Origin of the sequence: Corallococcus terminator (assembly GCF_049194865.1) — a bacterium.
GTDB classification, from domain to species: Bacteria; Myxococcota; Myxococcia; order Myxococcales; family Myxococcaceae; genus Myxococcus; species Myxococcus terminator_A.
On sequence record NZ_JBLZWL010000024.1, the window covers coordinates 1 to 57671 of the forward strand.

Genomic DNA, 57671 nt, shown 5'->3' on the forward strand with positions numbered 1-57671 from the left:
CGTCAGGCACTCTTGGTGCTGTCCCCCGCCTGACTGGGACACGGGTGCGCTGGCGCCTACCCCTCCGTTTGAGGAATGTACCGCCCATGAAGCTCGCCCCCGTGTCGTCCCTGCTCGCCGTGCTCCTGCTGGGTGCCGTGCTGCCCCGGGAAGTTCTCGCGCAACAGGAGGACGCCCAGGCGCCCACGACACCGGGAGAGTCGGTTCAGGCCCCGCCGTTGATCTCCGCCCCCGATGACGTGGAGCCCGCGCCCTTCGTCCCTCCGAGAAGCCCCGGGGCCGAAGCTCCTCTGACCCCGGTGAAGACGGGGATGCCCGCTGTGCCACGCGTCATCATCGAGACGGCGGCGGGCGGTGTGGGGATGGTGGGAGGCGGGTTGCTGGCATTCTTCGGGGGAGCCCTCACAGGCACCTGCTCGCTCCGCGAGGATGACTGCGTCCTCCCCGTCATCGCGGGCTTCACGGGCATGGCCCTGGGCGCGACGATGGGCACCTACGCGGCGGGAGGCGTGATGAAGGGCCGGGGCTCGCTCCTGGCGACCCTGGTGGGCGGACTGGCGGGCACGGGCGCGGGAGCACTGGGGTTCTTCGCCCGGGATGGGGCCGACGTCTTCGGCCTCATCTCCTTCCTGGCCCTCCCGCCCATTGGCGCCATGCTGGGTTATGAGTTCTCCCGCTCGGAGCCTCCCGCGGTGTCTCGCCTTTCCCAGACACCCAGTCAGGGTGCGCCGATGCCCACGTTCACCTTCGGGACGACACCTCACGGCGGGCTGATGGGTGGAGTCGCCGGCCGGTTCTAGCCAGGCCACGACCTCAGGCCCCTTGCACCGGCCACCTGGCGTTCGGCTATCGTGGGGTTGCCAGTCATGCGCGGACTCGGGCCACTCGCGCATGTCATTCCTGGCCATTCCCACATCCCACCCTGAACTGAAGTGCCCGGCCGGGCGCACGAGCTTCGGGTGCTTGTCATGACCGCTCGTCTCTATACGCTCGTGACCGAGGGAGGCACCCACATCGTGCTCAGCCTGCTGATTCCCACCGCGGGCGCGCTCCTACTCAACGGGCTGTCACACCGATTCAGCGGGGGTGGGCTCTCCGCACGAAGTCAGCATCGAGACGAGGGGCTCATGGTCGCTCCCACCGTGGGCGCATTGAGGGATGGCGGCTTCGCGGGAGTCGTCGGCCGGTTCTGATTCGACGCACTCCCCTCGGAAAAACGTGGCGTCGCGGTGCGAGCCGTCACCGTCAGTCGGCTCAGACCGAGGCGTCGATGAGCGCGCCCTCATGAGGCTAGAATCAGCCCGGGGGCCGCATCCATCAACCGTCAATCCGAGGGGGACTGTCTTGTCATTGATTCCAACTCAAGTTCCACGAAGCCTGGCTTTCGTCGTCATGCTGGCATTGCTGGCCACGAACTGGGCTGCGTGGCGAGTGGCTGGTGCAATCCCCTTGCGCCCGGAAACAGCAACTCCTGCCCCCTGAACACGGGCCGGAGGCGCCGCGGCTGGATGGACTCGACGGTCCACGACCTGCTCCGGACACCGGCATACGGAAACATCATCCTCCCGAAGTGAGGCGGCGAGTCCCTTCCTTCGCGGAGGGACTCGTCGCGCGTCAGGGCTTCGACTCCGCCACGGAGGAGCCCGAGGGCGTCAGCTCGGAGTAGACGCCGTCCTTGAGCTGGTAGCGCGTCTGCTCCTTCGTCGTCACCACCTTGCCGGACTCGTCCTCCTCCTCATTGGTCCTCAGCACCGTGAGCTGCTTCTTCCCCGCCTGGAAGGAGACCTTGAATCTGGAGAAGGAGGGCGAGTCCGACAAGCCGGCCACCTCCAGCCCCAGCTTCGCCTTGCCCAGCACCCCCTTCTTGTTTCCCGGTACCGTGTAGCTCACGTAGTTCGTCCTGAAGTCGCCGCAGGCCTCGGGCGCGGAGTCCACCTGCAACAGGATGACTCCCGCGGTCTTCGCGAGAACGAGCTTCGCCGACGCGGGCCCGCCATTCACGCTGAGGTACCCCTGCCCGGCGGGCGAGAGGTCCACGCTGCTGACCCGTCGCGGCGGCTTCACGTTCGGCTCCAGGACACGGACGCGAATCTTGAAGTCCCCACTCATCACCACCGTGGCGATCTCCTTCTCCCCGTCCCCGTCGAAGTCCGCCTCGAAGCGGAACGGCGTCAGCGTGTTGCCGAAGAGCCAGCCCTTGAAGACCGCGTCGTCCGCGGCGTCCGCCGTGCCCTTCGCGTCCACGTACTCCACCGAGTACCAGTGGTTGACGTACTCCCCCACCTTCAAGCGCTCCTTGCCCTTCTCCAACACCCGCACGGCCGCGCCCAGGGGCAGCGTGGCGACCACCGCGCCTTCCGCCGAGGCGGTCTGCCGGAGGTTCGCTTCATCCACCCCCACGTAGAGGGCCTCCGTCTTCCCTGAAGGCTCCCACTCCGTGAAGGAGTAGCTCTCCAGCGTGCGCTGCGCACCCTCCTCCACCGTCTCGGCGGTGTAGTGGATATCGGGCGGGGGCGTCTGCGTCAGGAGCAGCGACAGCAACAAGCCGGGCGTCATCGGAAACCATCCAGGGCGAGGAGCAGCGGGCCCTTTCTGCGACAACCCGCACCCCTGAATCAAGACGTCCCCTGATTCCCAATTCCTCACCTCCGACTGGGGTGCGGCGGCCCCCATCCCACGAGGAGTGAGCGGAGGGGTCGCATACCGGACGGCCTGGGTGGCGTGACACCCCCGCTCCGGCACCACGCCGCATGACACCCACGCCCGCCAGCGTTAGCGTGGCGCGGGTGATCAGCCGCGCCTTGCCCCTCTCCCTGTTGCTGGCCTCCGCCCTGCTTCCCGCCTGCCGCCACGCGCAGCGCCCTGAAGCGCGCACCGTGGGCTCCGTGGCGAGCAGCCTCTTCGCCACCCTGGAGGATGAGGGCGCGCTCGCGAGCGCCTTCGTGCTGGACGCTCGAACCGGCGAGCCGCTGTACGCGCACCGGGAGCACGTCCGCCTGCTGCCCGCGTCCACGATGAAGGTCGTCTCCACCGCCTCGGTGCTCTCCGCGCTCGGGCCGGACTTTCGATTCCAGACGCATGTGACGCTGGAGGGCACGCTGACGGACGGGCTGTACCTCGGCGACCTCGTGGTGGAGCCGTCGGGCGACCCGTCGCTGGGCTCGTGGCGCTTTCCGGAGACGGCGCTCGCCTGCGAGCAGGTCGCGGACGCGCTCCAGGCGCGCGGAGTCCAGCAGTGGCGCGGACAGGTGCGAGTGCGCGGCACCGACGACGTGGAGGCCGCCTTCGGTCCGGGCTGGGCCTGGGATGACGCCGCCTATGCCTACAGCGCCGCGCCCACGCCCTTCGTCTTCCGGGAGAACGTGGTGGACCTCGCGCTGTCCCGCGCGGACGGCGCCGACTGCGCGCTGCCTCCAACTGTGCAGCTCACCCCGGCCTTCGCCACCCTCTCCGCCATCGTCCGCGTGGACCCGAACGCGGAGCGCGCCAACCTCTCCTGCACCCGCCAGCGCGGCGCTCCGGGCGTGCGCTGCGTGTGGCGCTCTCCCGTCAACCAGTGTCCCCGCACCGCCGCCGTGAAGCTCTCCGTGGACGAGCCCCAGGTCCTCTTCTCCGCCTGCGTGGAGGAGGCCCTGCTCAAGCGCGGCGTGCCCCGACTGCCCGCCACCCTGGAGGCCCCCGGCCCCTTGCGTCCGCCCGTGCCGGAGCCGCTCGTGACGCTGGTCAGCCCGCCCCTGTCAGAGCTGGTGAAGGTCACCAACAAGGAGTCCCTCAACCTCTACGCGGAGCGCCTGGGCCTGCGCTTCGCCCGCGAGCGCAGCGGCACGGAGGGCTACGCCACGCTGCGCACCGCGCTCGCGGACGAGCTCACCCGTCGCGGCATCCCCGCCCGGGACCTGCGCCCCGTCGACGGCAGCGGCCTGTCCCGCTACAACCTGGCCACCGCGCGGGGCCTGGCGCGCGTGCTCTTCACCAGCCTGCGAGAGCCCTACGGCGCCGCGCTGGTGGACAGCCTGCCCGTGGCCGGGCTCGACGGCACGCTGGCCACCCGCCCCGTCACGCCCCTCACCGCGGGCCGCATCCACGCCAAGACGGGCACGCTCTCCGGCCAGAAGTGCTTCGTGGGCGTGGTGGACCGGCCCGGAGACGCCGAGCACCCGCGCGTCGTCTTCGCCTTGATGCTCGGAAACATGGACGAGAGCACCGCCCTCCCCGCCAACGAGGCCTTCGACCGCTTCGCCGCCGCGCTGGTGGAGCTGCCCCTCCGCGCCCCGTGACGTGACGCGTCCTCGAATTCCCGGGCGGGTTTGACGCAGCGCACGCCTGGAGGCAGTCCGAGGGAACACCCGCTCCGGGACGACATTCCCCTGTCGGGAACGGGCGCCTTGGAGGATGGGACGTGGCAGGCTGCGCCCGCCTTTCCCTATCCCGAGGTGAACATGAAGCTGACAACCGCACTGGCCGCGGCGGCACTGCTGCTGCCACTCACGTCCCCGGCCGCAGGCAAGGGCGCGTCCAAGCCGCCCGTCACTGAGAAGAAGGAGGTCGTCGACACCTTCCACGGAACGGAGGTGAAGGACCCCTACCAGTGGCTGGAGGCCACCGACGACGCGAAGGTGAAGCAGTGGAACGACGCCCAGAACGCCCACACGCGGGCCATCCTGGACAAGCTGCCCGGCCGCGAGGGCATCCGTCAGCGCGTCGCCGAGCTGCTGTCCTGGAAGTCCCCGGGCTACGTGGGACTGACGGAGGCCAACGGCACCCTCGTCGGCATCAAGATGCAGCCGCCCCGACAGCAGCCGTACGTGGTGGTCATCGGCTCCGCGGACGACACGTCGAAGGAGCGCTCGCTGCTGGACCCCATGGTCATCGACCCGACGGGTCACACCACCATCGACTTCATCGAGCTTACGCAGGACGGCAAGAAGCTGGCGGTGTCGCTGTCGAAGGACGGCACGGAGAGCGGTGACGTCTCCGTCTACGACGTGGCCACGGGCAAGCCGCTGCCGAACGAGGTAGTCCCCCGCGTCAACGGCGGTACGGCGGGCGGCGGCCTCGCGTGGAACGCGGACGGAACGGGCTACTTCTACACCCGCTATCCGCGCGGCGAGGAGCGCCCGGCGGAGGACCGGGACTTCTTCCAGCAGGTGTACTTCCACAAGCTGGGCACGCCCACCGAGCAGGACACGTACGCGCTGGGCAAGGACTTCCCGCGCATCGCCATGACGGAGCTGGAGACGTCGCCCGACGGCAAGTACATCAAGGCGATGGTCGCCAACGGCGACGGCGGCGAGTTCATGCTCTACCTCCACGGCCCCGACGGGAAGTGGACGCAGGTGACGAAGTTCGCGGACAAGATCATCCGCGCCCGCTTCGGCCATGACGGTGCCCTCTACCTGCTCAGCCGGCAGGACGCGCCGCGCGGCAAGGTGCTGCGCCTGGCCCTGGCCACGCCGACGCTGGAGAAGGCCACGGTGCTGCTGCCCGAGGGCGAGGCCAGCGTCCAGGGCTTCTTCCCGGCGAAGTCGCGGCTGTACGTGAGCGAGCAGCTCGGCGGCCCGTCGCAGCTGCGCATGGTGGACCTGAAGGGCAAGGACCTGGGCCTCGTCCCCACCCCGCCGGTGTCATCGGTGGGCGGGCTGGTGAGCGCGGGCGGCGACGACGTCTACTTCAGCAACTCCAGCTTCGTGCAGCCGCAGGCCTGGTACCGCTTCACCGCCGCGGACGGCAAGGTGACGAAGACGGCGCTGGCCAAGACTTCGCCGCTGGACGTGAGCGACATGGAGGTGGTGCGCGCCGAGGCCACGTCGAAGGACGGCACCAAGGTTCCGCTGACCATCCTCAAGAAGAAGGGCACGAAGCTCAACGGCAACAACCCGACGCTCCTCACCGGCTACGGCGGCTTCAACATCTCCATCAGCCCGGGCTTCAGCGCGCTGGCGGGCCTGTGGCTGGAGCAGGGCGGCGTCTACGCCATCGCCAACCTGCGCGGCGGCTCGGAGTTCGGCGAGAAGTGGCACGCCGAGGGCTCGCTGACGAAGAAACAGAACGTCTTCGACGACTTCTACGCCTGCGCGAAGCTGCTGGTGGACCAGAAGTACACGCAGCCCAAGAAGCTGGCCATCCAGGGCGGCAGCAACGGCGGCCTGCTGATGGGCGCCGCCGTCACCCAACACCCGGAGGCGTATGGCGCCGTGGTGGCCCGCGTAGGCCTCTACGACATGCTGCGCTCGGAGCGCACGTCCAACGGCCAGTTCAACGTCACCGAGTACGGCACGGTGAAGGACCCCGAGCAGTTCAAGGCGCTGCTGGCGTACTCGCCCGTCCACAACGTGAAGGACGGCGTGAAGTACCCGCCCGTGCTCTTCACCTCCGGCGCCAATGACCCGCGCGTGGACCCGTTCCACTCGCGGAAGATGGTCGCCCGGATGCAGACGGCCACCACCGCCAAGAGCCCCATCCTCCTGCGCGCCGACGCGGAGACGGGCCACGGCGCCGGCACTCCGCTCAACGCCCGCATCGAGGAGGAGGTGGACGCGTACGCGTTCATCTTCAGCCAGTTGGGCGTGAAGTACCTGCCGCCCGCGAAGAAGGTCGCGGCCCCCAAGCCGCAGTAGCACGCGGGTTCACGCGCGTCCCCGAGGCCCGCCCTGGACCTGGAGCAGTCGCTCCGGGCTCGAGGCGGGCCTCGTCGTGTCGAGTGAAGCCCCTTTGCCGCCACGGGCACCTGGAGCGTCAGCGCACGCGGTGCCAGATTGCGCGGCATGGACCTGCTCCCGCTCGAAGCGCTCACGACTCCCGCCGCCCTCGTGGACCTGGACCGGGTGGAAGCCAACCTGCTGCGCGTGGCCGCGTACGCGCGCGAGCATCGCCTGCGCTGGCGTCCCCACACGAAGACGCACAAGACCGCGGAGCTCACCGCGCTCCAGCTCGCCGCAGGAGCCGTGGGCGTCACTGTCGCCACGCCGCGCGAGGCCGAGCTCATGGCCACCATCTCCGATGACGTGCTGCTGGCCTATCCACCCGTGGGGACAAGCAGGCTCGCGCGACTGATGGCCCTGCCCCGCCACACGCGGCTCATGGTGGCGCTCGACTCGGTGGAGGCGCTCGAGGGACTGGGCCGCGCGGCGCGAGAGGCGGGCCGCACCGTGGGCGTGCTGGTGGAGCTGGACCTGGGCATGCGCCGCGTGGGCGTGCAGACGCCGGCCGACGCCGTGGCCCTGGCCCGGCGCATCGCCGACACGGCCTCCGTGACGTACCAAGGCATCATCTTCTATCCGGGCCACGTGCGCGCGCCGGTGGAGCAGCAGGACTCCGCCGTGAGGGAGCAGACCGCGCGCGTGCGCGAGTTCGTGGACGCGCTCGCCGCCGAGGGCCTCCGCCCCGAGGTGGTGAGCGGAGGCTCCACGCCCATGCTGTGGCGCTCACACGAGGTAGAGGGCCTGACGGAGATCCGCCCGGGCATCAACGTGCTGAATGACCGCAACACCGCCGCGCTCGGCGCGTGCACGTGGAGCGAGTGCGCCTTCTCCGTGCTGACCACCGTGGTGAGCACCGCCGTCCCTGGACAGGTGGTGGTCGACGCGGGCTCCAAGGCCCTGGCCAAGGAAGAAGGGCTCGCTCCAGCCGGCGGCTACGGCGCCCTCCTGGACAGGCCCGAGCTGGTCATCCGGAGCGTCTCCGAGGAGCACGGCCTGCTCGACGTCTCCAACACGTCCTGGCGGCCCCGCGTGGGAGACCTCCTGCGCGTCGTCCCCAACCACGTCTGCGCCGCCGTCAACCTGCACGAGCGGCTGCACGTCCTGCGCGGCGACACCGTGACGGCCTGGTGGTCCGTCGCCGCGCGCGGCTGGTAGTGGCTCGACCGCCGAGTCTCTCACTCCAACGTAGAGCGAAACATGGATCCGTCGGCCGCCCCACGCCGGGAGTTGGCCGGCGGGCACCAGCGCCAGGCGCCGTGCTCCGCGATGCAGACCCATGTTGTCATCATGGCCTCTGGCCCGTAGCGCTCGCGCCGCAGGTGGCCGCGCCGTCGTTGCCGCTGATGTCGAGCTGCTCGGGGATGCCGGTGTACGTGTCCGCCGCGAGCGCCGCGGCGAGGCACGTCGGCAGCCTCGGGTTCCCGGTGACGGTGAACGCCTGACTCACCCGGCTCAGCGCGGCCAGTTCGAACCGGACGAGCTCCGGGTTGTCCACCACGCGAAGCGACTTGACCAGGCCCAGCGAACCGAGGCCAATCAGGCTCGCCAAGGCGGGATTCCCCTCCACACTCAGCGCGTCCAGGTTCGTCACCCCCGCGAGCCCCGATATATCGACCAGGGCTTTGTTGCCGTGAATGAAGAGCGAGGATCCGATGCTTCCAGGACTGAGCCCATCCAGGGACAGCAGTGAACTGTTCTGTGCGATGACGATGCTGTTCGCGTGCAGGAGGCTCGAGAATGGGAGCGCCCGCAGCGCATCGTTTCCGCTGACGTCCAGCGAGCCCATGATGAAGTCGACGCCGAGCAGGGGCGACTCCTCGCCTGGATGGAACTCGAGCGCATCGTTGTTGCGCAGCCGCACGTTCAGCCGGGGGGACAAGGCCTGAAGCCCCGCCAGCGTCCGGAGCGCGGGGTTGCTGTCCACCGTGAGGGTCCTGCCGACGACGAGCCGCTCGCCGTCGGCTCCGCCGGCCCGCAACGTCTCCAGCTCGGGATTGGCGACGACCTCGATGTCATCCCCCACGAAGCGAAGGCCCGGCAACTCCACCCGGGTCAACAGCCGGTTGTAACCAAGTCGCACGTAGCGGTCCACCACCGAGAGCGCTGGCAGGCGCAGCTCGGTGACGGTGGTGTCGTCCACCTGGAGGGCGCCCTGGATGCGGGAGATGCCCTGGAGCGCCGCGAGGTCCGCGGGCGTCCGCACGGTGTAGTGACCGTGGAAGGTGTGGAGGGCCTTGCAGACGTAGGCGCTTGCGTGAGTCTCAAAGCTGCTGAGCGAGCCGTCTCCGTTCGCGTCGATGCCGGCCTTGATACGTGTGCCGCCGTCGACGCAGGCCGTGCCGGGGAACTCGGGCTCGTGCTCCACCATGAGCAGTGCCGGATCCACGCAGAGGCTCGCCAGGGTCCGAACCTCCGCGTCGTCGACCTGGCCATTCCCATTCACGTCAGGGCCTGCCTCCACCCAGGTGTATCCCCAGCGACATCCCCACGGGGGAGGTGGGGACGCTGGAGGCTGGTTCATCGCGCGGTGGAGCACCGTCTCGGGCTCGGGCTCCGTGCAGCCGAACACCTCACGGCTGACTTCGCCGTCCTCCAACGTGCCGCTCCCATCCGCATCCGTGCCCGCGCGGGCCACCTGGCCGCCATGCGCACACGGCTCCCCGGGCGCTACCGCCTGCACGCGGACCAGCACCCCCGGCACAGCGGTGACGCAGGCGTACTCGGTGCGCGTCACCTCTCCGTCCTCGAGCATGCCGTTGCCGTCGAGGTCCAGGCCCGTCCTCACGAAGTGGCCACCCTGAGCGCAGTTGGCACCCGCGGGCTCGGACTCGATCCGGGTGAGCGGCGGGTGCTGCCTGCCGAACGGATCCAGCGCGATGTCGTCACAGCCCGTGGCGAGCACAAGTGCCGCCATCCACATGTGTCTCATGAACAGGTTCCTCATCATCGCAATGCCAGCTCGAAGCAAAAGGCGCGGCCCCAGCGATAGCTATCATCGTGGGCGTCGCGGCGACACCGTGACGGCCCACGGGTCCGTCGCCGCGCGCGCGGCTGGGAGCCCGCCTCACCCCAGCTTGTCGAGCCGCTCCAGCTCCCGCGAGAGCACCGACTCCAAGTCCCGGATGCTGCGGTAGACGATGCACCGGTAGGACGCGACGTCGAAGCGCAGCTCCTTCACGTCACGCACCAGCAGCAGCGTGGGCCGCCCCTTGCCCCAGGCATAGCCGACCTCCAGGTACACGTTGGGGTTGGCCAGCGACAGGTCGGCGATGACGATCTTCGCCGTGTCGATGCGCTCCTTGATGCGCTGGATGATGGGCCCGTCGAACACGGCCTGATCCACGCGCTCGCACAACATGCCCGCCGCATTCACGGGCCCCTGGATGCCGTAGTGGTACGTGTCCTCCAACTCGGGCGCGAAGGGCATGGCCACGAAGGCGTGCGGCTTCGCCATGGACACCGTGCCCGCGCTCGCCATGGACGGCGCCTGCACGAAGGCGCTGTTGCGCCGCACCCGGAAGCCCCCTCCTGGCAGCGGCTCCACGCCGGGCGTGCCACCCAGCCCCCGCTCCAGCGCCTTGCGCAGCCGCAGCGCGCGGCGCATGTCCAGCTCCACCACCGTGAAGCGCTCCAGCCCCTTGGGACCCGTGCCGCGCTGGAAGGCCTCGATGAGCCCGCCCACGAAGGCCAGCACCGCCTCGTCCTCGTCCAGCCCGTAGTTGGGGCCGTGCACCGTGCCCGCCACGTGCTTCACCGAGGAGTGCGACTCCAGCGCCTTCAGCGCGCGCAACGTGAACTGACGAATCTCGTGGTAGCCGAACGCGCCCAGCCGCACCGTGCCCACAAAGAGCGCCAGCGGAGCGGCCAGCGCGCCGTGCGTCTCCAGGAAGCGGAACTCGCCCGGCTGCACCTCCACCTGCTCCGGCGCAACGCCCACCGCCGCCAGCCGCCGCGACGCCTCACCGGCCGCGCCGTACAGCCTTTGTGCATATTTGAACAAGGCAACATCCGCCGTCATCTCGGTGACGTCACCCACCTCCAGCACCACGTCGAGGGCCGCGCTCATCCCTCGACTGTAGGGCCGACGACGGTCCGCACCCAATCCAGAACCCAACGGTCCAATCGCGAACGGGTGTCTGGGGACCCCCATGGTCCCAAGACTCAGGGTATGACCAGTCTAAAGAACTCCATTTGCATTGTGATATGGAGCCCTGCGCACCCCGGACCACCCCGGGAACCCCACATCCCCTGAGGGGCCTGCCCGACCCAAAGTCTTTCAAGTCGGGAAAAGTGAAGGAGAGACAGATGGCGAGCATCGGAATCGTCGGCGCCGGCACTGCCGGTCTGCATCTGGGTCTGAAGCTTCTCTCGCAGGGCATTCCCGTCACCCTCTATGCGGAGCAGGAGCCAGACAACCTCCGCGTGGGCCGACTTCTGAACACCGTGACTCACCATGCGCCCACCCGCGCGAGGGAGCGGGAGCTGTGGGTGGACTTCTGGGGCGCGCCGGAGCTGGCGATGAACCGCTGCGCCATCCACGTCCACGGGCCGCACCCGTTCAGCCTGAAGGGACGCGTGGGCGAGCCGAGCCTGTGCGTGGACTACCGGCTCTATCAGCCCCGACTCGCGGAGGCCTTCGTGGAGCGCGGCGGTCGGCTGGAGGTGACGCCGGTGGACACCGCGGCGCTGGAGGGGCTGACGCGCCGCCACGCGCTGGTGGTGGTGGCCACCGGACGCGGCGGCCTCAACGCGCTGTTCCCGCGCGTGCCGGAGCTGTCGCCGCACACGAAGCCGCCGCGCGTGCTGTTCGCCGCCATCCTCAAGGGCCTGCGCATGCCGGAGCCCTTCGGCATGCACGTCAACCTGGTGCCGGGCCAGGGTGAGGTCTTCGAGTCGCAGATGATCACCCGCCACGGCCGCGTGCCCAGCACGCTCATCGAGGCGGTGCCCGGCTCCGAGCTGGCGTCGATGATCTCCCGCAAGCGCGACGACGACCCGATCGCCTTCGACGCCATGTTGTTGGACCTGATGCGCCGCCACGCGCCCGCCACGTACGAGCGCATCGACCCGACGGAGTTCGGCGTCCGCGGCCCGCTGGACTTCCTCCAGGGCGGCTTCACGCCCGCGGTGCGCCGCGCCTGGGCCCAGGTGGGCGAGGGCCGCTTCGTCATGGCGGTGGGCGACACGCACGTGACGAATGACCCCGTCGCGGGCCAGGGCGCCAACGCCGCGTCCGCCTCCGCCTTCACGCTGGCCATCGCCATCCAGGACGCGCTCCTGTCCGAGCGCCCCTTCGACGAGACATTCTGCCGCGACACGGAGACGCGGATGTGGGCCGCCGTGGCCCCGGCGACGGACTGGAGCAACGCGCTGCTCGAGCCGCCTCCGCCGCACGTCATCGACCTGCTGGTCGCCGGCAGCCGGGACAACCGGGTGGCCGACGCCGTCGTCAGCGCCTTCATGATTCCCGAGCGCATCCTCTCCGCCTGCGCTTCCCCCGAGGCCACCGAGGAGTTCATCGCCCGCGCGGGGACGCCGAGCGCCGAAATCCTGGCCGCGTCCGGGGCCCTGGGCTGGGACACCGGGGCCCGGATCCGTCCTCTCGCTGGCTGAGACATTGATATCAATGCGAGGCGCTGTCGAAACGCCCCTGCGGGAGTGACGGCGCTTCGCTATCCTCGCGAGCCATGCGATTCGCCATCGTCGGTTCGGGTGGAGTGGGCGGTTATTACGGCGCGAGGCTGGTGCGCGGGGGCCACGAGGTGGGCTTTCTCGCGCGGGGTGCGCACCTGAAGGCCATGAGGGAACGGGGGCTGACGGTCCTCAGCCAGGAGGGGGACTTCACCGTCCCCGTCCGCGCCGAGGAGGACGCCGCGCGGCTGGGGCCGGTGGACGTGGTGGTGCTGGCGGTGAAGAACTACGACGTCGCCAGCGTGCTCACCCAGGTGAAGACGCTGCTCGCCGCGTCGGAGCGGCCCGCGCTCGGCGGTCCCAGCGCGGTGGTCGTCACGCTCCAGAACGGCGTGGACAGCCCCTCCGAGGTGGCCGCCGCCGTGGGCGAGGCCGTGGTCATCGGTGGGACGACGTACATCTCCACCGCCATCACCGAGCCCGGCGTCATCCGTCAGGCGGGCACGCTGCACCGGGTGGTGCTGGGAGAAACTTTTGGAGACATCTCGCGCGTGTCCTCGCGCGTCCAGACGCTGCGAGACGTGCTCGCGCAGGCGGGAATCAACGCGGAGGCGGTGGCCGACATCCGCGCGCCCCTCTGGGAGAAGCTCGCCTTCCTCGCCGCCATGGCCGGCTTCTGTACCGCGGCGCGCTCCGCGATTGGCCCCTTGAGGGAAGCGCCCTTCTTCCGGGACGTGTTCCGCGAGGCCGTCGCCGAGGTGCTCCGCGTCGCCGCCGCCGAGGGCGTCTCCACCACCACGCGGCCCGACGACGTGGTGCGCTTCATGGAGGCGATGGCCCCGGAGATCCGCCCGTCGATGATGGCTGACTTCGACGCGGGCAAGCCGCTGGAGGTCGAATACCTCCAGGGCACGGTGGCGCGGCGCGGTCATGCGCTCGGCGTCCCCACGCCCGTCATGAGCACCCTGTACTCCGTGCTGTTGCCCCACGCGCGCGGCTCGCGTCAGGGCTGAGCCTGTCTGTCCACCCGCCGAGCGGGCCGAGAAGGCCTGACGCAATCGTCCGCCGGATTTCGCATAGAGATGAGTGATGAGCGAGCCGAGCCCCCTTCCCAAGCCGAGCCCTCCGTCGTCTCCGCCCCTGGCGCGCGTGGCGCTGCATGCCGCCGCCTCCGGGCTGACTCCCCTCATCCCCGTCCCCTTCCTGGATGACTACGCCCTCTACCAGGTGCGGGAGCAGATGGTCCGCTCGCTGCTGGAGGAGCGCGGGCTGCGCGCGCCGACCCAGGCGGTGGAAGCGCTCGCGGGCTCCAGCCTGGGTCGCACGCTGGGCGGGCGGCTGGCCAGCTACCTCAAGGGGATGATGCTGCTCCCCGTGAAGAAGCTCTTCCGGAAGATCTTCTTCGTCCTCTGGGTGAAGGACTGCGTGGACGTGGCCTCCGTGTCACTGCACCACGGCTACCTGCTCCACCACGCGCTGGAGCGCGGAGACCTGGACGCGCTGAGCCTCCAGGGCGACAAGCCGCGGGCCATCCACGCGGCCATCGTCGCGGCCTGCGCCGAGGTCGATGCACGGCCCATCAACCAGGCCCTGCGGCGCCTCTTCGCGAGCAGCCGGTTGCTGGTGGCCGAGGCCACGCGCGTGTTCCTCAACCCGAAGAACGTGGGCCCGCGCACGCCCGAGCCGGGTGAGAGCACGGAGGTGAAGTCGCTGGCGGACCGCCTCCTCGCGCTGCTGTGGGAGGAGCGCGGCTACTTCACGACGCTGGAGGCGCACTACGTCCGCCACCTGGAGGCCGGCCCGGCCCCCGTCCTGAAAGCCGCGTCAGGGAGCTGAGTCGACCGCGCGCGCTTCCGTCCCGCGGATGCGCTGCGAGAAGTCCGGCTGGTTCGCCGCCGCCAGCGCGCGCGTGTTGATGCGGTGCCGCGCGCGCACCACTTCCAGGGGCGCGTCCGTCTCGATGAGGCCCAGCTCGTACGCCAGCGCATCCGAGAAGGCCGGCAGCAGCGTGCGGTGGTCATACGGCACCTTCACCGCGCTCACCTTCTCGAAGTGCCGCACCAGGTTGGTGGTGCAGTTGTTGGAGAGCGAGTTGTAGAACTCCGGCTTCGCGTGCAGCGCGTTCATCCGCGCCACCATGTCCAGGAAGAAGTCGGAGATGCGCGCCTGCGACGCATCCACTGGATAGAGATACACCTCGTCGTGACGGTGATTCGAGCGCAGCTGCACCAGGTCTCGCTCGTCACCCACGACGTAGACGAGCTCGAACTGGCGGAAGAGCCCGCCAACGGCGGAGAACGACTCCCCCTTCTCGCGGCGCACCTCCACGGAGAAGACGAGGTAGCGGCCATCCGAGAAGCCGAAGCTCACCATGGTGTGCGCGGCGCCGTAGAAACCGGAGAAGGGCTCGACGATGAACCACGCCCCCGTCAGCTCGCGCGCGTCATACGTGGCCGTGTACCAGGAGGCGTCCCAGTCCGTCGTGCTCCGGTAGCGGAAGTCGCGCACGTCGTGAATCGTGACGCGTGAGCCCTCCACGTCCGCGCGAGCCACCCGGGTCAAATCCGGAGCCCAGTCCCGCTCGGTCGACGGCGCCTTGGAATAGGCCCAGACGTGAAGTCCCCCACACGCGGCGAGCATCACCGCCACCGCGCCCAGGCGCGAGCCGAACCGTCGCCACACGACGAGGGCCACGGCCGCCACCACCAGCGCCCCCAACGCCCTGAGGAGGTGCGCCCCTTCGGGCCCGGCCCCTGTCAAGGCGAGCGCGAGCCCGACCCAGGCGGTCGCCCCGAGGAGCACCAGGGCAGTCAAGACGTCGGGGACGAAGGAGGGCAGTCGCATATCCCCCCAGTATTCCGTGCCCTCGGCCCGTCCGCCAAGGGTGGCGGCAGCCTGTCTCGCCTGGCTCCACGAAGACCCGATAAGCAGCCTGTCCCCGGGTATCACTTCGCGCGGTATTGACGTATGAGAGCCATGAGGGCCCGATTCTCAGGTCCCTCCGGGTCTCCGGGAGCCGTCGTGTCATTGCTCGCCCTGCTCTTCCAGAAGTCAAAACTCCCCATCATCCTCGCGGCGCTCCTGGGCATCCTCACGGGTGCGTGCAGCGCGGCGCTCGTCGCGGTGATGAACCAGACGCTGACGTCGCGGACGGTGGCGGACGCGCTGCCGCTGATGCCCTGGTTCATCGGCCTGGCGGTGGCGGTGCTGGTGCTGCGAATCGTTTCGCAGATGCAGCTCAGCTCCATGCAGCAGGTGGCGCTGCTGGACCTCCGGTTGTCGCTGTGCCGGCGCATGCTGGCGGCCCCGCTGCGGAAGCTGGAGGATGCCGGCTCTCACAAGCTGCTGGCCGCGCTGACGGAGGACATCGCCGTCATCAACAGCACCATCTCCGTCATCCCCGGCGTCATCATCTGCCTGGCGACGCTCGTGGGTTGCCTCGTCTACCTGGCGTGGCTGTCCGGGCCGCTCCTGATGATGATCCTCGCGGTCATCGCGGTGGTGATGGCGAGCGTCGCGATTCCGAACCGCTACGCGTATTCGCAGTTCTTCAAGCGGCGCGAGAGCCACGACGCGCTGTACTCCAGCTTCAGGACGCTCATCGACGGCGCCAAGGAGCTTCAGCTCCACCATGCGCGCAGCGAGGACTTCTTCGCCAAGGAGCTCAAGCCGACGGCCGAGGAGGTCTCCCGCGTCTCGCTGTCGACCAACAACCTCTTCATCATCACCGGGAGCTGGGGCGGCTTCATGGTGATGGCCGTCATCGCCGTCATCCTCTTCGGCGTGCCCCGGTTCCAGACGGTGGAGATGTCCACGCTGGCCGCGTACGCGCTGGTGGTGCTGTATCTGCAACAGCCGCTCGACGGCCTGTTGAACCAGTGGCCGGCCCTGTCTCGCAGCCACGTCGCGATGAAGAAGCTGGAGAAGCTGGGCCTGTCGCTGGAGGACCCGGAGCCGTCTTCCACTGACGAAGCCGTGCCGACGACGTTCGAGCGAATCGAGCTGGCGGACATCACGCACACCTACTACCGCGAGCAGGACGGCGCGAGCTTCACGCTGGGCCCCATCAACACGACGATGCGCCGGGGCGAGCTCGTCTTTCTCGTGGGCGGCAACGGCAGCGGCAAGACGACGCTGGCCAAGCTCTTCACCGGCCTGTACTCGCCGGAGAAGGGCGAGCTGCGCGTGGACGGCGTCCCCATCACCGCGGCCAACCGACGCGCCTACCGGCAGCTCTTCTCCTCCGTCTTCTTCGACTTCCACCTCTTCGAGCGCATGCTCGGCCTGGACCATCCCGGGCTCGAGGAGAAGGCTCGCGGCTACCTGTCCCGGCTCCAGCTGGAGCGCAAGGTGAAGGTGGCGGACGGCAAGCTGTCCACCGTGTCGCTCTCCCAGGGACAGCGCAAGCGCCTGGCCCTGCTGACGTCGTTCCTGGAGGACCGCCCCATCTACGTCTTCGACGAGTGGGCCGCGGACCAGGACCCCATCTTCCGTGAGCTGTTCTACCGGGAGATGCTCCCCGCGCTGAAGAACCAGGGCAAGCTCGTCTTCGTCATCAGCCACGACGACCGCTACTTCCACCTGGCCGACCAGCTGCTCAAGCTCGAGTCGGGCCAGCTCGTCGCCACGACGGACACCCTCCCCGTCCCCACCGCCGTCTCGGCGTGAGCACCGGGTGATACATCGCCCCACGTGCCGTCTCGGCGTGAGCAGCGGGTGATACAGCGTCCGACACCTCTCGGGAATGTCTCACTGAGAGGTTTACGGCGACAATCCGTGATAATAGTTATTGCAACGAAGTAACCATCTCGCGCTCCCATCGGGCTGGCCTGGAAAGGCCCTGCCCACTTGAATCGAGGTTCTCCGAGTGGAGCTCACGCGCGTGGAGCATGCCGAGCTTTTCGTGGGCGATGCGGCGCTCTCCGCCTACTACTTCTGTCACGCGCTCGGCTTCCGGATGGTGGCCTGCGGGGGACCGGAGACGGGGTTGGAGGGCCGTCGCTCCTTCGTGCTCGAGCAAGGCGACGCGCGGCTCGTCGTCACCTCCGCGCTGGGCTCCGACGGCGAGGTGGCCGCGTACGTACGGGCTCACGGCGATGGCGTGCGTGACATCGCGCTCGGGACGCCCGACGTGCACGCGGCCTTTCGCGAGGCGGTGAGCCGGGGCGCGCGGGTGGTGTCCGAGCCGTCCGTGTACGAAGCCGATGGCCAGCGCGTGGTGAAGGCCACCATCGCCGGACCGGGCACGTGGGTGCACTCGTTCATCCAGCGCGACGCTCCAGAGGGCGCGTTCCTCCCGGGGGCGTACCTGCCGGTGGACGCGGGGCCCTCGGGTGGCGCGGCGATGTTCTCCGGCGTGGACCACTTCGCCTTCGCCCTGGAGCGAGGCCGGCTGCTCGACACGGTGGGCTTCTACGTGGACGTGCTCGGCTTCGCGCAGACCCACCAGGAGGACGTGCGCACCGAGTACAGCGGCATGAGCTCGCGGGTGGTGCAGGCCGCGGGGGGCCGGGTGTGCTTTCCGTTGCAGGAGCCCGTCTCCGGCGCGCGGCGGGGACAGCTGGAGGACTTCGTCACCGCGCATGGCGGCGCGGGCGTGCAGCACCTGGCCTTCCTCGCGGACGACATCACCCGCGCGGTGGATGGCCTCACCCAGCGCGGCGTGAAGCTGCTCGACGCTCCGCGGGGGTACTACGAGGGGCTGGAGGCACGGCTCGGCACGCTCGGCCCGTTCCGCCGGGAGCTGCTCCAGGCGCGCAACATCCTGATGGACCGGGACGCCTGGGGCGTGCTGTTGCAGGTCTTCACCCGCTCCCAGCACGCGCGGCGCACGCTCTTCTTCGAGGTCATCCAGCGGCAGCAGGCGCGGGGCTTCGGCGGCGCCAACATCCAGGCGCTCTACGCGGCGAAGGAGCAGGACGCCACGCGCGCGGCGGGCTGAGCGACACCCGCCGCCACGACGTCACGTCACTTCCGGGGCTCCAGCGTCATCGGCAGGCCGCCATGGGGCAGCAGCGAGATGCCCGGATAGATGTTCACCTTCCGCCCGGGAATCGCGCGGAGGTGGAAGCGCTGGGAGACCATCGCCAGCACGAGCGCGCCGAACATCAGCGACAGGTTGTTGCCGATGCAGATGTGCTGGCCCGCGCCGAACGGCAGGTAGGCGAACTTGTGGCGTGCGCCGCGCGGCTCGGGGGCGAAGCGGTCCGGGTCGAACTTCTCCGGTGACGGCCAGAACTCCGGGTGCCGGTGCAGCACGTAGGGAATGGCGATGACCACCGAGCCCGGCGCCACGTGATAGCCGCCCAGGGTGTCCGCCTCTTTCGCCACGCGAGGCAGGCGCCAGGCCGTGGGATACAGGCGGAGCGTCTCCTCGAACACCTGGGTGGCGTAGCGCAGGCGCGGCAGGTCCTCCAGCGTCGGCGCCCTTCCTCCGAGCACCGCCGCGCTCTCCGACGCCAGCTTGTCGGCGATTTCGGGATGGCTCGACAGCAGGTGCCAGGCCCACGCCAGCGCGGCTCCCGGGCCCTCGTTGCCGGAGAAGAGGTTCATGAACTCGTCACGAAGCTCCTTGTCCGACATGCCCTCGCCGGTGTCGCGGTCCTTCGCGGCCACCAGCATGGACATGATGTCGTCCTCGGGGCCGCCTTCCTTGCGCCGGGCGACGACCTCCTTCGCCTTGCGGTTGAGCAGGCGCAGCGTGGCGAAGAAGTCCGCCCACTTCTTCTTGTAGATGGGCAGCCGCTCCAGCTTCAGGAGCCGGTACAGGAACGAGCCGCGGTCGTTCATCATCCACATCATCCGGCGGATGGCCTCCGCCGTCGGCTCGTCGGGCTCCTCGGAGTACAGCGCCCGCGTCGTCATCCGCAGCGAGAGCACCCCCATCTCCTCCGCGATGTCGAACCGCCGCCCCGGCGCTTGCGCCGACTCCCACTGGGACAGCTTCCGCTGGATGAGGTCCCCCATGCCCGCCAGCAGGCCCGTCAGCCGCTCCCTGTGGAAGGCGGGCTGGACGAGCCTGCGCTGCTTTCGCCAGTAGTTCCCTTCGCTCACGAAGAGCCCGTTGCCCAGGAACGGGTCATCCACCAGCTCCGGCTTCGAGTAGTTGGGGGCGTTCTCGGTGAGGAAGTACCGGACCTTGTCCGGATGACTCACCATGTAGGTCGCGTGGGCCCCCAACCGGAAGCGGACCACGTCGCCGTGCGCCCGGAAACCATCGACGAAGAGACCCAACGGGTCGGTCTCATGTCGCAGGATGTTGCCCCAGATGGGAAGCCCCCGGGGACCCGGGGGGGACGACGAAACTTGAGTCGAAGCCATGCGGTCTCTAGAGCGAAGCCTACCAGTTTATCAGAAGGGCCTGACCCCCTGACAAACCAAGGAGTTAGCGCCGTTCGAGGCTGACTAGACATTCCAGATAAAACAAGGGATGAAGCCAGAGGGCATGCTTCACCTCCGACCTAATTTTCCTCGATCACGGCTCCCGGTACCGGCGCCGTGCCCCCGTGCGGTAGCGGGCTCCTCGCGGCAGACCGGGGGGAGCACCGCGGTCGCTCCCCTCGCGAGGCGGACTGTCGAATCCGCCCGCTGTTGAGGGTCGAGGACTTTACCAGCCAACTGGACTGAAGCGGTCCCATGGAGCGGCCTACTCCTCGGGCCCGCGGAACCAACTTCGCGAGCCGTCCGCCTGGGAGCAGGAATGAAACAGCGCAACGAGCCGTCACCGGGTGACTTCCCCCACCTCGTGGATCTGCTGTGCCATCGCGCGCAGACACAGGGTGATTCGCTGCTGTATCGCTTCCTGGAATCGGGCGACGTCGACGGCCCCATCGAGGAGTGGAGCTACGCGCGGCTGGACACACGGGCCAGGGCGCTGGGCGCGCTCCTGAGGGCCTCCGGTGCTCAGGGTGAGCGTGCGCTGCTGCTGTATCCGCCCGGCATGGAATTCGTCGCGGGCTTCATGGGCTGTCTGTATGGCGGCGTGGTGGCGGTACCTTGTTACCCGCCGGACCCCACTCGCCTGGAGCGCACCCTGCCCCGCCTGCGCGCCATCGCCCAGGACTGCGGCGCGCGCTACGTGCTCACGACGAGCTTCATCCTGGAGATGTCGGAGCTGTTCACGCCGCAGGCGCCGGAGCTGGCGGAGCTGCAGTGGCTGGCCAGTGACGCGGTGCCGGAGGCTCAAGCGGCGGAGTGGCGTCGCCCGGAATTGGAGGGCGGCACGCTGGCGTTCCTCCAGTACACGTCCGGTTCCACGGGCAATCCCAAGGGGGTGATGGTGAGCCATGCCAACATCCTCCACAACGAGGCGCTCATCTCCCGAGGCTTCGGCCTGGATGCGTCGCGCTCGTCGGGGATGGGCTGGCTGCCCATGTTCCACGACATGGGGCTCATCGGAAAAGTGCTGCAGCCGATGTACCTCGGCTTCCCCTGCACGCTGATGTCGCCCATCTCCTTCCTGCAGCGCCCGCTGCGGTGGCTGGAGGCCATCTCCCACTTCCAGGCGACGTGCAGCGGTGGGCCCAACTTCGCCTACGACTTGTGCGTGAGGAAGGCGACCGCGGAGGACCGGGCGAAGCTGAAGCTGGGGAGCTGGGACCTGGCCTTCAACGGCGCGGAGCCGGTGCGGCGCGAGACGCTGGAGCGCTTCGCCGAGACCTTCGCCCCTTGTGGCTTCAAGAGCACGTCGTTCTATCCCTGCTACGGCCTCGCGGAGGCCACGCTCATCGTCACGGGCGGCACGCAGGGCGAGCCCTTCGTGCACGGGCGCTTCACCGCGGAGGCGCTGGAGCAGGGCCGCGCGGAGGCCCCGGCACCGGGTGCTGACGGCGCGCGCGAGCGCACGCTGGTGGGCGCGGGAATCAGCGCACTGGATCAGCGCGTTCTCATCGTCCACCCCGAGACGCGCGAGCCGCTGGGCGCGAATGCCGTGGGCGAGGTCTGGGTGTCGGGTCCGAGCGTGGCGCAGGGCTACTGGTCTCGGCCGGAGGAGACGGCCTACGCCTTCGGCGCGCGGCTGGCGTCGGGCGAGGGTCCGTTCCTTCGCACCGGAGACCTGGCCTTCCTGTCGCCCGAGGGGCAGCTGTTCGTCACCGGTCGGCTCAAGGACCTGCTCATCATCCGGGGCCGCAACCTGTACCCCCAGGACCTGGAGCTGGAGGCGGAGCGCGCGCACCGCGCCATTCGCGCCGGCTGCTGCGCGGCCTTCAGCGTGGACGTGGAGGGCGAAGAGCGGCTGATGCTCGCGGCCGAGGTGGACATGCGCGACGGCTTCGATGCGTCGGCGGTCGTCGCCGCCGTGCGACGCGTGCTCGCCGAGCAGCACGCGGTCCACGCGCATGGCGTGGTGCTGCTCCAGGCGCGCAGCATCCCCAAGACGTCCAGCGGGAAGATTCAGCGCCGGGCGACGAAGGCCGCCTGGCTGGCGGGTGAGCTGGAGGTCGTCGAGGCCTCCGTGACGGAGCCCGAGGCGGTCGAAGTGCCCGCGACGCCGGCACAGCCCCTCAAGGAGACGCTCGCGACGGCGGCCGAGACGGAGCGCGCCGCGCTCGTCCAGGGCTTCCTGCGCAACGCGGTGGCGCGCACGCTGCGCATGGACGCCGCGAAGCTGCCGGGCAACACGGAGCTGGCGAGCCTGGGACTCGACTCGCTGATGGTGCTGGAGCTGCACGGCCAGCTGGAGTCCGAGCTGGGCGTGGCCCTGCCCGCGGCCTTCCTCTGGATGAGCCCGACGCTGGAGACCGCCGCCGCGCGGCTGCTGGAGGCCTGGCAGGGCATCCGGCCCGCGGCCACGCTCGTCGCTCCGCCGCTGACCGCGGGGCCTCGCGAGGGTGAGCTGCCGCTGTCCTCGGGCCAGCTGCGCCTGTGGTTCCTGGACCGGCTGGTGCCGGACAGCGCGCTCTACAACCTCCACTTCCAGCTCCGGCTCACCGGCCCCTTGGACGCGGAGGCGCTGCGCCGCGGCCTGGACGCGCTGCTGGCGCGGCACCCCACGCTGAGCGCGGCCTTCCCCGAGGTGGACGGACAGCCGCGACTGGTGATGCGCGCGCCCGCGCCGCTGGCGCTGCCCCGCTTCGACCTGGGCACGTTGGAGTCCGAGGTCCGCGACACGGAGCTGCGACGGCTGTCGCTGGAGCAGTCGCGCGAGCCGTTCCGCCTGGCCGAGGGGCCGTGCGTGCGCGCCTCGCTGGTGTCCCTGGGCGCGAACGAGCACGTGCTGCTGATGACGCAGCACCACATCGCCACGGATGGCTGGTCCATCGGCGTGCTGGCACATGAGCTGGCGGCGCTGTACCGGGCGCAGGTCTCCGGAGCGAGCGCCGCGCCGCCGCTCCCCGCGTTCCAGTACACGGACTTCGCGCGCTGGCAGCAGGGCCTGGGTGCGCTGCTCGACGGGCAGCGGGCCTATTGGGGCAAGCAGCTCGCGGGCCTGTCGCGCCTGGAGCTGCCCACCGACTTCCCTCGTCCCCGCGAGCCCGGCTTCCAGGGCGCGCTGCACCGGCTCACGCTGGAGCGCCCGCTGGTGGAGGCGCTGCGCGCGCTGGGGCGTCGCGAGGGTTGTACGCTCTTCGTCACGCTGACGGCGGCGTGGACGGCGCTCTTGCACCGCTACAGCGGGCAGGAAGACTTCGGCGTGGGCACGGTGGTGGCGAACCGCGAGCGCCCCGAGCTGCGGGACGTGGTGGGCTTCTTCGCGCACACGCTCGTCCTGCGAGCGAATGTCGCGGGACAGCCGACCTTCCGCGAGCTGCTGGCGCGGACGCGGCAGACCTTCCATGAGGCGCTGGCCCACGCGGACCTCCCTTTCGAGGAAGTCGTCGGCGCGGCGCGTGCGCCTCGCGGTGGCGCGGACAACCCGCTGTTCCAGACGGCGCTGCTCCTGGAGGCGCTGCCTCCCACGGACCTGACGGTGCCGGGCATGCAGTGGCAGCCGGTGTTGCCGGTGCCGGATGGCGCGGTGGAGGGCACGTCGAAGTTCGACCTCCAGCTCTCGCTCGCTGAGACGGTGGACGGCCTCACGGGCGCGTTCGAGTACCGCACGGACCTCTTCACGGCCACCACCGTGGCGCGGCTGGCGAAGCACCTGGAGACGCTGCTGCGCGCGGCGGTGGACAGCTCCGAGACGCGGGTGGAGGACCTGGCCCTGCTCGACGCCGTGGAGACGCGGCGGCTGTTGGTGGACTGGAACGAGCTGACGCCCTCGGCGCCCGAGGACGCGGCGGCGTGCATCCACGCGCAGTTCCGCGCCCAGGCGGCGAAGACTCCCGACGCCGTGGCCGTGGTGGGTGACGACGCGGCGCTGACGTACGCGGAGCTGGACGCGCGCTCCAACGCGCTGGCGTGGCACCTGCGCACGCTGGGCGTCGGGCCCGAGGTGCGGGTGGGCCTGTGCGTGGAGCGCTCGGCCGCCATGGTCGTCGCGATGATGGGTGTGCTCAAGGCGGGTGGCGCCTACGTGCCCCTGGACCCGGACTACCCCCGCGAGCGACTGGCATACATGCTGGAGGACTCCGGCGCGGCCGTGCTGCTCACGGAGACGCACCTGGAAGGCACCGTGCCCGCGGGGCGCGCGCGCGTCGTGACGATGGAGAGCGTGGCGCTGACGGCTGGCGCGGGGCGCGATGCGCCTCCTCCTTCCGGGATGGGCCCGGCGAACCTCGCGTACGTCATCTACACGTCCGGCTCCACGGGGCGGCCCAAGGGCGTCATGGTGCCCCATGGCGGCGTGGCCAACTTCTTCACCGCGATGGACGCGCGCATCGGCGACCAGCCCGTGGGCTCGTGGCTGGCCGTCACCAGCATCTCCTTCGACATCTCCGTGCTGGAGCTGCTGTGGACGCTCACGCGCGGCTTCAAGCTCGTGGTCCAGGGCGAGGGCGCGTCCATCAAGGCGCCCGCCCGGGCCTCGGCCTCGAAGCGCAAGCCGATGGAGATGAGCCTCTTCTACTTCGCGGATGATGCGGAGGCGGCGTCGGGAGACCGCTACCGGCTGCTGCTGGAGGGCGCGAAGTTCGCGGACCGCCACGGCTTCGCGGCGGTGTGGACGCCGGAGCGCCACTTCCACGCCTTCGGCGGCCTGTACCCCAGTCCTTCCGTCGCGGGCGCCGCCATCGCCGCGGTGACGGAGCGCGTGGCCATCCGCGCCGGCAGCGTCGTGTTGCCCCTGCACCACCCGGTCCGCGTGGCCGAGGAGTGGGCGCTGGTGGACAACATCTCCCGGGGCCGCGTGGGCATCTCCGTCGCCTCCGGCTGGCACGCGAACGACTTCGTCTTCGCGCCCGAGCGCTACGAGAAGCGCCGCGAGCTGATGCTGGAGGGCCTGGAGACGGTGCGCCGCCTCTGGCGCGGCGAGACGCTGCGCATGACGGGTGGCGCGGGCGCGCAGGTGGACGTCACGCTGCGTCCCCGCCCGGTGCAGAAGGAGCTGCCGGTGTGGCTCACGGCGGCGGGCAACCCGGAGACGTTCCTCACCGCGGGCAAGCTGGGCTGCCATGTCCTCACCCACTTGCTGGGACAGACGTGGGAGGACCTGGAGAAGAAGCTGGTCCTCTACCGTGACGCCTGGCGCGCTGCGGGCCACGAGGGTGACGGCCACGTCACGCTGATGCTCCACACCTTCATCGGCGAGGACGTCGCCAAGGTGCGCTCGGTGGTGGAGAAGCCCTTCCGCGACTACCTGCGCAGCTCCGCGGACCTGATGCGCGGCCTGGGACAGACGCTGGGCGTGGACCTGAACACGGCGACCGAGGCGGATCTGGATCGGCTGGCGGCGCAGGCGTTCGAGCGTTACTTCGAGGCGAGCGGCTTGTTCGGCACACCGCGCTCCGTGCGCGAGCAGATGGAGCGGCTGCGGTCTCTGGGCGTGGACGAGGTGGGGTGCCTCATCGACTTCGGAATCCCGGCGGACACCGTGCTGGCCAGCCTTCCCTTGCTCCTCGAAGTGAAGCTCCAGGCGGACCGCGAGGGCCGTCGCTCCGGCACCGCGCGCTCCATTCCGCTCAACGTGCGTGAGCACGCCGTCACGCACCTGCAATGCACGCCGTCACTGGCGCGCGCGCTGCTGGCCGATTCCGAGTCCTCCGAGGCGGTGGGCGGGCTTCAGCGGCTGATGGTCGGTGGCGAGGCCCTTCCCTCCTCCCTGAGCGCGTCGCTGCGGCAGGTGCTGGGCGAGGGCTCCCGGCTGCTCAACATGTACGGCCCCACGGAGACGACCATCTGGTCGTCCACGCACGACGTGCGCGGTGAGGCCGGGCCGGTGGTCTCCATCGGAACGCCGTTCCTGAGGACGCAGTTCTACCTGCTCGACGCGCGGATGCGCCCGGTGCCGGTGGGCGTGCCCGGGGAGCTGTTCATCGGCGGCGCGGGCGTGGTGCGCGGCTACCTGGCGCGTCCCGAGCTGACGGCGGAGCGCTTCCTGCCGGACCCCTTCGCTCGCGAGCCGGGCGCGCGGCTGTACCGCACCGGAGACAGGGCGCGCTGGCGCGAAGACGGCACGGTGGAGTTCCTGGGCCGCGTGGACCACCAGCTCAAGGTGCGTGGCTTCCGCATCGAGGCGGGTGAAATCGAGGCGGTGCTCAGCGCCAGGCCCGAGGTGCGCGAGGCCGTCGTGGTGGCCCGCGAGGACACGCCGGGCGACGTGCGCCTGGTGGCGTACGTGGTGCAGCGGGACGGACACGCCGTCGACGCGGCGGCGCTGCGCGACGCGGTGGCACAGCGACTGCCCGAGCACATGGTGCCGTCGCTGGTGGTGGAGCTGCCGGCGCTGCCCCTCACGCCCAACGGCAAGGTGGACCGCAAGGCCCTCCCCGCGCCCACGGCGACGCGTGCCTCGCGCGCGACCTTCGTGGCGCCGCAGGGGCAGTTGGAGCAGCAGATCTCCGACATCTGGAAGGAAGTGCTCAAGGTCGAGCAGGTCGGCGTGAACGACAACTTCTTCGACCTGGGTGGTCACTCGCTGCTGATGGTGCAGGTGCACACCCGACTCAAGGCGGTGCTCGGTGGGGAGCTGCCGCTGCTCAAGCTGTTGGAACATCCCACCGTCAGCGCGCTCGCGCGGTTCGTGCGTCAGGGAACTCCGGCCGGGGCTTCATCGGTGGAGACGGCGCAGGACCGGGCGAAGCGCCAGCTCGAGAGCCTGAAGCGACAGCAGCAACGGGCCAGGAAACAGGGGTAGTCCGTCATGGGGCGTCACATGGAGTACCAGGGGGATGTAGGGCTGGCGGTGGCCATCGTCGGCATGGCCGTGCGTGTCCCTGGTGCCGAGGACGTAGACGCGTTCTGGCGCCTGCTGCGCGAGGGCGTGGAGGGCATCTCCTTCTTCTCCGATGACGCGCTCAAGTCCCTGGGCGTCGACCCGACGTTCCTGGCCAACCCCCACTTCGTCCGCGCGGCGCCGGTGCTGGAGCGACCGGCCCGCTTCGACGCGGGCTTCTTCGGCTACGCCCCGCGCGAGGCGGAGCTGTTGGACCCCCAGCACCGCGTCTTCCTGGAGTGTGTCTGGAAGGCGCTGGAGCACGCGGGCTACGCGCCGGGGCGCATCCCTGGGACGACGGGCCTCTACGCGGGCTCCAGCCTCAGCAGCTACCTGCTCTTCAACCTGCTCTCACGCGCGGAGTTCCAGCAGGCCGAGGACACCTTCCCGGCCATGGTGGCCAACGACAAGGACTTCCTCGCCACGCGCGTGGCGTATCATCTGGACCTCAAGGGCCCGGCGCTGACGGTGCAGACGGGCTGCTCCACGTCGCTGGTGGCCACGCACCTCGCCTGCCAGTCGCTCCTGGGCTACCAGTGTGACGTGGCGCTCGCGGGCGGCGTGTCCGTGCACGTGCCGCAGCGCACCGGCTACCACTACCAGGAGGGTGGCATCACCTCCCCGGACGGCCACTGCCGCGCCTTCGACGCGAAGGGCCAGGGCACGCTCTTCGGCAGCGGCGCGGGCGTGGTGGTGCTCAAGCGCCTGGAGGACGCGCTCAACGACGGCGACACCATCCACGCCGTCATCCGCGCGTCCGCCATCAACAACGACGGCGCGATGAAGGTCGGCTTCACCGCGCCCGGAGTGGAGGGCCAGGTGGAGGTCATCGCCCGGGCACAGGCCATCGCGGAGGTGGCGCCGGACTCCATCAGCTACGTGGAGGCGCACGGCACGGCCACGCCGCTCGGTGACCCCATCGAAGTGCAGGCGCTCGACACCGTGTTCCGCGCCGGCACCGACAAGCGCGGCTTCTGCGGGCTGGGCTCGGTGAAGACGAACGTGGGCCACCTGGACGCCGCCGCGGGCGTGACGGGGCTGGTGAAGACGGTGCTCTCACTGGAGCACGCGGAGCTGCCGCCCAGCCTGAACTACGAGACGCCCAACCCGCGCATCGACTTCGCCAACAGCCCCTTCTACGTCAACACCGCGCTCAAGCCCTGGCCCGAGGGCGCCACGCCGCGCCGCGCGGGTGTCAGCTCGTTCGGCATTGGCGGCACCAACGCGCACGTCATCCTGGAGGAGGCCCCGTTCGTCCGGCCTGGAGACTCCGCGCGCGCGTGGCAGCTCCTGGTGCTCTCCGCGCGGACGCAGACGGCGCTGGAGAAGCAGACCACCGCGCTGCTGGAGCACTTGAAGGCGCATCCCGAGCAGCCGCTCGCGGACGTGGCGTGGACGCTGCAAATCGGCCGCAAGGCGCTGGACCTCCGACGCGTGCTGGTGTGCCGCGACAGGGACGACGCGGTGCGTGTGCTGGAGACGAGGGACCCGCAGCGGCTGTTCACGCTCGCGCCCGGCTCCGGCACGCCCTCGGCGGTCTTCATGTTCCCCGGCGGCGGCGCGCAATACCCGGACATGGGCCGGGGCCTCTACGACGCGGAGCCTGCCTTCCGCGAAGCGGTGGACCAGTGCTGCGCGCTCTTGCGACCCCGGCTGGGCTTCGACCTGAAGCCCGTCATGTACCCGGACGCGGCCTCCTCGGCGAACGCGAGCCAGCGCCTCAAGCGGACGTCGCTGGCGCTGCCCGCGCTGTTCACCGTCGAGTACGCGCTGGCGCGCCTCTGGGAGTCGTGGGGCGTGAAGCCCGAGGCCGTCATCGGCCACAGCCTGGGTGAGTACACGGCGGCCTGCCTCGCGGGGGTGTTCTCGCTGGAGGACGCGCTGGCGCTGGTGGTGCTGCGCGGCAAGCTCTTCGAGGAGCTGCCCGGTGGCGGCATGCTCAGCGTGCCCCTGCCGGAGTCGGGCGTGCGGCCCTTCCTCGGGGAGACGCTGTCCCTGGCGGCGGTGAACGGGCCCTCGCAGTGCGTGGTGGCCGGCACGGTGGAGGCCGTCGAGGCCCTGGCGGCCGAGCTGACGCGCCGTGAGGTGGAGTTCCGTCACATCCCCATCGACGTGGCGGCGCACTCGCATCTGGTGACGCCGATTCTCGCGCGCTTCCAGGAGTTCATCGGGACGCTCCAGCGCAACGCGCCCACCCTGCCGTTGATGTCCAACGTCACCGGCACGTGGATGACGGCCGAGGAGGCCACGGACCCGGCGTACTGGACACGGCACCTGCGGCAGACGGTGCGCTTCGGCGATGGCATCCGCACGCTGGCGGAGGTTCCCCACCGCGTGTACCTGGAGGTCGGCCCCGGCCGCACGCTGAGCACGCTCGCGCGACTCCAGCTCACCGGCCCCCAGGCGCCGCCCATCCTCCCCTCGCTGCGCCATCCGCAGGACCCGGTGCCCGACGAGGAGCTGCTCACCGCCACGCTCGGCAAGCTCTGGGCGGCGGGAATCGGCATCGACTGGAACGGCGTGCGCGGCGACAAGCGGCGTCTGCGCGTGCCCCTGCCCACCTATCCATTCGAGGGACAGGACTACTGGCTCGCGCCCGAGGCCCCTTCCACTCAGCGACGAGGCGCGGCGCGCAAGACGTCGGACGTCGGCGGCTGGTTCTACCTGCCTTCATGGAAGCGCGCGCCGCTTCCCCTGCCCCGGGCGAGCACCAGCGCGGTGCGCGACTGGGTCGTGTTCCTGGATGCGGGCGGCGTGGGCGAGGCCCTGGCCGTGCGACTGGAGAGCGCGGGTCACCGCGTGGCGCGCGTGTCACGCGGTGCTCGGCTTCAGGAGCTGGGCCCGTACCACTTCAGCCTGGACCCCGCGGACTCGGACGAGCCCACGTTCCTGTTGCTGGCCCTGAAGGCGAAGGACTTCAAGGTGGAGCGCATCGTCCACCTGTGGAGCCTGGACGGGCTCGACGGCGCGGAGCACGAGTCGTCCGAGGCTCGCTTCGACCAACAGCAGGAGCGCGGCTTCCATCCCCTGCTGCGGCTGACACGCGCGCTGGCGGAGGAGGCGCTGCCCGGCCCCGTGGAGCTGACGGTGGTGGGGCGCGGAGCAATGGAGGTGGAGAGCGCGGACGAGGTCACCCCCGAGCACGCCACGCTGCCCGCCCTGTGCAAGGTGATTCCCCAGGAGCACGACACCCTGTCCTGCCGCTATGTGGACCTGGGACACGGCTCCGTGACGCAGGACGCGCACTCCCTGCTGCGCGAGCTCACCTCCGACACCCAGGAGCCCATCGTCGCCTGGCGCGGGACGCACCGACTGGCGCAGACGCATGAGCCGCTGCGGCTCGAGCAGGATGCCCTCGCGGAGCAGCCCCTCAAGGCGCGCGGCGTGTACCTCATCACCGGCGGCCTGGGTGGCGTGGGCCTGCTGCTCGCGCGGCACCTGGCGAGCGCCCATCAAGCCCGGCTCATCCTCGTGAGCCGCGCCGGGTTGGAAGTCGACCCGGGCGGACACAAGCAGCGCGCGGTGCGAGAGCTGGAAGCGGCGGGCGCGGAGGTGCTGGTGGTCCGCGCGGACGTGGCGGACGAGTCTCGGCTGCGCATGGCGCTGGCGGAGGCGGACGTTCGCTTCGGCTCGGTGGACGGAGTGATTCACGCGGCGGGACTCGCGGGTGAAGGCGCGGTGGCGCTGCTCTCCGGACTGGACGCGGCGGCCTGCGCGCCCCACTTCCGGGCGAAGGTCCATGGCACCTACGCGCTGGAGCGCGCGCTGACGGGCCGGGCCCTCGACTTCGTGCTGCTGGTGTCCTCCAACGCCTCGGTGCTCGGCGGCCTGGGGCTCGCGGCCTACGGCGCGGCGAATGCCTTCCTGGATGCCTTCGCCGTCTCGCGTTCTCGCCCGGGGCTGACCCGGTGGCTGAGCACCAACTGGGACGGCTGGCCCGGCGTGGACGAGGTGACGCGCGAGGTCCGCACGAGCATCGACATGTTCGCCATGACGCCGACCGAGGCGGTGGAAGCCTTCCGCCGCGTGGTGGAGTCCCCGCTGAGCGGACAGGTGGTGGTGTCCACCGGCGACCTGGACGCGCGCGTCGCGCGGTGGGTGCGGCGCGAGGGCACGGGGAAGCACGCGAACGCGGCGGGTGGCGCGACGCACGAGCGGCCCCAGCTCGGCACCGAGTACGTGGCGCCCACGGATGACGTGGAGCTGGCGCTGGCGAAGGTGTGGCAGGAGCAGCTCGGCCTGACGCAACTGGGCATCCACGACAACTTCTTCGACCTGGGCGGCAACTCGCTGCTGTGGCTCAAGATTGTCGGCCGCCTGAAGCGGGAGCTGGGGCGCGATGTCCCCCTCACCTCCGTCTTCGAGGCGCCCACGGTGGCCGCGCTGGCGAAGCGGCTGGGAGGGCTCCCCACCCCGGAGGAGTCCCCCACCTTCGAGGCGAGTCAGAACCGGGGAGCCCAGCGCAGGGAGCGGCGCAGTCGCCGTGAGTGAAGCAGCGAAGGAGTGGATTGACGTGGACGTGAAGCAGCCGGCAGACATCGACGACGCAGACCTCGCCATCATCGGCATGTCCGGGCGCTTTCCTGGCGCACGTGACACGGCGGAGTTCTGGGCGAACGTGCGCGGCGGCGTGGAGTCCATCCGCTTCTTCACCCCCGAGGAGTCCCTCGCGGCGGGAGTTCCCCCGGAGTTGGTGGAGGACCCCGACTACGTGCGCGCGGCGGCGGTGCTGCCGGAGCCCGAGTCCTTCGACGCTGCTTTCTTCGACATGCCTCCCCGCGAGGCGGAGCTGACGGACCCGCAGCACCGCGTCTTCCTGGAGGTCTGCTGGGAGGCGCTGGAGCACGCGGGCTATTCGCCGCGCGACTACCCGGGCGCCGTCTCCGTGTACGGCGGCGCCACGCTCAACACATATCTGTTGATGAACCTGGCGCGGAATCCTCGCGTGCTGGAGTCCGTGGAGCCGGTGCAGGTCAACATCGGCAACGGCACCGACTTCCTGGCCACCCGCGTCTCGTACAAGCTGAACCTCCGAGGCGCCAGCCACGCCGTGCAGAGCGCGTGCTCGACGTCGCTGGTGGCGGTGCACCTGGCTTGCCAGAGCCTGCTCAATGGCGAGTGCGACATGGCGCTCGCGGGCGGCGCCTCCGTCAACGTCAGCTTCCTCCACGGCTACCGGCACGCGGAGGGAGGCATGGCCTCTCCCGACGGTCGCTGCCGTCCCTTCGACGCGAAGGCTCGGGGCACGCTGTTCGGCAGCGGCGCGGGCGTCGTGTTGCTGAAGAAGCTGCGCAACGCCGTGCGAGATGGCGACACGGTGCACGCCGTCATCAAGGGCTCGGCCATCAACAACGATGGCGCGCTCAAGGCGGGCTACACCGCGCCGGGCATCGAGGGCCAGTCCCAGGTGGTGGCGGAGGCGCTCGCGGCGGCGGGACTGGACGCGGACTCCATCGGCTACGTGGAGGCCCACGGCACCGCGACGCCCCTGGGCGACCCCATCGAAGTGGAGGCGCTCACGCGCGCCTTCCGCTCCTCCACGCAGCGCAGGCGCTTCTGCGCCATTGGCTCGGTGAAGGGCAACGTGGGCCACCTGGATGCCGCCGCTGGCATCACCGGCCTCATCAAGACGGCGCTGGCCGTGAAGCACGGCGAGCTGCCGCCCAGCCTCCACTACGAGCGGCCCAACCCGGCCATCGACTTCGACGGCAGTCCCTTCTACGTCAACGCGACGCTCAAGCCCTGGCCAGGCGGCGCGCTGCCCCGGCGCGGCGGCGTCAGCTCCTTCGGCGTGGGCGGCACCAACGCGCACGTCGTGCTCGAGCAGGCGCCTCGCACGCCCGACAGCGCGGCCTCGCGTCGCGCGTGGCAGGTGCTGCCGCTGTCCGCGCGCACGTCCTCCGCGCTGGAGACCAGCACCCGGCGACTCGCCGAGGCGCTGAAGTCTTCACCCGACGCGAAGCTCGCGGACGTGGCCTGGACGCTCCAGGCGGGACGCCAGCGCTTCTCGCAGCGCCGCTTCCTGCTCGCGCGCGGCGTGGGAGACGCGGTGGAGGTGCTCTCCAAGGAAGGCGATGCCCGCCTCCACACCGAGTCCCAGGACGCGGTGGAGCGCCCGGTGGCGTTCCTCTTCTCGGGCCAGGGCTCGCAGCACGTGGGCATGGGACGCGCGCTGTACGACGCGGAGCCCGTCTTCCGGGTCGAGGTCGACCGGTGCTCCGAGCTGCTCAAGGCGCATCTGGGCGGGCGGGACCTGCGCGACGTGATGTACCCGAAGGCAGGGGACCCGGCGGAGAACGAGAAGACGCTGGCGCGGACGGAGTTCACGCAGCCCGCGCTGTTCGTCATCGAGTACGCCACCGCGCGCCTCTGGATGTCCTGGGGCGTGAAGCCCGCGGCGATGCTGGGACACAGCATTGGCGAGTACACGGCCGCGTGCCTCGCGGGAGTCTTCTCGTTGGAGCACGCGCTCCAGCTGGTCGCCGCGCGCGGCCGGCTGATGCAGTCGCTGCCCACCGGCGCCATGCTGGCGGTGCCGCTGAGCGAGGACGAGGTCCGTCCGTATCTCGGGACCGAGCTGAGCCTGGCCGCGGTGAACGCGCCCATGCAGTGCGTCGCCTCCGGGCCGACGGAGGCCGTGGAGAAGCTGAAGCGCCAGCTCGAGGAGGCCGGCGTGCGCAGCCACGTGCTCGCCACGTCCCATGCCTTCCACTCGGCGATGATGGACCCCATCCTGGAGTCCTTCACGGCGCGCGCGGCGGCGGTGAGCCTGAAGCCCCCCACCCTGCCCTTCGTCTCCAACGTCACCGGTACGTGGATTACCTCGGAGCAGGCGACGAGCCCCCGGTACTGGGCCCAGCACCTGCGCGGCGCGGTGCGCTTCGCGGATGGCCTGCACGCGCTGCTCTCCGACCCGAAGCGCGCGGTGCTCGAGGTGGGTCCGGGACAGGTGCTCAGCCGGCTCACGCGGCGCTATCCCGACGCCACCGCGTCACGCCCGGTGCTCAGCTCGATGCCCTCGTCGCAGGACACCGTGGCCGCCGACGCGCCGCCGCTCGCGTACACCACGCTGGGCGGACTCTGGCAGGCCGGCGTCACCGTGGACTGGCGCGGCTTCCACGGCGAGGAGCGTCGCCACCGCATTCCCCTGCCGACCTATCCCTTCGAGCGGCAACGCTACTGGGTGGAGCCCGACACGAAGCGCCCCACCGAGGCCGCGCCCGTCACGAGCGAGACGCTCGGGTTGCCGCTCGCGCAGGCGCCGATGGAGCGCTGGTTCCATGCGCCTTCCTGGAAGCGCGCGCCGCTTCCTCCCGGACGGACCGCGAAGGCCGCGAACCCAAGCGTCTGGCTCGTCTTCGAGGACGAGTCGTCCCCCACCGAGGCGCTGCTGGCCTCCAAGTCTGGCGAGGAGCGCCTGGTGGTCCGCGTGCGGCCGGGCGCGGGCTTCAGTCGCTCCGGCGAGTGCGACTACACCGTGGCTCCGGGCTCGCTGCCGGACCTGCGCGCGCTGCTCACGGCGCTGCGGGACGCGGGCCAACTGCCCGATGCCGTGTTGCACCTGTGGAGCCTCACCTCGGACGCGCCCGCGTCCTTCGCGCAGGTCCAGGCGAGCGGCTACTTCACGCTCGTCGCCCTCGCGCGGGCCCTCGTCGAGCTGACGTCGGAGCGACCCTGCATCATCTGGGTGGTGTCCAACCACGTCCACGACGTCACGGGTGACGAGCCACTCCGCGCCGACAAGGCCACGCTGACCGGCCCCTGCCGGGTGATTCCGCAGGAGCATCCGAGCCTGAGGTTCCACCACGTGGACGTGGTGACGGGTCCGGACGCACGACTCTCCGCCACCAGCCTCCAGTCGCTCCGCGTCGAGCTGCGCTCTGCTCCCCGCGAGTCGGTGGTGGCGCTGCGCGGACCGCACCGCTGGGTGCAGCGCCTGGAGCCGCTGCCGCTGCCTGACGCGCCCGCGCCGCATCCGAGCGCACGTCCCGGCGGTGTGTACCTGCTCGTCCATGGCCTCGGCGGTCTGGGCGCGATGAATGGACGCGCGCTGGCCAGCCTGTCTCCCGGGGCGAAGCTCGTGTGTCTGGAGCCGCTCGGCTTTCCGTCACGCGACACCTGGGACGCGCACGTCGCCCGTCATGGCGAGAGCGAGACGTGGACGCAGCGCATCCGTCGCGCGCGGCAGCTCGAGGCCCTGGGCGCGGAGGTGGTGGTGCTTCCCACCGACCTGACGCGACAGGAGTCCCTGCGCGAAGCCATCGACACGACGGTGGCCCGCTTCGGCGCGCTGCACGGCGTGGTGCATGCGGCGTGGCTCCCCAAGGACCAGGTGGCGCGGCTCGTCTCGGAGACAGGGCCCGAGGAGAGCGCCTGGCACTTCGACCCGCGCGCACGGGGCCTGGCCCTGCTGGATGCAGTGCTTGGAGACAGGGCGCTGGATTTCCGCGTCGTGGCGTCGTCCATCTCGGCGGTCCTTGGCGGCATGGCCACCGTCGCGCACACCGCCGCGAGCGCCTGGCAGGACGCCTTCGCCCAGGCCGCGTCGCATGAAGGACGGCGGTGGTTGAGCCTGGGCTGGGACGTGGTGAAGGTGGAGGACTACGGCGCGCACCCGGGTGCACGCGGTGAGGCGCTGGACCGCCTGGCGCTCTCTCCCGAGCAAGGCGCGGAGGCCCTGAGTCGCGCGCTCGCGCATGCCACGGGTTCCTGGTTGGTGGTCTCCACCCACGATGTAGCCGCGCGCCAGTCTCCAGCGGCGCAGGGCCATGCCACCGAGGACACGCGCGAGGAGCCCGCGGCGCGGCCCCAGCATCCCCGACCGTCGAACCTGCGCAGTGCCTACGTGGCGCCGACGACGGACATGGAGCGGACGCTGGCCGACCTGTGGCAGCAGACGCTGGGCGTCGCGCCCATTGGCATCCAGGACAACTTCTTCGAGCTGGGCGGTGACTCACTCATCGCCGTGCAGCTCAGCGACCGGCTCAAGCGTCGGCTCAACATCAGCGTGCCCGCGTCCAGCCTCTACGAGGGCGTCACCGTGAAGGCCCTGGCGGCGCTGCTCCAGCCTCCCGAGGCGGGCCCGGGCTCCGCGAACAGCGAGGCCGACGAGCGCGAGTCCACCGTGCAGCGCCGCAAACAGAACCTCCAGCGCCAGCGCTCCCGTCGACGCGCGGACGATGAAGAACCGGAGGAAGCCGGCTGAGAGTCGTCACGGCTCCCACTCAACCTCCGCGCGCCCACCCATGCGAGCCATCCTCACCAACTTCGGAACCCTCGGCGACGTCCAGCCCTTCGTGGCGCTGGCCGTCGAGCTGAAGCGTCACGGACACCAGCCCGTGCTCGCCGCCGCGCCGTCGTACCGCGCGCTCGCCCAGCAGCATGACGTCGACTTCATTCCGGTGGGGCCCGACCTGCGGCAAGCCCAGAGCGGCATCACCCAGGCGATGATGGGGAGCCCCGACGTCGTGCACTCCGCCGGGGGAATGCTCCAGCTCTTCCAGCCGTTGGTGGAGTCGCTGCCCCGCATGTATGAGGACCTTCGCGCCGCGTGTCAGGGCGCCGACGTGCTCGTCAGCGGACGCGTCCAACCCGCCGCGCGCATGGTGCATGACCTGACGCACCTGCCCTTCGTCACCGTGCTGGTGGAGCACAGCGGCAGCGGCGGCGGAGGCCCGGCCTTCCAGGCGGCCGTGCGCGGACTGGTGAACCCCCTGCGAGAGGTCCATGGCTTGCCGCCGCTCGACAACCCGCTGGTGGATGGCCTGTCGAATCAGCTCGTGCTCACCGCGCTGAGCCGACACGTTCGGCCTCCCGCCACGGACCTGCCTCCGCACCACCACACCGTCGGCTACTGCTTCCTCGACGAGCCGGCCTTCACGCCGGACGCGGAGCTGGCCCGGTTCCTCGCCGAGGGCGAGCCTCCTGTCTGCATCACCTTCGGCAGCATGACGCACGCGGACCCGGAGGCGCTGACGGACACGTTGGTGAACGCCACGGCGCGCGCGGGGCGACGGGCGCTCATCCAGCACGGATGGAGCGGACTGGGCCAGCGCGCCCTGCCTCCGACGGTGCGAGCCCTGGGACAGGTGCCGCACTCCTGGCTCTTCTCGCGCGTGTCGTGCGTGGTGCACCACGGCGGAGCGGGGACCACGGGCGCGGCCTTCCGGGCAGGCGTCCCGCAAGTCGTGGTGCCACACACGTATGACCAGTTCACCTGGGGCGAGGTCGTCCAGCAGCAGGGCTGCGGTGGCGCGGCGCTGCCGATTGGTGAGCTGAGCGCGGAGCGACTCGGGGACGCGTTGAGCACGGTGCACGCTCGCGCGGACCTCCAGGCGACCGCGGCGCGGCTGGGCGAACAGCTCCGCGCGGAGCACGGAACGATGAAGGCGCGTCAGCTCCTCGAGGACCTGGTCCGGCGAGTGGGGTTGGCCTCGGACTCGAAGGTCGAGGACGAAGCGGACGCGGAAGACGAGGGGCGGCAACAGCGCCGCAAGTCGGCGCTGAAGCAGCAACGGGCGAGGAAGGTCGAAACTTGAGCGGGACTTCGGAGAGAGACATGGCCACGGATTCGTCCAACGCGGACACCACCGGTTTGGAGATCGCCGTCGTCGGCATGGCGGGGCGCTTCCCGGGTGCGCGCGACCTGGAGGCGTTCTGGCGCAACCTGCGGGACGGCGTGGAGTCCATCAGCTTCCTGACGGACGCGGAGCTGGAGGCGAGCGCGCTCGACACGGCCGCCATTCGCTCGGACCCCAACTACGTGAAGGCCGCCGCCGTCCTGGAGGACGCGGACCTTTTCGACGCGGGCTACTTCGGCGTCACCCCCAAGGAAGCGGAGGTGATGGACCCTCAGCAGCGCGTCTTCCTGGAGTGCGCCGTGGAGGCGCTGGAGAACGCGGGCTACGACGCCGAGCGCTTCAAGGGTCGCATCGGCGTGTACGCCGGAGCGCGCACGGACACGTACGTCTTCAACCTCTTCTCCAACCCCACCGCGCTCGGCGGGTTGGACCCGTTCGAGATTGGCCTGGGCAATGACCTGGCCTTCCTCACCACGCGCGTGGCGCACCGCCTCAACCTGCGCGGGCCCGCGTACTCCGTGCACACCGCGTGCTCCACGGCGCTCGTCGCGCTGCACCTGGCGGGACAGGCCCTGCTCGCGGACGAGTGCCGGATGGCCATTGCTGGCGGCGTCGCCATCAACGTGCCGCAGAAGGTCGGCTACCTGTACCAGTACGGCGGCATCGTCTCGCCGGATGGCCACTGCCGGGCCTTCGACGCGAAGGCGGCGGGCACCATCTTCGGCAGCGGAATCGGCCTGGTGGTCCTCAAGCGGCTGGAGGACGCGCTGGCGGACGGCGACACCATCCACGCCGTCATCAAGGGCTCCGCCATCAACAACGACGGCGCCGTGAAGGCCAGCTTCACCGCGCCCAGCGTGCAGGGGCAGGCCACCGTCATCAAGGACGCGCTCGCCGCGGCGGAGGTGCCCGCCGACACGATTTCCTACGTGGAGACGCACGGCACCGGCACCGCGCTGGGAGACCCCATCGAGCTGCGCGCGTTGACGAAGGTGTTCGGCGCGAAGGCGAAGGGCCGCCGCACGGTGCCCATCGGCTCGGTGAAGACGAACGTGGGCCATCTGGACGCGGCGGCCGGCAGCGCGAGCCTGCTCAAGGCCATCCTCGCGATGAAGCACCAGCAGGTTCCGCCCAGCCTCCACTTCGAGTCGCCCAACCCGCAGATCGACTTCGACAGCGGGCCCTTCTACGTGAACACCGCGCTCCAGCCGTGGCCGCGCGGCAAGACGCCCCGGCGCGCGGGCGTCAGCTCGTTCGGCATCGGCGGCACCAACGCCCACATCGTGCTGGAGGAGGCGCCTCCCGCGCCCTCTGCGTCGACGGGCCGCCCGTGGGAGTTGCTGGTCCTCTCCGCGCGCAGCCACACCGCGCTCGACTCGGCCACCGCGCGGCTCGCGCAGCACCTGGAAGCACATCCGGAGCAGCCGCTCGCGGATGTGGCGTACACGCTCCAGGTCGGCCGCAAGGCGCATGCACACCGCCGCGTGGTGGTGGCTCGCGACGGGCAGGATGCCGTGCGGGTGCTGCGCATGGCGGAGCCCCAGCGCGTGCTCTCCGGTACGCACGAGACGGGCAACCGCCCCGTGTCCTTCCTCTTCTCCGACGCCGGAGCGGAGGCTTCACTGGATTCGCTGTACCGGTCGGAGCCCGCCTTCCGCGCGGAAGTGGACCAGTGCGCGGAGCTGCTCCAGTCGCGGCTGGGCGTGGACCTGAGCGCCGTGCTGTATCCCGAGGACGGGAGCCGGCCCGCGCGCTCCGGTCCGGTGTCCGCCGCCGCGCGCTTCGTGGAGCCGTACGCCCTGGCGCGCCTGTGGATGTCGTGGGGCGTGCAGCCCGAGTCGATGCTCGGCGAAGGCGTGGGCGCGTGGATCGCCGCGAGCCTCGCGGGCACGCTCTCGCTGGAGGAGGCCCTGTCCCTGACGGTCGCCCGAGCCGAGGGACGAGAGCACGCACCGAGCGCCGCGACGCTGAAGGCGCCCGAGGTGCCGCTCTACTCCCTGGTCACCGGAGCGCTGCTCACGGCCGCCGAGGCCACCCGTCCCGAGACGTGGAAGGACGCGGCGAGCCGCGCGCCGCGCCTGGACGACGCGCTTCGCGAGCTGGTGAAGGAGCCCTCTCGCGTCGTGCTCGCGATGGGGGCCACGGGGGCGCTCGTCGAGAAGTCCCTCGCGCTGGCGGGAAGCACGGGGACTCGCTCCGTGCGCGGCTGCCTGCCCGCCTCGGGAGCCAACCCGCCCGCGTCCGCGGCGGTGCTCGGCACGCTGGGGCAGCTCTGGCTGGACGGCGTGGAGGTGGACTGGGAGGCCGTGAGCGAGGGCCGCGCGCTTCGTCGCGTGCCGCTGCCCACGTACCCCTTCGAGCGCCAGCGCTACTGGGTGGCGCCGGGCACGCGCGTCGAGGCCACGCAGGCCCAAGCGCCGCAGGGAAAGCTCGTGGACATGGCGGAGTGGTTCCACGTGCCCACGTGGCACCGCACGGCGCCCGTGGCCCTGGACCGCAAGGCCCTGGCCGAGCGTCGCTGCTGGGTCGTCTTCGTGGACGGCGTGGGCGTCGGCGAGGCGCTGTGCCGACGACTGGAGGAGGCGGGCCAGGACGTGGTGCGGGTGCGCCAGGGCAGCGCGTTCATGCGAGACGCCGCGCGCCGGTATGCGTTGGATCCTCGCCTGCGCGGTGACTACGCCATGCTGTGGAAGGACCTGACGGACCAGGAGCTGAGCCCGTCCGTGGTCGTCCATCTGTGGAGCCTCGCCTCGTCGGGCGAGGACCTCCCGGGGCCCGAGCTGTTCCGCAAGGTCCAGGACACGGGCTACTTCAGCCTCCTGCACCTGGGACAGGCGCTCGCCCAGGGAGACACCTCCCGCCCCGTGCGCCTGGAGGTGGTGACGGACCGGCTGCATGACGTGGCGGGCGAGGGCAACGCCCTCCCGGAGAAGGCCACGCTGCTGGGGCCGTGCAAGGTGATTCCGCAGGAGCAGGACCACGTCACCACGCGCTGCATCGACCTGATCGCGCCCGAGCCTCGGACCGCGGGCGTGGAGAAGCTCGCGGAGCGGTTGCTCGCCGAGCTGAGTCAGCGCACGCGCGACGCAGTGGTGGCGTGGCGCTCCAACCACCGCTTCACGCAGACGCATGCGCCGCTGCGGCTGGAGCCCACGGGCGAGGCCCAGGCCCCGCTGCGTGAGCAGGGCGTCTATCTCATCACCGGAGGCCTCGGCGGCGTGGGCTTGATGCTGGCCGAGCACCTGGCCCAGACGCTCAAGGCCCGCCTGGCGCTGCTGGGCCGCACGGCCCTGCCGGCGAAATCCGAGTGGGACTCCTACCTGGCCACGCATCCCGAGAACGACGCGGTGGCCCAGCGCATCCTCCGTGTGCGGAAGCTGGAGCAGCTTGGCGCGCAGGTACTGGTGGTGCACGCGGACGTCGCGGACGCGGGACAACTGGAGAAGGCGGTGGCGCAGGTGGAGGCCCGCTTCGGCGCGCTGAATGGCGTGCTCCACTGCGCGGGCGTCACCCAGGGCCCGTCGCTGTACAACCCGCTGACGGAGATTGGCCGGGCCGAGTCGGAGACGCAGTTCGGTCCGAAGGTCTACGGCACCTACGCGCTGGAGAAGGTGCTGAGCACCCGCTCGGTGGACTTCGCCCTGCTCTTCTCGTCCAACGCCGCGGTCCTCGGTGGCCTCGGCTACCTGACCTACGCGTCCTCCAACCTCTTCATGGACGCCTTCGCGCAGGCCCACGCCGGACGCACCGGGACACGCTGGGTGAGCGCGTCGTGGGACCCGTGGCCGGAAGAGACGAAGCACACCCACGTGCGCACCAGCATGGACCAGTACGCCATGACGCCCCAGGAAGGCGCCGAGGCCGTCCGTCGGTTGGTGACGCTCGGCGTGGATGGCCACGTCGTGGTCGCCACCGGAGACCTGGCCCAGCGCTGGAAGCTGTGGATTCAGCGCGACACGTCCCAGCCCACCTCGGGTGCGCGCGCGGCCGGCAAGCCTCGTCGCGCGAAGACGCCCTTCGTGCCGCCCGCGAGCGAGCTGGAGAAACAGCTCGCGTCCATCTGGCAGGAAGTCCTGGGCGTGGACTCCGTGGGCCTGAACGACAACTTCTTCGACCTGGGCGGCCACTCGCTGCTGGCCACGCGCGTGGCCGGACGCCTGCGCACCCAGTTCGAGTTCGACATTCCCCTGGCGAAGCTCTTCGAGGCAGCCACCGTGGCCGCGCTCGCGAAGCTGGTGGCGGACCACCAGCTCGCGCTCGAAGAGGCAGCCAGTCAAGCCGCGCTCGAGGAGCTGTCCAACCTCAGCGACGAAGAGATTGAAGCCGAGCTGCTGCGTCGCTCGAGCTAGCCCACACCAGATTTCAGTCGGGCCGACGTCCCCCCATCGGCCCCAGCAACCTTCCCCTCCGCCCTGGGTCACCCCAGCGAGCGGAGGCTCCGAAGTCGGAGTCATGCAATGAGCGGTAGCTCCAAGAATCTCGACAAGCTGACTCCCAAGCAGCGCGCGCTGTACGAGTTGCTCCTCAAGGAAAAGAAGGGGCAGCTCCAGGCGTCGACGACCCAGGCGCTCGAGCGGACGATTCCGCGTCGCGCCGGAACCGAGCCCGCGCCTGCCTCATTCCCGCAGCAGCGACTGTGGGTGGTGGACCAGCTCGAGGGCGGACAGGCCTTCGCCTACAACGTCCACATCACCGTGCAGTTCACCGGCGTGCTGGACGTCCCGCTGCTGGCGCGGTGTGTGAACCAGGTGGTGCGGCGCCACGAGTCGCTGCGCACCGTGTTCGCCTCGAGGGACGACGGGCTGCCCGTGCAGGTCGTCCTGCCGGAGCTGACGCTGACCATCCCGGTGGAGGACATCTCCCAGCTGGGCAAGGCGGAGCAGGACGAGGAGGTGGAGCGCCGCACCAGCGAGGAGTCGCAGCGCCTGTTCGATTTGGCGCGCGGGCCGCTCCTGCGCGGCAAGGTGCTGCGCCTGGGGCCCGACAACCACGTGGCCCTGGTCACCATGCATCACCTGGTGACGGACCGCTGGTCGTTGGGTGTCTTCGTTCGCGAGCTGATGACCTTCTACGCGGCGGAGGTCACGGGCCAGACGCCCGCGATTCCGGAGCTCGTCATCCAGTACTCCGACTTCGCGGAGTGGCAGCGCGAGCGGATGCAAGGCGAGCGGCTGCGCATCGAGCTGGACTTCTGGAAGCAGCACCTCAAGACGCTGCCAGAGCCGCTGGAGCTGCCCACGGACAGGCAGCGCCCTGCCCGCCAGACGTACCGGGGCTCGCGTCAGTTCGTCACGCTTCCCGTCGCGCTGACGCGCGCGCTGAAGGAGATCAGCCAGCAAGAGGGGGCCACCCTCTTCATGACGTTGCTGTCCACGTTCCAGACGTTGATGCACCGGCACTCGCGGCAGACGGACATCACCGTCGGCTCGCCCATCGCCGGCCGCAACGTGCCGGAGCTGGAGTCGTTGATCGGCTTCTTCGTCAACACGCTGGTGCTGCGCAATGACCTGGGCGGCAACCCCACCTTCCGCGAGCTGCTGCGTCGCGCGAAGGACGTGTGCATGGCGGCGTACGCGCACCAGGAGCTGCCCTTCGAGAAGCTGGTGGAGGAGCTGCAGCCTCCGCGCGACTTGAGCCGTCACCCGCTGTTCCAGGTGATGTTCAGCTTCCAGAACACCCCGCGACAGGACCTGTCGATGCCGGGGTTGCAGTCCACGTATCTGCTGGTGGACCCGGGCTCGGCGAAGTTCGACCTGCTGCTGGAGCTGCGCGAGGACCGGCCGGACGAGATCTTCGGCTGGCTCGAATACAACACCGACCTCTTCGACGTCGCGACCATCCAGCGGCTGCGGGGTCACTTCTACACGCTGCTCGGCGCGGTGGCCGCCAACCCGGACACCCAGCTGTCCGAGCTGCCCCTCCTCACGCAGGAGGAGAACCGCCAGGTCCTCTCCGACTTCCAGGGCGCGCAGGTGCGGTACCCGAGTGAGGCCACGCTTCACTCGCTCATCGAGTCCCAGTCGATGCGCACGCCCTACTCGGAGGCCGTTCGCTTCGAGGACAGCGTCCTCACCTACGCCCAGCTCGACTCACGCTCCAACCAACTCGCTCACCACCTGCGCTCCCTCGGCGCTCGCCCGGGTGTCCTCGTCGGTGTCTGCCTGGAGCGCTCGCTCGACCTCGTCGTCTCCCTCCTCGCCGTTCTCAAGTCCGGCGCCGCCTACGTCCCCATGGACCCCGCGTATCCGCGCGAGCGTCTCGCCGGGATGCTCGAAGACGCCGACGCGCCCGTGCTCCTCACGCATGAGCACTTGAAGTCCGTGCTCCCTCAGCACTCCGCTCGCGTCCTCTGCCTCGACTCCGAGTGGGACGCTGTCTCGCGCCAGCCCTCCTCCTCGCTCGAGTCGCTCGCGGGCCCCGACGCGCTGGCCTACGTCATCTTCACTTCAGGCTCCACCGGCAGGCCCAAGGGCGCCATGAATGCCCACTCAGGCGTCGTCAATCGCCTGCTGTGGATGCAGCAGCAGTACGCCCTCACGGCGATGGACACCGTCCTTCAGAAGACGCCGTTCTCCTTCGACGTCTCCGTCTGGGAGTTCTTCTGGCCCCTCATGACGGGCGCTCGCATCGTCCTCGCGAAGCCCGGTGGTCACCAGGACCCCGCCTACCTCGTGCGCCTCATCGCCGAGCAGCGCATCTCCACGCTCCACTTCGTCCCCTCCATGCTCCGCGCCTTCCTGGAGGAGCCGGGCATCGAGAAGCTCTCGGGACTGCGTCGCGTCGTGTGCAGTGGTGAGGCCCTCACCTCGGACCTCGTGGCACGCGCCCATGCGCGCCTCCCCGCGTCCGCCGAGGTCCACAACCTCTACGGCCCCACCGAGGCCGCCGTCGACGTCTCCTTCTTCCACTGCGCTCGCGGCTCCTCCCGGCCTTCCATCCCCATTGGCAGGCCCGTCGCCAACACCCGCCTCTACGTCCTCGACTCCGACTCCCAGCCTTCTCCCGTCGGCGTCCCCGGCGAGCTCTTCATCGGCGGCGTCCAGGTCGGCCTCGGCTACTGGCGCAAGCCCCACCTCACCGCTGAGCGCTTCATCCCCGACGCCTTCAGCGCCACGCCGGGTGCTCGCCTCTACCGCACCGGTGACGTCGCTCGCTGGCTGCCCGACGGCACCCTCGAGTACCTCGGCCGCTCCGACTTCCAGGTCAAGCTGCGCGGCTTCCGCATCGAGTTGGGTGAAGTCGAGGCCGCCCTGCGCTCGCTTCCCTCTGTCTCCGACACCGTCGTCGTCGTCCGGGACGAGGCTCGACTCGTTGCCTACGTCGTCTCTTCTGGCGACGTCGACGCCGCTTCACTCCGGGCCGCGCTCTCCCAGCGCCTCCCCGAGTACATGGTGCCCTCCGCCTTCGTCTTCCTCGACGCGCTCCCCCTGAGCCCCAGCGGCAAGGTGGAACGCAAGGCGCTCCCGGCTCCGGACTTCGTCCCTGCCTCGCGCGAGTTCGTCGCGCCTCGCACGCCCACCGAGGAGCGGCTCGCCGCCCTCTTCGCCTCGGTGCTCCGCATCGAGCGCGTGGGTGTCACCGATAGCTTCTTCGAGTTGGGTGGCCACTCCCTGTTGGGGACGCGGCTGGTGGCGCAGCTTCGTGCCTCCACCGGCGTGGAGCTGCCGCTGCGCGACTTGTTCGAGGCGCCCACCGTCGAGCTGCTCGCACAGCGGTTCCAGGTCGCATCGGGTGAAGCCGTTTCGGATTCGGGCCTGGCGAAGCTGCGCCCTGTTCCGCGCGATGGGGACCTGCCCCTGTCGTTCGCACAGCAGCGACTGTGGTTCCTGGATCAGCTCCAGCCGGGCACGGCTTCGTACAACCTGCCCGCGGCCCTGCGGCTCGAAGGCGCGCTGGATGTCGAGGCCCTGCGGCAGTCCCTGCGGGCGCTCGTCCAGCGTCATGAGGTGCTGCGCACGCACTTCGTCGTCCGTGATGCCGAGCCCGTTCAGGTCACCGAGCCCGAGGCTCGGGTGGACCTGCCCGTGCAGGAGCTTGGGCTGCTGGAGCCGTCACAGCGGGAGGAGGAAGCGCGCAGGTTGATGCGGGCAGAAGCGCTGCGTCCGTTCGACCTGGCCCGTGGGCCGCTCGTGCGGGCCACGCTGCTCCGGCTCGACACGCACCACCACCTGCTGCTGGTCACCGTCCACCACATCATCTCGGACGGCTGGTCCACGGAGGTCATGGTCCGGGAGCTGGGTGCGTTCTATCGCCAGTTCTCCGGTGGCGAGGCCGCGCGGCTGGCGCCACTGCCCATCCAGTACGCGGACTTCTCCGTCTGGCAGCGGCAGCGACTCAGTGGCGACACGCTTCGTCAGGAGCTGGATTGGTGGAAGCAGCAGCTCTCCGGAGCGTCCACCGCGCTGGAGCTGCCCACCGACAGGCCTCGTCCCGCCGCGCAGACCGAGCACGGCGCGGTGCTTCCGATCTCCCTGTCCGCGAGCGTGAGCAACGCGGTGAGGGAGCTCGCGCAGCGCGAGGGTGCCACGCCGTTCATGGTCCTGCTCGCCGTGTGGCAGCTCGTGCTGTCGCGCTACTCGGGCCAGGACGACATCTCCGTCGGCTCTCCCATCGCCAATCGCAACCGCGCGGAGACAGAGGGCCTCGTCGGCTTCTTCGTCAACACGCTGGTCCTGCGCACTCGCATCGACGTCCGGCAGTCGTTCCGAGAGCTGCTGGCACAGGTGCGCCTGTCCACCCTGGCCGCCTACGAGCACCAGGACGTCCCCTTCGAGAAGCTCGTCGAAGAGCTTCAGCCGCAGCGCGACCTGAGTCGCTCGCCGCTGTTCCAGGTCACCCTCACCCTTCAGAACACGCCGAACTCGACCCTCGCGCTCCCGGGCATCACGCTCACGCAGCTTCCTCCGGAGTTGGAGACGTCGAAGTACGACATCAGCCTCTTGCTCGAAGAGGGCGGGAGCGGCTTCTCCGGCGTCTTCAACTACAACACCGACCTCTTCGACGCGGCGACCCTGGAGCGCCTGTCGCGGCACTTCTCCGTGCTGCTCACTGAGGCCGTCACCGAGCCTGATGCACGGCTCGGACGGATGTCCCTGCTCACGCCGGACGAGAAGCAACTGGTGCTCACGCGCTGGAACGGCGCCACGGCGAACTACCCTCGCAACACGAGCATTCACGACCTCTTCGCACTCCAGGCCGCGCTCGCGCCCGACGCTGTCGCCGTTGTCTCCGGTGAGGAGTCTGTCTCCTACGCCCAGCTCGACTCTCGCTCCAACCAGCTCGCGCACTACCTGCGCTCGCTGGGTGTGCTTCCCGGCTCTCGCGTCGCTGTCCGCCTCGACCGCTCCGCTGACCTTATCGTCTCCCTCCTCGCCATCCTCAAGGCGGGGGCGGCCTACGTCCCTCTCGATAAGGCCTGGCCCTCCGAGCGGCTCGCTTTCGTCCTCCGCGAGTCCGCCGCTGGCGTCGTCATCTCTCACTCCGACGTCGTTGATGACCTGCCGGCCTTCGGCGCGGTCCTCCTCGTCATTGATGAGGAAGCCTCTCGCATCGCGAGCCAGCCCTCCTCCGCGCTGCCTCTGGACGTGACGGGCAACGACCTTGCCTACGTCATGTTCACCTCTGGCTCCACCGGCGAGCCCAAGGGTGTCTGCGTCCCTCACCGTGGCGTCACCCGCCTCATCTCTTCTTCCTTCATCTCCTTCTCTTCTTCCGACGTCTGGCTCCACGCCGCCCCCGTCGCCTTCGACGCCTCCACCCTCGAAATCTGGGGTGCTCTCCTCCACGGCTCGAAGCTCGTCCTCGCTCCTCCTCACTCGCTGTCTCTCGAGGAGCTGGGCTCGCTGCTCGTCCGTGAGGGCATTACCTCCCTCTGGCTCACCGCTGCTCTCTTCGAGCAGATGGTTGCGGCCCAGCCCGCTGCACTGGCCGGTGTCCGACAGGTGCTTGCCGGTGGCGACGTCCTCCCGCCTTCTCGCGTCCGCGAGCACCTCTCCCGCCTGCCTCCGGGCCACGTCCTCGTCAACGGCTACGGCCCTACCGAGAACACCACCTTCTCCGCCACTCACTCCCTGCGGAATGGCGACTCCGTCTCACGCTCCGTCCCCATCGGCGCGCCCCTCTCCAACTCCTCCGCCTTCGTCCTCGACGCCTCCTTCCAGCCGCTTCCTCCCGGCGTCCCGGGAGAGCTCTTCGTCGGTGGCGACGGCCTCGCTTGGGGTTACCTCAACCGCGCCGACCTCACCGCTGAGCGCTTCGTCCCGCACCCCTTCTCTTCTTCGCCGGGTGCTCGCCTCTACCGCACCGGTGACCGCGTCCGCTGGCTGGCCGATGGAACCCTTGAGTTCCTCGGCCGCTCCGACTTCCAGGTGAAGGTCCGTGGATTCCGCATCGAACTGGGTGAAGTCGAGGCTGCTGTCCGCCTCTTCTCCGGCATCCAGGAAGCCGTTGTCCTCGCTCGCGAAGACGTCCCCGGCGACAAGCGCCTCGTCGCCTACTTCACCTCAGCGCAGGACGTCGACTCGTCCGCGCTGCGCTCCTTCCTCCTCCAGCGCCTGCCCGAGTACATGGTGCCGGCCGCTCTCGTCTCCCTCTCCTCCTTCCCTCTCTCCGCCAACGGGAAGCTCGACAGGAAGGCCCTCCCTCCTCCTGACTTCGCCTCCGCTGACGCTTCCGGTGACGACTTCGTCCCGCCCTCTACTGCGAGTCAGACGCGCCTCGCCTCCATCTTCGCCGACGTCCTCGGCTTGGAGCGCGTCAGCGTCCACGGTGACTTCTTCGAACTCGGTGGCCACTCTCTCCTCGCCACTCAAGTCGTCTCCCGCATCCGCTCCACCTTCGACGTCGAGTTGCCCCTCGGTGAGCTCTTCTCCTCTCCCACCGTCGCGCTTCTCTCCGAGCGGCTGGAGTTGCTCCACGGCTCTTCGTCCCGTCAGCCGGCTCTCGTTCCTGTCGACCGCGCTCAGCCGCTTCCGCTCTCCTTCGCTCAGCAGCGTCTCTGGTTCCTCGACCAGCTCCAGCCCGGCGCTTCCACCTACAACATCCCTTGGGTCCTCAAGCTCTCTGGCTCTCTCAATGCGGAGGCGTTGCTCCAGTCTCTTCGTGCGCTGACCCAGCGCCATGAGGCCCTGCGCACTCGCTTCGCCGTTCACGCAGGCCAGCCCGTTCAGCTCGTCCAGCACGACTTCCTGCTGGAGATGCCTCTCGTCGACCTCTCCGCCCTGCCCGAGCAGGAGCGCGACGCAGAGGCCCAGCGACTGGCTTCCACTGAGGCCCTGCGGCCCTTCGACCTGGCACGAGGCCCCGTCGTCCGCACGTCGCTGCTTCGCCTCGACGAGGCGCAGCACCTCCTGCTGGTCACCGTCCACCACATCGCATCCGATGGCTGGTCCATCGCCGTCATGGTCCGCGAGCTGGCTGCGTTCTACCGCCAGTTCACGGGGGGCGAGTCCGCCCAGCTCGCGCCCCTGCCCATCCAGTACGCCGACTTCTCCGTCTGGCAGCGCCAGTGGCTCCAGGGCGACGTCCTCTCCTCCGAGATCGACTGGTGGCGCCAGCACCTCTCCGGTGCCTCGACTTCGCTCGAACTGCCTACCGACAGGCCTCGTCCCGCCGTCCAGACCTATCGCGGCGCGGTAATCCCCATCGAGCTGTCGCGTGAACTGACGCAGGCCGTGAAAATCCTCGCTCAGCGCGAGGGCGCCACACCCTTCATGGTGCTGCTGGCTTCCTTCCAGCTTCTGCTCTCGCGCTACTCGGGTCAGGACGACATCAGCGTTGGCTCGCCTATCGCCAATCGCAACCGCGCGGAGACCGAAGGCCTCATCGGCTTCTTCGTCAACACCCTCGTCTTCCGGGCGCGCATCAATCGCAACCAGTCCTTCCGCGAGTTGCTGGAGCAGGTGCGCCTGTCCACTCTCGCCGCCTACGAGCACCAGGACGTCCCCTTCGAGAAGCTCGTCGAGGAACTCCAGCCCCAGCGTGACCTCAGCCGTTCACCGCTGTTCCAGGTCACGCTGACGCTCCAGAACGCCCCCGAGGCGTCTCTCGCGCTGTCAGGCCTCGTGCTCAAGCCGATTCCGGCTGAGATCAACACCTCGAAGTATGACTTCAGCCTTCTGTTCGATGAGGCTGAGCAACTGTCAGGTGTTCTCAACTACAACACCGACCTCTTCGACGCGGCGTCGATGCAGGGATTGCTCCGCCACTTCTCCGTGCTGCTCGAGGCCGCGGTCTCTCAGCCTGAGCAGTCTTTGAGTGCACTCCCGCTGCTGACTTCGCCCGAGAAGCGGCAGGTGCTCGCCGGGTGGACCGGTACCACGTCCCCCTACCCGCGCGACGCGTCCATCCAGTCGCTCTTCGCCCAGCAGGCTGTGCGCACGCCCGACGCTGTCGCCGTCGCCTCTGGTGAGGAGTCTGTCTCCTACGCCCAGCTCGACTCGCGCGCCAACCAGCTCGCCCACTACTTGCGCTCGCTGGGTGTGCTTCCCGGCTCGCGCGTCGCTGTCCGCCTCGACCGCTCCGCTGACCTCATCGTCTCCCTCCTCGCCATCCTCAAGGCGGGGGCCGCCTACGTCCCTCTCGACAAGGCCTGGCCTTCCGAGCGTCTCGCCTTCGTCCTCCGTGAGTCCGCCGCTGGCGTCGTCCTCTCTCACTCCGACGTCGTCGATGACTTGCCGGCCTTCGGCGCGGTCCTCCTCGTCATTGATGAGGAGTCCTCGCGCATCGCGAGCCAGCCGTCCTCCGCGCTGCCTCTGGATGTGACGGGCAACGACCTTGCCTACGTCATGTTCACCTCTGGCTCCACCGGCGAGCCCAAGGGTGTCTGCGTTCCTCACCGTGGCGTCACCCGCCTCGTCTCTTCTTCCTTCATCTCCTTCTCTTCTTCCGACGTCTGGCTCCACGCTGCCCCCGTCGCCTTCGACGCTTCCACCCTCGAAATCTGGGGCGCCCTCCTCCACGGCTCCAAGCTCGTCCTCGCTCCTCCTCACTCGCTGTCTCTCGAGGAGCTGGGCTCGCTGCTCGTCCGTGAGGGCATTACGTCCCTCTGGCTCACAGCTGCGCTCTTCGAGCAGATGGTCGCGGCCCAGCCCGCTGCACTGGCCGGCGTCCGCCAGGTGCTTGCCGGTGGTGATGTCCTTCCGCCCTCTCGCGTCCGCGAGCACCTCGCTCGCCTGCCTCCGGGCCACGTCCTCGTCAACGGCTACGGCCCTACCGAGAACACCACCTTCTCCGCCACTCACTCCCTGCGGAATGGCGACTCCGTCTCACGCTCCGTCCCCATCGGCGCGCCCCTCTCCAACTCCTCCGCCTTCGTCCTCGACGCCTCCTTCCAGCCGCTTCCTCCCGGCGTCCCGGGAGAGCTCTTCGTCGGTGGCGACGGCCTCGCTTGGGGTTACCTCAACCGCGCCGACCTCACCGCTGAGCGCTTCGTCCCGCACCCCTTCTCTTCGTCGCCGGGTGCTCGCCTCTACCGCACCGGTGACCGCGTCCGCTGGCTGGCTGACGGCTCGCTTGAGTTCCTCGGCCGCTCCGACTTCCAGGTGAAGGTCCGTGGCTTCCGCATCGAACTGGGTGAAGTCGAGGCCGCTGTCCGCCTCTTCTCCGGCATCCAGGAAGCCGTTGTCCTCGCTCGCGAAGACGTCCCCGGTGACAAGCGCCTCGTCGCCTACTTCACCTCAGCGCAGGACGTCGACTCGTCCGCGCTGCGCTCCTTCCTCCTCCAGCGCCTGCCCGAGTACATGGTGCCGGCCGCTCTTGTCTCCCTCTCCTCCTTCCCCCTCTCCGCCAACGGGAAGCTCGACAGGAAGGCCCTTCCTCCTCCCGACTTCGCCTCCGCCGACGCTTCTGGCGACGACTTCGCACCTCCGTCCACTCCCACCCAGATTCGCCTCGCCTCCATCTTCGCCGACGTCCTCGGCCTGGAGCGCGTCAGCGCCCACGGTGACTTCTTCGAGTTGGGCGGCCACTCCCTCCTCGCCACTCAAGTCGTCTCCCGCATCCGCTCCACCTTCGACGTCGAGTTGCCCCTCGGTGAGCTCTTCTCCTCTCCCACCGTCGCGCTTCTCTCCGAAAGGCTGGAGTTGCTCCACGGCTCCTCGTCTCGCCAGCCGGCACTCGTCCCCGTCGACCGCTCCCAGCCGCTGCCGCTCTCCTTCGCTCAGCAGCGCCTCTGGTTCCTCGACCAGCTCCAGCCCGGCTCGTCCGCCTACAACATCCCCTGGGTCCTCAAGCTCTCCGGTTCACTGGACTCGAATGCACTGCTCCAGTCTCTTCGCGCGCTGCCCCAGCGCCATGAAGCCCTGCGCACCCGCTTCGCCGTTCATGAGGGCCAGCCCGTTCAGCTCGTCCAGCAGGACTTCTTGCTGGAGATGTCTCAGGTGGATCTGCGTGGCATTGCGGCCACGAAGCGTGACGCGGACATCGAACGACTGACCCGCGAAGAAGCCCTTCGTCCATTCGACCTTGCTCAAGGTCCCCTGGTCCGAGCCACCCTCATCCGCCTGGACGAGGCGCAGCACCTCCTGCTCGTCACCGTCCACCACATCGTCTCGGACGGTTGGTCCATCGCCGTCATGGTTCGTGAGCTGGCGGCGTTCTACCGCCAGTTCTCCGGTGGCGAGTCCGCCCAGCTCTCGCCGCTGCCCATCCAGTACGCCGACTTCTCCGTCTGGCAGCGTCAGTGGCTCCAGGGCGACGTCCTCGCCGAAGAGCTTGCCTGGTGGCGGACTCAGCTCGCTGGCGCTTCCACCTCGCTCGAACTGCCCACCGACAAGCCCCGTCCCGCTGTTCAGACGTATCGCGGCGCGGTGCTGCCCATCGAGCTGTCTCGTGAGCTGACTCAGGCCGTGAAGGCGCTGGCTCAGCAAGAGGGCGCCACGCCCTTCATGGTGCTGCTGGCTTCCTTCCAGCTCCTGCTCTCGCGCTACTCGGGCCAGGACGACATCTCCGTCGGCTCCCCGGTCGCCAACCGCAATCGCTCCGAGACCGAAGGCCTCATCGGCTTCTTCGTCAACACGCTGGTCCTGCGGGCGCGCATCGACGCTCGGCAGTCCTTCCGCGAGCTGCTCTCTCAGGTTCGTACGTCCACCCTGGCCGCCTACGAGCACCAGGACGTCCCCTTCGAGAAGCTCGTCGAGGAACTCCATCCCCAGCGCGACCTCAGCCGTTCACCGCTGTTCCAGGTCTCGCTGACGCTCCAGAACGCCCCCGAGGCGTCCCTCGCGCTCGCGGGTCTTGAGCTCAGTGCGCTCCCCTCTGAGATCAACACGTCGAAGTTCGACTTCAGCCTCCTGTTCACAGAGGCTGAGCAGTTCTCCGGCATCATCAACTACAACACCGACCTCTTCGACGCGGCGTCGATGCAGGGACTGCTCCGCCACTTCTCCGTGCTGCTCGAGGCCGCGGTCTCTCAGCCTGAGCAGTCTTTGAGTGCACTCCCGCTGCTGACTTCGCCCGAGAAGCAGCAGGTGCTCGCCGATTGGACCGGCACCACGTCCCCCTACCCGCGTGACGCGTCCATCCAGTCGCTCTTCGCCCAGCAGGCCGCGCGCACGCCCGACGCTGTCGCCGTCGCCTCTGGTGAGGAGTCTGTCTCCTACGCCCAGCTCGACTCGCGCGCCAACCAGCTCGCCCACTACTTGCGCTCGCTGGGTGTGCTTCCCGGCTCGCGCGTCGCTGTCCGCCTCGACCGCTCCGCTGACCTCATCGTCTCCCTCCTCGCCATCCTCAAGGCGGGGGCCGCCTACGTCCCTCTCGACAAGGCCTGGCCTTCCGAGCGTCTCGCCTTCGTCCTCCGCGAGTCCGCCGCTGGCGTCGTCCTCTCTCACTCCGACGTCGTCGATGACTTGCCGGCCTTCGGCGCGGTCCTCCTCGTCATTGATGAGGAAGCCTCTCGCATCGCGAGCCAGCCCTCCTCCGCGCTGCCTCTGGACGTGACGGGCAACGACCTTGCCTACGTCATGTTCACCTCTGGCTCCACCGGCGAGCCCAAGGGTGTCTGCGTCCCTCACCGTGGCGTCACCCGCCTCATCTCTTCTTCCTTCATCTCCTTCTCTTCTTCCGACGTCTGGCTCCACGCCGCCCCCGTCGCCTTCGACGCCTCCACCCTCGAAATCTGGGGTGCTCTCCTCCACGGCGCAAAGCTCGTCCTCGCTCCTCCTCATTCACTGTCTTTGGAAGAGTTGGGCTCGCTGCTTGTCCGTGAGGGCATTACGTCCCTCTGGCTCACCGCTGCTCTCTTCGAGCAGATGGTTGCGGCCCAGCCCGCTGCACTGGCCGGTGTCCGACAGGTGCTTGCCGGTGGCGACGTCCTCCCGCCTTCCCGCGTCCGCGAGCACCTCTCCCGCCTCCCCCCGGGCCACGTCCTCGTCAACGGCTACGGCCCCACCGAGAACACCACCTTCTCCGCCACTCACTCCCTGCGGAATGGCGACTCCGTCTCACGCTCCGTCCCCATCGGCGCGCCCCTCTCCAACTCCTCCGCCTTCGTCCTCGACGCCTCCTTCCAGCCGCTGCCTCCCGGCGTCCCGGGAGAGCTCTTCGTCGGTGGCGACGGCCTCGCTTGGGGCTACCTCAACCGCGCCGACCTCACCGCTGAGCGCTTCGTCCCGCACCCCTTCTCTTCGTCGCCGGGTGCTCGCCTCTACCGCACCGGTGACCGCGTCCGCTGGCTGGCTGACGGCTCGATTGAGTTCCTCGGCCGCTCCGACTTCCAGGTGAAGGTCCGCGGCTTCCGCATCGAACTGGGTGAAGTCGAGGCTGCTGTCCGCCTCTTCTCCGGCATCCAGGAAGCCGTTGTCCTCGCTCGTGAGGACGTCCCCGGTGACAAGCGCCTCGTCGCCTACTTCACCTCGGCCGAGTCCTCTGTCGACGCTTCGGCGCTGCGCTCCTTCCTCCTCCAGCGCCTGCCCGAGTACATGGTGCCGGCCGCTCTCGTCTCCCTCTCCTCCTTCCCCCTCTCCGCCAACGGGAAGCTCGACAGGAAGGCCCTTCCTCCTCCCGACTTCGCCTCCGCCGACGCTTCTGGCGACGACTTCGTCGCGCCCTCTACTCCCACCCAGACGCGCCTCGCCTCCATCTTCGCCGACGTCCTCGGCTTGGAGCGCGTCAGCGCCCACGGCGACTTCTTCGAGTTGGGCGGCCACTCCCTCCTCGCCACTCAAGTCGTCTCCCGCATCCGCTCCACCTTCGACGTCGAGTTGCCCCTCGGTGAGCTCTTCTCCTCTCCCACCGTCGCGCTTCTCTCCGAGCGGCTGGAGTTGCTCCACGGCTCTTCGTCCCGTCAGCCGGCACTCGTCCCCGTCGACCGCTCCCAGCCGCTGCCGCTCTCCTTCGCCCAGCAGCGTCTCTGGTTCCTCGACCAGCTCCAGCCCGGCGCTTCCACCTACAACATCCCCTGGGCTCTCAAGCTCACTGGCAACCTCAACGCGGAGGCTCTGCTCCAGTCCCTCAACGCGCTGATTCAGCGCCATGAGGTGCTTCGCACCCACTTCGCCATTCACGAAGGCCAGCCCGTCCAGCGCATCCAGTCCGATGTCCGCATGACGCTGCCCGTCGTCGACCTGCGCGCCCTGGACTCTTCCGCTCGCGATGCCGAAGCCCAGCGGCTCATGCGCGAGGAGGCGCTTCACTCGTTCGACCTGTCTCGCGGCCCGCTGGTGCACGCCACCCTCGTGCGCCTCACCGATGACGAGTACCTGCTGCTCGTCACCGCTCACCACATCGTCTCCGACGGCTGGTCCATCGGCGTCATCGTCCGCGAGCTTGCTGCGTTCTATCGCCAGTTCTCCGGTGGCGAGCCCGCGCAGCTCTCACCTCTGCCCATTCAGTACGCCGACTTCTCGGTCTGGCAGCGCCAGTGGCTCCAGGGCGACGTCCTCGCCGAAGAGCTTGCCTGGTGGCGGACTCAGCTCTCTGGCGCGTCCACCTCGCTCGATCTGCCCACCGACAGGTCCCGTCCCGCTGTTCAGACGTATCGCGGCGCGGTGGTCCCCATCGAACTGTCGCGCGAGTTGACGCAAGCCGTGAAGGCGCTCGCTCAGCACGAGGGGGCTACGCCCTTCATGGTGCTGCTGGCTTCCTTCCAGTTCCTGCTGTCCCGCTACTCGGGGCAGGACGACATCTCCGTCGGCTCGCCGGTCGCCAATCGCAACCGCGCGGAGACCGAAGGCCTCATCGGTTTCTTCGTCAACACGCTGGTCCTGCGTGCGCGAATCGGCTCCCATCAGTCTTTCCGTGAGCTGCTCTCACAGGTTCGCGCGTCCACCCTGGCCGCCTACGAACACCAGGACGTCCCCTTCGAGAAGCTCGTCGAGGAACTCCAGCCTCAGCGTGACCTGAGCCGTTCGCCGCTCTTCCAGGTCACCCTCACCCTTCAGAACGCTCCTGAAGAGGAACTCGAACTCTCCGGCCTCACCCTCGGCGGAATGCCCGCGAGCATTGAGACCTCGAAGTATGACTTCAGCCTCTTGCTCGAAGAGGGCGTCAACGGCTTCACCGGTATTCTCAACTACAACACCGACCTCTTCGACGCGGCGTCCATGGAGCGCCTCGCTCAGCACTACGCTGTGCTGCTCGGAGGGCTGACCGCTTCACCCGATGCGCAGCTCGGCTCGGCTGCGATGCTGACGCCGGCCGAGAAGCAGGTTCTGCCTTCGTGGACCGGCACCACGTCTGCCTACCCGCGTGACGCGTCCATCCAGTCGCTCTTCGCCCAGCAGGCAGCGCGCACGCCTGACGCTGTCGCCGTCGCCTCTGGTGAGGAGTCTGTCTCCTACGCCCAGCTCGACTCGCGCTCCAACCAACTCGCCCACTACCTGCGTTCGCTGGGCGTCCTCCCGGGCTCGCGCGTCGCGGTCCGCCTCGACCGTTCCGCGGACCTCATCGTCTCCCTCCTTGCCATCCTCAAGGCAGGGGCCGCCTACGTCCCTCTCGACAAGGCCTGGCCTTCCGAGCGTCTCGCCTTCGTCCTCCGCGAGTCCGCCGCTGGCGTCGTCCTCTCCCACTCCGACGTCGTCGATGACTTGCCGGCCTTCGGCGCGGTCCTCCTCGTCATTGATGAGGAGGCTTCTCGCATCGCGAGCCAGCCGTCCTCCGCGCTGCCTCTGGACGTGACGGGCAACGACCTTGCCTACGTCATGTTCACCTCGGGTTCCACCGGTGAGCCCAAGGGTGTCTGCGTCCCTCACCGTGGCGTCACCCGCCTCGTCTCTTCTTCCTTCATCTCCTTCGGCGCCTCCGACGTCTGGCTCCACGCGGCTCCCGTCGCCTTCGACGCCTCCACCCTCGAAATCTGGGGGGCTCTCCTCCACGGCTCGAAGCTCGTCCTCGCTCCTCCTCACTCGCTGTCTCTCGAGGAGCTGGGCTCGCTGCTCGTCCGTGAGGGCATTACCTCCCTCTGGCTCACAGCCGCTCTCTTCGAGCAGATGGTCGCGGCCCAGCCCGTTGCACTGGCCGGCGTCCGCCAGGTGCTTGCCGGTGGCGACGTCCTCCCGCCCTCTCGCGTCCGCGAGCACCTCGCTCGCCTCCCTCCGGGCCACGTCCTCGTCAACGGCTACGGCCCCACCGAGAACACCACCTTCTCGGCGACTCATTCGCTGCGGCACGGGGACTCTGTCTCTCGCTCCGTCCCCATCGGCGCGCCCCTCTCCAACTCCTCCGCCTTCGTCCTCGACGCCTCCTTCCAGCCGCTGCCTCCCGGCGTCCCGGGAGAGCTCTTCGTTGGTGGTGACGGCCTCGCTTGGGGCTACCTCAACCGCGCTGACCTCACCGCTGAGCGCTTCGTCCCGCATCCCTTCTCTTCGTCGCCGGGTGCGCGCCTCTACCGCACCGGTGACCGCGTCCGCTGGCTGGCTGATGGCTCGCTTGAGTTCCTCGGCCGCTCTGACTTCCAAGTGAAGGTCCGCGGCTTCCGCATCGAGCTGGGCGAAGTCGAGGCCGCTGTCCGCCTCTTCTCCGGCGTCCAGGAAGCCGTTGTCCTCGCTCGTGAGGACGTCCCCGGTGACAAGCGCCTCGTCGCCTACTTCACCTCGGCCGAGTCCTCTGTCGACGCTTCGGCGCTGCGCTCCTTCCTCCTCCAGCGCCTGCCCGAGTACATGGTGCCGGCCGCTCTCGTCTCCCTCTCCTCCTTCCCCCTCTCCGCCAACGGGAAGCTCGACAGGAAGGCCCTTCCTCCTCCCGACTTCGCCTCCGCCGACGCTTCTGGCGACGACTTCGTCGCGCCCTCTACTCCCACCCAGACGCGCCTCGCCTCCATCTTCGCCGACGTCCTCGGCTTGGAGCGCGTCAGCGCCCACGGCGACTTCTTCGAGTTGGGCGGCCACTCCCTCCTCGCCACTCAAGTCGTCTCCCGCATCCGCTCCACCTTCGACGTCGAGTTGCCCCTCGGTGAGCTCTTCTCCTCTCCCACCGTCGCGCTTCTCTCCGAGCGGCTGGAGTTGCTCCACGGCTCTTCGTCCCGTCAGCCGGCACTCGTCCCCGTCGACCGCTCCCAGCCGCTGCCGCTCTCCT

The 57671-nt window shown here is 69.6% G+C and carries 21 protein-coding genes (1 of these 21 running past the window's edge); 16 read left to right on the top strand and 5 right to left on the bottom strand.

The annotated features are described in order from the left end of the window. The first annotated feature begins 86 nt into the window (after positions 1–86). Together ACN469_RS10925 and ACN469_RS10930 are read left to right on the top strand one after the other, a co-directional pair. Positions 87–800 carry a hypothetical protein gene (locus tag ACN469_RS10925; protein ID WP_498766882.1) on the top strand — a complete coding sequence of 238 codons (714 nt, stop codon included), beginning with the start codon at positions 87–89 and terminating at the stop codon, positions 798–800. A 168-nt stretch (positions 801–968) separates the two neighbouring features. Then, a complete protein-coding gene (locus ACN469_RS10930; protein ID WP_498766884.1) occupies positions 969–1193 on the top strand; it encodes a hypothetical protein in 225 nt (74 codons plus the stop codon). 421 nt (positions 1194–1614) lie between these two features. Here ACN469_RS10930 and ACN469_RS10935 read toward each other — a convergent pair whose 3' ends face one another. Continuing rightward, positions 1615–2556: an SH3 domain-containing protein gene (locus ACN469_RS10935; RefSeq protein WP_498766886.1), complete on the bottom strand. Its 942-nt coding sequence runs from the start codon at positions 2554–2556 to the stop codon at positions 1615–1617. Positions 2557–2801: 245 nt separating this feature from the next. Between ACN469_RS10935 and dacB the strand changes: the two genes are divergently transcribed. From dacB to ACN469_RS10950, 3 genes are all read left to right on the top strand, one after another. Then, the gene (gene dacB, locus ACN469_RS10940; RefSeq protein WP_498766888.1) at positions 2802–4277 is read left to right on the top strand and encodes a D-alanyl-D-alanine carboxypeptidase/D-alanyl-D-alanine endopeptidase; all 1476 of its coding nucleotides are present in this window, start codon (positions 2802–2804) and stop codon (positions 4275–4277) included. Between the two features lie 162 nt (positions 4278–4439). After that, on the top strand, positions 4440–6617 hold the full coding sequence (locus tag ACN469_RS10945) for a prolyl oligopeptidase family serine peptidase (protein WP_498766890.1): 2178 nt from the start codon (positions 4440–4442) through the stop codon (positions 6615–6617). 147 nt (positions 6618–6764) lie between these two features. Beyond that, the gene (locus tag ACN469_RS10950) at positions 6765–7856 is read left to right on the top strand and encodes a D-TA family PLP-dependent enzyme (RefSeq protein ID WP_498766892.1); all 1092 of its coding nucleotides are present in this window, start codon (positions 6765–6767) and stop codon (positions 7854–7856) included. Between the two features lie 130 nt (positions 7857–7986). On the opposite strand, the gene ACN469_RS10955 is transcribed toward ACN469_RS10950, so the two are convergent. Together ACN469_RS10955 and ACN469_RS10960 are read right to left on the bottom strand one after the other, a co-directional pair. After that, entirely contained in the window at positions 7987–9615 is a 1629-nt protein-coding gene (locus ACN469_RS10955; RefSeq protein ID WP_498766894.1) for a DUF7151 family protein, read from the bottom strand. A 150-nt stretch (positions 9616–9765) separates the two neighbouring features. After that, positions 9766–10767, bottom strand: coding sequence for a hypothetical protein (locus tag ACN469_RS10960; RefSeq protein WP_498766896.1), 1002 nt, complete (start codon positions 10765–10767; stop codon positions 9766–9768). Positions 10768–11006: 239 nt separating this feature from the next. Between ACN469_RS10960 and ACN469_RS10965 the strand changes: the two genes are divergently transcribed. The 3 genes from ACN469_RS10965 (at position 11007) to ACN469_RS10975 (ending at position 14168) form a co-directional block, all read left to right on the top strand. Continuing rightward, positions 11007–12314 carry a styrene monooxygenase/indole monooxygenase family protein gene (locus ACN469_RS10965; protein WP_498766898.1) on the top strand — a complete coding sequence of 436 codons (1308 nt, stop codon included), beginning with the start codon at positions 11007–11009 and terminating at the stop codon, positions 12312–12314. Between the two features lie 74 nt (positions 12315–12388). After that, positions 12389–13345: a ketopantoate reductase family protein gene (locus ACN469_RS10970; protein WP_498766900.1), complete on the top strand. Its 957-nt coding sequence runs from the start codon at positions 12389–12391 to the stop codon at positions 13343–13345. Positions 13346–13421: 76 nt separating this feature from the next. After that, positions 13422–14168, top strand: a complete 747-nt coding sequence (locus tag ACN469_RS10975; RefSeq protein ID WP_498766902.1) for a hypothetical protein — start codon at positions 13422–13424, stop codon at positions 14166–14168. Here the strand turns inward: ACN469_RS10975 and ACN469_RS10980 are convergent. Beyond that, a complete protein-coding gene (locus ACN469_RS10980; protein WP_498766904.1) occupies positions 14157–15176 on the bottom strand; it encodes an Lnb N-terminal periplasmic domain-containing protein in 1020 nt (339 codons plus the stop codon). The genes ACN469_RS10975 and ACN469_RS10980 overlap by 12 nt on opposite strands. A 177-nt stretch (positions 15177–15353) precedes the next feature. On the opposite strand from ACN469_RS10980, the gene ACN469_RS10985 reads away from it, so the two are divergent. Both ACN469_RS10985 and hppD read left to right on the top strand, forming a co-directional pair. Then, positions 15354–17000 carry a cyclic peptide export ABC transporter gene (locus ACN469_RS10985; protein WP_498766906.1) on the top strand — a complete coding sequence of 549 codons (1647 nt, stop codon included), beginning with the start codon at positions 15354–15356 and terminating at the stop codon, positions 16998–17000. A gap of 199 nt (positions 17001–17199) precedes the next feature. Next, the gene (hppD, locus tag ACN469_RS10990) at positions 17200–18273 is read left to right on the top strand and encodes a 4-hydroxyphenylpyruvate dioxygenase (protein WP_498766908.1); all 1074 of its coding nucleotides are present in this window, start codon (positions 17200–17202) and stop codon (positions 18271–18273) included. A 26-nt stretch (positions 18274–18299) separates the two neighbouring features. On the opposite strand, the gene ACN469_RS10995 is transcribed toward hppD, so the two are convergent. After that, the gene (locus tag ACN469_RS10995) at positions 18300–19652 is read right to left on the bottom strand and encodes a cytochrome P450 (protein ID WP_498766910.1); all 1353 of its coding nucleotides are present in this window, start codon (positions 19650–19652) and stop codon (positions 18300–18302) included. 379 nt (positions 19653–20031) lie between these two features. On the opposite strand from ACN469_RS10995, the gene ACN469_RS11000 reads away from it, so the two are divergent. The 6 genes from ACN469_RS11000 to ACN469_RS11025 all read left to right on the top strand — a co-directional run. Next, the gene (locus ACN469_RS11000; RefSeq protein ID WP_498766912.1) at positions 20032–26505 is read left to right on the top strand and encodes a MupA/Atu3671 family FMN-dependent luciferase-like monooxygenase; all 6474 of its coding nucleotides are present in this window, start codon (positions 20032–20034) and stop codon (positions 26503–26505) included. 6 nt (positions 26506–26511) lie between these two features. Beyond that, positions 26512–31074 (top strand): type I polyketide synthase, encoded by a 4563-nt coding sequence (locus ACN469_RS11005; RefSeq protein WP_498766914.1) that lies wholly within the window; start codon positions 26512–26514, stop codon positions 31072–31074. Next, a complete protein-coding gene (locus tag ACN469_RS11010) occupies positions 31067–35788 on the top strand; it encodes a type I polyketide synthase (protein WP_498766916.1) in 4722 nt (1573 codons plus the stop codon). The genes ACN469_RS11005 and ACN469_RS11010 overlap by 8 nt, the downstream gene beginning before the upstream one ends. A 40-nt stretch (positions 35789–35828) precedes the next feature. Further along, positions 35829–37121, top strand: a complete 1293-nt coding sequence (locus ACN469_RS11015) for a glycosyltransferase (protein WP_498766918.1) — start codon at positions 35829–35831, stop codon at positions 37119–37121. A gap of 20 nt (positions 37122–37141) precedes the next feature. Then, entirely contained in the window at positions 37142–41512 is a 4371-nt protein-coding gene (locus ACN469_RS11020) for a type I polyketide synthase (RefSeq protein WP_498766920.1), read from the top strand. A 108-nt stretch (positions 41513–41620) separates the two neighbouring features. Continuing rightward, the coding region annotated (locus tag ACN469_RS11025; RefSeq protein ID WP_498766922.1) for a non-ribosomal peptide synthase/polyketide synthase crosses the window boundary (this coding region is incomplete at its 3' end): on the top strand, positions 41621–57671 show 16051 of its 20269 nt. The annotated region continues 4218 nt past the right edge of the window.

Coding starts and splice junctions, on each gene's coding strand:
- ACN469_RS10925 (WP_498766882.1), top strand. CDS start 87: ATGAAGCTCGCCCCCGTGTCGTCCCTGCTCGCCGTGCTCCTGCTGGGT.
- ACN469_RS10930 (WP_498766884.1), top strand. CDS start 969: ATGACCGCTCGTCTCTATACGCTCGTGACCGAGGGAGGCACCCACATC.
- ACN469_RS10935 (WP_498766886.1), bottom strand. CDS start 2,556: ATGACGCCCGGCTTGTTGCTGTCGCTGCTCCTGACGCAGACGCCCCCG.
- ACN469_RS10945 (WP_498766890.1), top strand. CDS start 4,440: ATGAAGCTGACAACCGCACTGGCCGCGGCGGCACTGCTGCTGCCACTC.
- ACN469_RS10950 (WP_498766892.1), top strand. CDS start 6,765: ATGGACCTGCTCCCGCTCGAAGCGCTCACGACTCCCGCCGCCCTCGTG.
- ACN469_RS10955 (WP_498766894.1), bottom strand. CDS start 9,615: ATGGCGGCACTTGTGCTCGCCACGGGCTGTGACGACATCGCGCTGGAT.
- ACN469_RS10960 (WP_498766896.1), bottom strand. CDS start 10,767: ATGAGCGCGGCCCTCGACGTGGTGCTGGAGGTGGGTGACGTCACCGAG.
- ACN469_RS10965 (WP_498766898.1), top strand. CDS start 11,007: ATGGCGAGCATCGGAATCGTCGGCGCCGGCACTGCCGGTCTGCATCTG.
- ACN469_RS10970 (WP_498766900.1), top strand. CDS start 12,389: ATGCGATTCGCCATCGTCGGTTCGGGTGGAGTGGGCGGTTATTACGGC.
- ACN469_RS10975 (WP_498766902.1), top strand. CDS start 13,422: ATGAGCGAGCCGAGCCCCCTTCCCAAGCCGAGCCCTCCGTCGTCTCCG.
- ACN469_RS10980 (WP_498766904.1), bottom strand. CDS start 15,176: ATGCGACTGCCCTCCTTCGTCCCCGACGTCTTGACTGCCCTGGTGCTC.
- ACN469_RS10995 (WP_498766910.1), bottom strand. CDS start 19,652: ATGGCTTCGACTCAAGTTTCGTCGTCCCCCCCGGGTCCCCGGGGGCTT.
- ACN469_RS11000 (WP_498766912.1), top strand. CDS start 20,032: ATGAAACAGCGCAACGAGCCGTCACCGGGTGACTTCCCCCACCTCGTG.
- ACN469_RS11005 (WP_498766914.1), top strand. CDS start 26,512: ATGGGGCGTCACATGGAGTACCAGGGGGATGTAGGGCTGGCGGTGGCC.
- ACN469_RS11015 (WP_498766918.1), top strand. CDS start 35,829: ATGCGAGCCATCCTCACCAACTTCGGAACCCTCGGCGACGTCCAGCCC.
- ACN469_RS11020 (WP_498766920.1), top strand. CDS start 37,142: ATGGCCACGGATTCGTCCAACGCGGACACCACCGGTTTGGAGATCGCC.